Source organism: Bradyrhizobium sp. i1.15.2, assembly GCF_040548425.1.
Lineage (GTDB): Bacteria > Pseudomonadota > Alphaproteobacteria > Rhizobiales > Xanthobacteraceae > Bradyrhizobium > Bradyrhizobium canariense.
Window position 1 is genome coordinate 53926 of the sequence record NZ_JBEPRQ010000005.1, and the last position, 57073, is coordinate 110998.

At 64.4% G+C, this 57073-nt stretch carries 52 protein-coding genes (2 of these 52 running past the window's edge); 19 read left to right on the forward strand and 33 right to left on the reverse strand.

Annotated features, from left to right (window positions below; all coding sequences use genetic code 11):
- From ABIB80_RS11935 to ku, 7 genes are all read right to left on the reverse strand, one after another.
- Positions 1-433, reverse strand: partial view of a class I SAM-dependent methyltransferase gene (locus ABIB80_RS11935; protein WP_007593418.1) — the 5' portion only. 251 nt of this gene lie to the left of the window's left edge; only the first 433 of its 684 coding nucleotides appear in the window; the start codon lies at positions 431-433; the stop codon falls past the left edge of the window.
- Positions 434-441: 8 nt separating this feature from the next.
- Entirely contained in the window at positions 442-1437 is a 996-nt protein-coding gene (locus ABIB80_RS11940; protein ID WP_354127469.1) for a glycosyltransferase family 2 protein, read from the reverse strand.
- Between the two features lie 175 nt (positions 1438-1612).
- A complete protein-coding gene (locus ABIB80_RS11945) occupies positions 1613-3175 on the reverse strand; it encodes a hypothetical protein (RefSeq protein WP_219680766.1) in 1563 nt (520 codons plus the stop codon).
- Between the two features lie 182 nt (positions 3176-3357).
- Positions 3358-3522: a Flp family type IVb pilin gene (locus ABIB80_RS11950; RefSeq protein ID WP_007593411.1), complete on the reverse strand. Its 165-nt coding sequence runs from the start codon at positions 3520-3522 to the stop codon at positions 3358-3360.
- A gap of 191 nt (positions 3523-3713) precedes the next feature.
- Positions 3714-3896 (reverse strand): hypothetical protein, encoded by a 183-nt coding sequence (locus tag ABIB80_RS11955; RefSeq protein ID WP_007593409.1) that lies wholly within the window; start codon positions 3894-3896, stop codon positions 3714-3716.
- 174 nt (positions 3897-4070) lie between these two features.
- Positions 4071-4307, reverse strand: coding sequence for a hypothetical protein (locus tag ABIB80_RS11960; protein ID WP_007593407.1), 237 nt, complete (start codon positions 4305-4307; stop codon positions 4071-4073).
- 57 nt (positions 4308-4364) lie between these two features.
- On the reverse strand, positions 4365-5348 hold the full coding sequence (ku, locus tag ABIB80_RS11965; protein WP_007593405.1) for a non-homologous end joining protein Ku: 984 nt from the start codon (positions 5346-5348) through the stop codon (positions 4365-4367).
- 234 nt (positions 5349-5582) lie between these two features.
- Here ku and ABIB80_RS11970 point away from each other — a divergent pair, with 234 nt between their 5' ends.
- The 13 genes from ABIB80_RS11970 to ABIB80_RS12030 all read left to right on the forward strand — a co-directional run bounded on the left by ABIB80_RS11970 (position 5583) and on the right by ABIB80_RS12030 (position 21527).
- On the forward strand, positions 5583-5738 hold the full coding sequence (locus ABIB80_RS11970; RefSeq protein ID WP_007593402.1) for a hypothetical protein: 156 nt from the start codon (positions 5583-5585) through the stop codon (positions 5736-5738).
- A gap of 230 nt (positions 5739-5968) precedes the next feature.
- Positions 5969-6640 carry a response regulator transcription factor gene (locus tag ABIB80_RS11975; RefSeq protein WP_007593400.1) on the forward strand — a complete coding sequence of 224 codons (672 nt, stop codon included), beginning with the start codon at positions 5969-5971 and terminating at the stop codon, positions 6638-6640.
- A 121-nt stretch (positions 6641-6761) separates the two neighbouring features.
- Positions 6762-8138 carry an ATP-binding protein gene (locus ABIB80_RS11980; RefSeq protein ID WP_354127470.1) on the forward strand — a complete coding sequence of 459 codons (1377 nt, stop codon included), beginning with the start codon at positions 6762-6764 and terminating at the stop codon, positions 8136-8138.
- A gap of 159 nt (positions 8139-8297) precedes the next feature.
- Complete coding sequence (locus ABIB80_RS11985) at positions 8298-9698, forward strand: hypothetical protein (protein WP_354127471.1); 1401 nt, start codon at positions 8298-8300, stop codon at positions 9696-9698.
- Between the two features lie 98 nt (positions 9699-9796).
- Positions 9797-10066: a hypothetical protein gene (locus tag ABIB80_RS11990; protein ID WP_007593394.1), complete on the forward strand. Its 270-nt coding sequence runs from the start codon at positions 9797-9799 to the stop codon at positions 10064-10066.
- A gap of 131 nt (positions 10067-10197) precedes the next feature.
- A complete protein-coding gene (ccmI, locus tag ABIB80_RS11995; RefSeq protein ID WP_007593383.1) occupies positions 10198-11313 on the forward strand; it encodes a c-type cytochrome biogenesis protein CcmI in 1116 nt (371 codons plus the stop codon).
- Positions 11314-11350: 37 nt separating this feature from the next.
- Positions 11351-11860: a cytochrome c maturation protein CcmE gene (ccmE, locus tag ABIB80_RS12000; RefSeq protein ID WP_354127472.1), complete on the forward strand. Its 510-nt coding sequence runs from the start codon at positions 11351-11353 to the stop codon at positions 11858-11860.
- A complete protein-coding gene (locus tag ABIB80_RS12005) occupies positions 11857-13839 on the forward strand; it encodes a heme lyase CcmF/NrfE family subunit (RefSeq protein ID WP_354127473.1) in 1983 nt (660 codons plus the stop codon). The genes ccmE and ABIB80_RS12005 overlap by 4 nt, the downstream gene beginning before the upstream one ends.
- 4 nt (positions 13840-13843) lie before the next feature.
- A complete protein-coding gene (locus tag ABIB80_RS12010; RefSeq protein ID WP_354127474.1) occupies positions 13844-14326 on the forward strand; it encodes a cytochrome c-type biogenesis protein in 483 nt (160 codons plus the stop codon).
- A gap of 232 nt (positions 14327-14558) precedes the next feature.
- Positions 14559-16142 (forward strand): Do family serine endopeptidase, encoded by a 1584-nt coding sequence (locus ABIB80_RS12015; protein ID WP_354127475.1) that lies wholly within the window; start codon positions 14559-14561, stop codon positions 16140-16142.
- Between the two features lie 282 nt (positions 16143-16424).
- Positions 16425-17105, forward strand: a complete 681-nt coding sequence (locus ABIB80_RS12020; protein WP_035969420.1) for a response regulator transcription factor — start codon at positions 16425-16427, stop codon at positions 17103-17105.
- On the forward strand, positions 17089-18543 hold the full coding sequence (locus ABIB80_RS12025; RefSeq protein WP_219680851.1) for a sensor histidine kinase: 1455 nt from the start codon (positions 17089-17091) through the stop codon (positions 18541-18543). Before ABIB80_RS12020 ends, ABIB80_RS12025 begins: the two co-directional genes overlap by 17 nt.
- Entirely contained in the window at positions 18540-21527 is a 2988-nt protein-coding gene (locus ABIB80_RS12030) for a bifunctional [glutamine synthetase] adenylyltransferase/[glutamine synthetase]-adenylyl-L-tyrosine phosphorylase (protein ID WP_354127476.1), read from the forward strand. Before ABIB80_RS12025 ends, ABIB80_RS12030 begins: the two co-directional genes overlap by 4 nt.
- Here ABIB80_RS12030 and ABIB80_RS12035 read toward each other — a convergent pair.
- From ABIB80_RS12035 to ABIB80_RS12055, 5 genes are read right to left on the reverse strand one after another with little or no spacing between them, the layout of a single operon-like run.
- On the reverse strand, positions 21484-21717 hold the full coding sequence (locus tag ABIB80_RS12035; RefSeq protein WP_007593368.1) for a formate dehydrogenase subunit delta: 234 nt from the start codon (positions 21715-21717) through the stop codon (positions 21484-21486). The two genes, ABIB80_RS12030 and ABIB80_RS12035, sit on opposite strands and share 44 nt — an antisense overlap.
- Complete coding sequence (gene fdhD / locus ABIB80_RS12040) at positions 21707-22534, reverse strand: formate dehydrogenase accessory sulfurtransferase FdhD (RefSeq protein WP_354127477.1); 828 nt, start codon at positions 22532-22534, stop codon at positions 21707-21709. Before fdhD ends, ABIB80_RS12035 begins: the two co-directional genes overlap by 11 nt.
- A gap of 4 nt (positions 22535-22538) precedes the next feature.
- Positions 22539-25424, reverse strand: a complete 2886-nt coding sequence (gene fdhF / locus ABIB80_RS12045) for a formate dehydrogenase subunit alpha (protein ID WP_354127478.1) — start codon at positions 25422-25424, stop codon at positions 22539-22541.
- Positions 25425-25434: 10 nt separating this feature from the next.
- Entirely contained in the window at positions 25435-26991 is a 1557-nt protein-coding gene (locus tag ABIB80_RS12050; protein ID WP_354127479.1) for a formate dehydrogenase beta subunit, read from the reverse strand.
- Positions 26988-27464 carry a formate dehydrogenase subunit gamma gene (locus tag ABIB80_RS12055; protein WP_219680869.1) on the reverse strand — a complete coding sequence of 159 codons (477 nt, stop codon included), beginning with the start codon at positions 27462-27464 and terminating at the stop codon, positions 26988-26990. Before ABIB80_RS12055 ends, ABIB80_RS12050 begins: the two co-directional genes overlap by 4 nt.
- Positions 27465-27686: 222 nt before the next feature.
- Between ABIB80_RS12055 and ABIB80_RS12060 the strand changes: the two genes are divergently transcribed.
- Entirely contained in the window at positions 27687-28580 is an 894-nt protein-coding gene (locus tag ABIB80_RS12060) for a LysR family transcriptional regulator (RefSeq protein ID WP_007593359.1), read from the forward strand.
- Between the two features lie 3 nt (positions 28581-28583).
- Here ABIB80_RS12060 and ABIB80_RS12065 read toward each other — a convergent pair whose 3' ends face one another.
- The 14 genes from ABIB80_RS12065 to ABIB80_RS12130 form a co-directional block, all read right to left on the reverse strand.
- Positions 28584-30914 (reverse strand): PAS domain-containing sensor histidine kinase, encoded by a 2331-nt coding sequence (locus tag ABIB80_RS12065; RefSeq protein WP_354127480.1) that lies wholly within the window; start codon positions 30912-30914, stop codon positions 28584-28586.
- A gap of 227 nt (positions 30915-31141) precedes the next feature.
- Entirely contained in the window at positions 31142-32515 is a 1374-nt protein-coding gene (locus ABIB80_RS12070) for a cation-efflux pump (protein WP_354127481.1), read from the reverse strand.
- A gap of 211 nt (positions 32516-32726) precedes the next feature.
- On the reverse strand, positions 32727-33698 hold the full coding sequence (locus tag ABIB80_RS12075; RefSeq protein WP_219680875.1) for a quinone oxidoreductase family protein: 972 nt from the start codon (positions 33696-33698) through the stop codon (positions 32727-32729).
- A gap of 25 nt (positions 33699-33723) precedes the next feature.
- Positions 33724-34719 carry an NAD(P)H-dependent flavin oxidoreductase gene (locus ABIB80_RS12080; RefSeq protein WP_219680879.1) on the reverse strand — a complete coding sequence of 332 codons (996 nt, stop codon included), beginning with the start codon at positions 34717-34719 and terminating at the stop codon, positions 33724-33726.
- Between the two features lie 1045 nt (positions 34720-35764).
- Positions 35765-36415, reverse strand: coding sequence for a hypothetical protein (locus ABIB80_RS12085; RefSeq protein WP_219680882.1), 651 nt, complete (start codon positions 36413-36415; stop codon positions 35765-35767).
- Positions 36416-36485: 70 nt separating this feature from the next.
- Positions 36486-36686: a hypothetical protein gene (locus tag ABIB80_RS12090; RefSeq protein ID WP_007608336.1), complete on the reverse strand. Its 201-nt coding sequence runs from the start codon at positions 36684-36686 to the stop codon at positions 36486-36488.
- A 172-nt stretch (positions 36687-36858) separates the two neighbouring features.
- Positions 36859-37617: a hypothetical protein gene (locus tag ABIB80_RS12095; RefSeq protein WP_354127482.1), complete on the reverse strand. Its 759-nt coding sequence runs from the start codon at positions 37615-37617 to the stop codon at positions 36859-36861.
- A 19-nt stretch (positions 37618-37636) separates the two neighbouring features.
- Positions 37637-39043: a coiled-coil domain-containing protein gene (locus tag ABIB80_RS12100; RefSeq protein WP_354127483.1), complete on the reverse strand. Its 1407-nt coding sequence runs from the start codon at positions 39041-39043 to the stop codon at positions 37637-37639.
- Between the two features lie 302 nt (positions 39044-39345).
- A complete protein-coding gene (locus ABIB80_RS12105) occupies positions 39346-40131 on the reverse strand; it encodes a fumarylacetoacetate hydrolase family protein (RefSeq protein WP_354127484.1) in 786 nt (261 codons plus the stop codon).
- Positions 40131-41150 carry a 2-dehydropantoate 2-reductase gene (locus ABIB80_RS12110; RefSeq protein WP_354127485.1) on the reverse strand — a complete coding sequence of 340 codons (1020 nt, stop codon included), beginning with the start codon at positions 41148-41150 and terminating at the stop codon, positions 40131-40133. The genes ABIB80_RS12105 and ABIB80_RS12110 overlap by 1 nt, the downstream gene beginning before the upstream one ends.
- Before the next feature lie 105 nt (positions 41151-41255).
- Positions 41256-41681, reverse strand: coding sequence for a CBS domain-containing protein (locus ABIB80_RS12115; protein ID WP_007593342.1), 426 nt, complete (start codon positions 41679-41681; stop codon positions 41256-41258).
- 176 nt (positions 41682-41857) lie between these two features.
- A complete protein-coding gene (gene oxlT, locus ABIB80_RS12120) occupies positions 41858-43180 on the reverse strand; it encodes an oxalate/formate MFS antiporter (RefSeq protein ID WP_007593337.1) in 1323 nt (440 codons plus the stop codon).
- A gap of 256 nt (positions 43181-43436) precedes the next feature.
- Positions 43437-44723: an oxalate/formate MFS antiporter gene (oxlT, locus tag ABIB80_RS12125; protein WP_007593335.1), complete on the reverse strand. Its 1287-nt coding sequence runs from the start codon at positions 44721-44723 to the stop codon at positions 43437-43439.
- Positions 44724-44970: 247 nt separating this feature from the next.
- A complete protein-coding gene (locus ABIB80_RS12130) occupies positions 44971-45108 on the reverse strand; it encodes a hypothetical protein (protein ID WP_007593333.1) in 138 nt (45 codons plus the stop codon).
- Between the two features lie 280 nt (positions 45109-45388).
- On the opposite strand from ABIB80_RS12130, the gene ABIB80_RS12135 reads away from it, so the two are divergent.
- Entirely contained in the window at positions 45389-46720 is a 1332-nt protein-coding gene (locus tag ABIB80_RS12135) for an Hsp70 family protein (RefSeq protein ID WP_354127486.1), read from the forward strand.
- 227 nt (positions 46721-46947) lie between these two features.
- Here the strand turns inward: ABIB80_RS12135 and ABIB80_RS12140 are convergent, their stop codons facing one another.
- The 3 genes from ABIB80_RS12140 to pcaB form a co-directional block, all read right to left on the reverse strand.
- Positions 46948-47391 (reverse strand): SRPBCC family protein, encoded by a 444-nt coding sequence (locus tag ABIB80_RS12140; protein ID WP_007593330.1) that lies wholly within the window; start codon positions 47389-47391, stop codon positions 46948-46950.
- A 262-nt stretch (positions 47392-47653) separates the two neighbouring features.
- On the reverse strand, positions 47654-48643 hold the full coding sequence (locus ABIB80_RS12145) for a Bug family tripartite tricarboxylate transporter substrate binding protein (RefSeq protein ID WP_007593328.1): 990 nt from the start codon (positions 48641-48643) through the stop codon (positions 47654-47656).
- Between the two features lie 6 nt (positions 48644-48649).
- Positions 48650-50053 carry a 3-carboxy-cis,cis-muconate cycloisomerase gene (gene pcaB / locus ABIB80_RS12150; protein ID WP_354127487.1) on the reverse strand — a complete coding sequence of 468 codons (1404 nt, stop codon included), beginning with the start codon at positions 50051-50053 and terminating at the stop codon, positions 48650-48652.
- Between the two features lie 673 nt (positions 50054-50726).
- On the opposite strand from pcaB, the gene ABIB80_RS12155 reads away from it, so the two are divergent.
- The 3 genes from ABIB80_RS12155 to ABIB80_RS12165 all read left to right on the forward strand — a co-directional run bounded on the left by ABIB80_RS12155 (position 50727) and on the right by ABIB80_RS12165 (position 51556).
- Positions 50727-50936 carry a cold-shock protein gene (locus ABIB80_RS12155; RefSeq protein ID WP_007593324.1) on the forward strand — a complete coding sequence of 70 codons (210 nt, stop codon included), beginning with the start codon at positions 50727-50729 and terminating at the stop codon, positions 50934-50936.
- 98 nt (positions 50937-51034) lie between these two features.
- On the forward strand, positions 51035-51277 hold the full coding sequence (locus ABIB80_RS12160) for a hypothetical protein (protein ID WP_007593322.1): 243 nt from the start codon (positions 51035-51037) through the stop codon (positions 51275-51277).
- Positions 51278-51331: 54 nt separating this feature from the next.
- Positions 51332-51556: a hypothetical protein gene (locus ABIB80_RS12165; protein ID WP_007593316.1), complete on the forward strand. Its 225-nt coding sequence runs from the start codon at positions 51332-51334 to the stop codon at positions 51554-51556.
- Positions 51557-51621: 65 nt separating this feature from the next.
- Here the strand turns inward: ABIB80_RS12165 and ABIB80_RS12170 are convergent, their stop codons facing one another.
- The 4 genes from ABIB80_RS12170 to ABIB80_RS12185 form a co-directional block, all read right to left on the reverse strand.
- Positions 51622-51804 (reverse strand): hypothetical protein, encoded by a 183-nt coding sequence (locus ABIB80_RS12170; RefSeq protein WP_007593314.1) that lies wholly within the window; start codon positions 51802-51804, stop codon positions 51622-51624.
- Positions 51805-52179: 375 nt separating this feature from the next.
- A complete protein-coding gene (gene frc, locus ABIB80_RS12175) occupies positions 52180-53457 on the reverse strand; it encodes a formyl-CoA transferase (RefSeq protein WP_007593311.1) in 1278 nt (425 codons plus the stop codon).
- A 154-nt stretch (positions 53458-53611) separates the two neighbouring features.
- The gene (gene oxc, locus ABIB80_RS12180; protein WP_219680904.1) at positions 53612-55345 is read right to left on the reverse strand and encodes an oxalyl-CoA decarboxylase; all 1734 of its coding nucleotides are present in this window, start codon (positions 55343-55345) and stop codon (positions 53612-53614) included.
- Positions 55346-55423: 78 nt separating this feature from the next.
- Positions 55424-56116: a GntR family transcriptional regulator gene (locus ABIB80_RS12185; RefSeq protein ID WP_197031202.1), complete on the reverse strand. Its 693-nt coding sequence runs from the start codon at positions 56114-56116 to the stop codon at positions 55424-55426.
- A gap of 348 nt (positions 56117-56464) precedes the next feature.
- On the opposite strand from ABIB80_RS12185, the gene ABIB80_RS12190 reads away from it, so the two are divergent.
- Positions 56465-57073 carry the start of an acetate--CoA ligase family protein gene (locus tag ABIB80_RS12190; RefSeq protein ID WP_354127488.1) on the forward strand. Its footprint extends 1521 nt past the window's final position, so 609 of the gene's 2130 nt are visible here — the first part of the coding sequence; the start codon lies at positions 56465-56467; its stop codon lies beyond the right edge, outside the window.

Consider the following 57073-nt stretch of genomic DNA (forward strand, 5'->3'; position numbering starts at 1 on the left):
CGAGTCCCCCGGGTCGCGTCACGCGCCGCATCTCGGCGATGAATTGCGCCCATTCGGCCGGCACGACGTGGTGCATCACGCAGACGGCGGTGACCAGATCGAAGCTGGCATCGTCGAAAGGAAAGGTGCGGCCGTCAAACTCACGGTAGTCGACCTTGCCGTTGTCAGCGCGTGCCTGCGCCAGGCTGGCCGAAGAAACGTCGATCCCACTCAAGCGGCCGACCATGCCGTGCAGCAGGGGATGAAGGCTGCCCACGCCGCAGCCGACGTCCAGCATGTCGGGCCTCTCCTTGTCGAGCCGCTGCGCGATCAGATTGCCCAGGAGATCGGCCTTGGCGCGCATGAAGAAGTGATGCGGCAAGCCGGAGAAGTCGATCGAGGATTGGACCACGTCACGGTAGTTGTCGTGATAACCGTCGAAGAGCTCGGTCATGCGCCGGCTCACTCGTTGACGGCGTGGATCGCGGGTGCGGCCGCCGTCTCGTTGCGGTCGAAGCCAGCGCGGGTCTGCACCACATAGAGCGGGCGACGTTTCACCTCGGCATGGATGCGGCCGACGTAAAGCCCCACGATACCCGTCATCAGCATGTTCATTCCACACAACAGGGACACGACGACCATCGTCGAGGACCAGCCGGTGACGAGGTGACGGTCGTTGCTGAGCCACAACAGGATCACCCAGCCGCCGTAGAGCAGTGCCAGACCCGAGACCGTCAATCCGCACCAGATTGCCAGGCGCAAGGGCAGATCGGAAAAGCCGAGCGCGGCGTTCATCGCGAGCCGCACCATCTTGAACAGCGGATATTTGGTCTCGCCCGCTGCACGTTCGAGGCGGTGGAAGGCGACCTCGGCCTGCCGGAAGCCGAGCCAGGCGATCATGCCGCGTACGAAGCGGTCCTGCTCCGGCATCTGCCGAAGCGCGTCGAGCACCTTGCGATCGATCAGGCGGAAGTCGCCGACATCGGCGGGGATGCCGACCGAGGACATCCTGCCGAGAAGCCGATAGAACAGATGCGCGGTCGCGCGTTTGAATCGGCTTTCGCCGTCGCGCGACAGGCGGCGGGCGTGGACGATGTCGTTGCCTTCCTGCCATTTTGCGATCAATTGCTCGATCACTTCAGGCGGATCCTGCAAATCGGCATCCATGACGATGATTGCTTCACCTTGCGCGGCGTCCATGCCGGCGGTGATGGCGATCTGATGCCCGAAATTTCGCGACAGGCCGATATAGCGAAAGCGCGGGTCGCGCGTGGCGAGCGCCTGTAGCACGATCGAACTGGAATCGCTGCTGCCGTCGTCGACGAAGATCGCCTCAGCCGGCCCGTCGAGCCGGGACAAGACCAGGTCGAGCCTGCGCAGCAGCACCGGCAACACGGCTTCCTCGTTGAACACGGGGATGACGAGGCTGTAGCGGATCGACTGGAAATTGGCCGCCATGCGAGAGAGTCCAACTCGTTGCAGGAGCGGAAGTCTATGCCGGGGGTGGTTAAGGTCGCCTTGCCACAACCGTTAAAGGATATGGGGAGCCGGGGTGGCTTCCAAAAAGCGGTGCGAATGGTGATGCCCGATTAACCACGCCGAGCAGCCGCGGCTTTGGCCCAGGACTTGCGACTTAGGGCTTGCGGCGGATCTTGTAGAGAACAAATCGCTCCGAGGTATCCAGCGCTTCCAGCAGATCCGGCAGTGGGTTTACGGCCCGCGGTCCGAGGACGTAGAGATAGTCGTAGTCCTGGGGCCAGGTGCTGACGAACGGCGGAACGCCAGCTGGCGGCCGGCTTGCCGCAATCGCGGTCAGCACGCCCAGCGGCATCGGCCCCCCGTAGGGAATGGCAAGGCGGCGCACGTCCTCGCGTGGCCGCACGGGCTGCTTGCCCGCTTCCGTAAATAGATTGGGCACGAACGCGTTGGCATAGTGCACGGCGAGCGTAGGCGCATAATACATCGGATATGAGGTGAGGTCGGCGAAGGGCGGGTCTCCATTGTCGTCCGTGCTGGCGACCAGGATGCGCGAGCCGCGATCGATCTTGTGGAACGACTCGACGATGGCCGCATAGTCGGTGCGGTAAGGCAACCACACCGCGAGCACGACGGCGAGATTGACCAGGATGATGCCACTGATCGCGGCGAGCGCTGCCATTCTCCATGTCCGGCTGGGCAGCGTAATAGAGCAGAAGGCCGGCAGGATCAGAGCCGCAGCGGGAATCACGCGAAGGTCGACGAACGAAGTTCCGAACAGCTTCGAGGGAATGACGACGTAGAGCAGCGCGAAGCCGGTCGCGAGCCAGATCCCGGCTGCTTCGAGCTTGAGGACGCCGCGTCTTGCGGCGAAAAACAGCGAGATCATCAGCGCAAGCCCGGTCGCAGCCGCGATCGTCAAATTGTAACCGTTCATGATGCGCAACGGCCAGATCGGCTTGAATCCGAAGAACCAGTTCGTTCCTTCGCTTCCGATCGATCCCGCAGTCATGCGCATGATCCCAAACAGGGCAAGCGCCGGTACGGCCAGCGCGGCGAGCCGCGCGGCGGCGACACCGTACGATATTCGCCCATGGCGGATGCGCGAGAGCTCGTAAAGGCCGAGCGTCGCGCCGTAGATGCCGAGGGAGAAGAAATGCGCCGCAAATAGCGCAGCGACGAAGACCATGTTGACGACGAAACGCAATGGCCATGGGCGTTCCGCGAGCATCAGATAGACGGCGATGCCGCAGAGAGCGAGGCCCAGTCCGAACTCGAAATTCACGAAGCCCCAGCTGAACGGTAGGCAGTAAAGGAACGCGAGCGCCGCAAAGCCGGCGAGATGGACCCGTCCCTTCCGCGCCCATTCGAGCAAGAGCGCGCCCCCAACGATCAGCAATTGACTCAGGAGCAGAAACAGCCGCGTGGCGTTCTCGACGCTGATCAGCCGCGCCATCTGCGGGACCAGCAGATCCATGCCAAGGTTGGGATAGAATGCCCAAGCCACTTCGTAATGCGGATTGGCGTTGGGGGTGCCGTTCTGGTTCAGAATATACATCCGGGCGAGGTGATTGGGATAGTCGACCATCGCGGGGATAGGGGTCAGCAGCACCGGAAGAAATGACACAGCCGCCAGGACAGCAAGAACGGTGATCGCCACCGATCGGTCCGAGCCAAGACCAGCCCGGATTGTCGAGGTCGGCTTGTCAGAAGAAATCATGTCATCGGGCCGCTGCAGTTTGAGCTTACGCTCTACGATGGCGCAACCGCCCGACACAACGCCATATTGCGAATTCGCGAAAATCAAGCTGGGTCGTCGCCGCATCGGAAGGAGGAGCCCGTCATCCGACGCGCTGCACGCGGACTTGTGCTGATGAGATTGCGGCGCGCCGGCAATGCCGGCTACTTGACCGCCGCGCCGACCGAGTTGAATTTGCCGCTCAGGAGTGCGCTGCCGGTGTTGTTCACGGCCGCGATGATCGCAAACGCGATGCCGGTGGCGATCAGACAATACTCGATGGCAGTGGCACCATTTTCATCGGCAAGAAATGACTTGAGCAAAGTCATCGTCAACTCCTGTTCATCCGTCCAACCTAGGCTGGTGCCGTTTTCGGAATGGTAAATTGATTCAGCAATTTTTCGCGGGCGCGTCAAAACCCAGGTGGATGGTCCTCACCTGCCGTTTGGTATGGTGTCACCGATTGACTTAAGGTTTCGTCACCCAATTCGGACGCATTTGGCGATATCGTCATCCCGTCTCAGGACGAGATCTGGCGTTCCGGCGCGGCCTTGCCGGGGCGTTTCAGCACCGTTGCCAGGCGTCCGACCAGATAGCTCACCGCGCATGGCTGCGCCCGCGCGGAGCTGCCGGCGAGGCTTTCTTCCTCGGCCGCGTCGTTGACGATGCCGATGTAGTTCTTTCTGGCGTCCTGCTGCTGCACGAGCCTGCAAATCCCGGGTTCAATCGAGGCGCAACAATGCTGCGCGGAGCGGGAAGCGTCGGTTAATTTTGCCTTCCGTAGGATTACGTGTCGTCCCCGCGACCGCGGGCAGACGCTGAAAGCGCGGGCTTGGCTTAACGGATTGTTGAGCCTGTTCTTGAGCGGGGCGCCGGCTCAGTCGCGCCGACCGTCCGCATTCATCGCCCGCAATACCGCGATGCGGGCGAACATCATCCAGCCGCCGCCGGTCTCGGCCGCGTTGATCAGGGTTTCGATCGCGGTCTGCCAGTGGCTCGCATGCTGCGTGTCCTCGGGCAGTCGCATGATGTGATCGGCAGCTTCTTGCAGCGTCCGCAGCTTGCGCCCGCCACGTAACGAAATGGGATCGTCGAATGCGGTCGACCAGGGCATGTCAGGTCGGCCGATCGACGAGGGGAGGCATCACGGCGTCGTCGCTGTGCGATGCTGCTAGCCGGCCTTCTTCGCCCGAGCCGGCGCGCGCACCGGCTTGTCGCCTTTTTTGGGAGCGGCTTTCGCAGCAGCGTCCTTGCCGCCCTTGCCGGCGATTGGCAGCAGCATCTCGCGCTGGCCTTCGACGCGCTTTTTCGGCTTCTTGCCCTTGAGGGCGTCCTTGGTCACATCCTTGGCCACTTTCGCCGCGGGGCCTGCGTCCTTCTCGTTCGCGATGCTCTTCTTCAGCGCGTCCATGAGGTTGATGACGTTGCCACCGGTCTTGGGCGCGGTCTTTGCTGCGATGGGCGCGCCGCTGCGCTTCTTGTTGATGAGGTCGATCAGCGCGGTCTCGTAGTGGTCCTCGAACAGCTCGGGCTCGAACGCGCCGGACTTCTTCTCGACGATGTGCTTTGCAAGGTCGAGCATGTCTTTGGTCAGCTTAACGTCCTGGATGTCGTCGAAATAGTCGTTCTCGCCGCGCACCTCGTAGGGGTAGCGCAGCAGCGTCCCCATCAGGCCGCTCCCGAGCGGCTCCAGCGCGATGATGTGCTCGCGGTTGGTCAGCACCACGCGGCCGATCGCGACCTTGTCCATGCTCCGGATCGTCTCGCGGATCACCGCAAAGGCGTCGTGACCGACCTTGCCATCGGGCACGAGATAATAGGGACGGATCAGATAGCGGCTGTCGATGTCGGTCTTCGGTACGAACTCGTCGATCTCGATCGTGTGGGTGGAGTCCAGCGCGATGTCGTCGAGCTCGTCCTTGGTGACCTCGATATAGGTGTCGGTGTCGACCTTGTAGCCCTTGACGATGTCCTCCGAAGTCACCTCGTCACCGGTCTCGGCGTCGACCTTGAGGTACTTGATCCGGTGGCCGGTCTTGCGGTTGATCTGGTTGAACGAGACCTTCTCGGTATCCGAAGTGGCCGGATAGAGAGCGACCGGGCAGGTCACGAGCGACAAACGCAGAAAACCCTTCCAATTGGCGCGGGGGGCCATGGGCTACTCCAAACGCAACGGGGACAGAAGACGAAGATACCATCGGGGAACACCGAATCATAGCAAGGCGGATCGCTGAATCTTGCATCTGCGTTAACCGGCCGCCCGGCGCGCGGTTGCAGCCTGATCCGGCTGCAAAGGCCGGAACATCATATCCGATCATGCGTTGCCACGGGACATTCCGCCGCGAGGAGTCGCAGCCATCCGACGCGACGGCCAGAAATTGAGGTCACCATGGCAACCACGCGAGACCAACGTCAGATCGTGGAAACTCCGACCGAGGCGCGCCAGGGCGAGCCCGGGCCGTCGGTGGCGGCGCTGCTCGCCATATCCACCGGGCTCGCGATCCTGATCCTCGCGGTCATCTGGTTCGTTTTCTTCCGGACCTGATCGGCAGATCGACCGGACGGTTCGCACCTTCCGACTCGCCGCGTAACGCGGCACATTGCGCCCGCCAGGCCGCCGGTTCGTCCGGTGGCCTGGCGGGCGCAGTGCGTTGATCGCGAACAGGTCGGATATGACCAAAAAGTAACGCGGCCGGTTCCCCGTGTTCATATTCAGTTCACGCCGGAATTGCTCATCTGTGCGGGTGTTCATGCGGCCTAATTCTGGAGAGAAGCGTGCGCCTGCTCGTCGTTGAGGACGACCCCGATCTCAATCGCCAGCTTACCAAGGCGCTGACCGACGCCGGCTATGTCGTCGATCGCGCCTTCGACGGGGAGGAGGGGCATTATCTCGGTGACAACGAGCCCTACGACGCCGTGGTGCTCGACATCGGCCTGCCGAAGAAGGACGGCATCTCGGTGCTGGAAGCCTGGCGGCGCAACGGCCGTACCATGCCGGTCCTGATCCTCACCGCGCGTGACCGCTGGAGCGACAAGGTCCAGGGCTTCGATGCCGGTGCCGACGACTATGTCGCAAAGCCGTTCCACCTGGAGGAGGTGCTGGCGCGCATCCGCGCGCTGCTGCGCCGCTCCACCGGCCACGCCCAGAGCGAGCTGAGCTGCGGCCCCGTCACGCTCGACACCAGGACCGGACGGGTCAGCGTGTCGGGTAATCCCATCAAGATGACGTCGCACGAATATCGGCTTCTGGCCTACCTGATGCACCATTCGGGGCGCGTCGTGTCCCGCACCGAACTGGTCGAGCACCTCTACGACCAGGACTTCGACCGCGACTCCAACACCATCGAGGTCTTCGTCGGCCGCATCCGCAAGAAGCTCGACGTCGACATCATCCAGACTGTCCGTGGCCTCGGCTATCTCCTGACCCCGCCGACCCCCGGCGCTTGAAGCGTGGTGTCTCGGACTATCTTGTCTAGACGTATCTTGGCTTGACGGGCGGCCCGGCAGAGGCCTTGTTCGGGTCATGAGTTCCGACGCCATGCCACCCCGCGCCTCCGGGATCATTCCGATGCCCGCCAGCTCGCTCGCGAACCGCCTGTTTCTGTCGGCGACCGCGTGGCTCGTGGTGATCCTGGCCATCACCGGCGTGGTGCTGTCGTCGGTCTACAAGAACGCCACCGAGCGCGCCTTCGACCGCCGGCTCAATCTCTATCTCCGCACGCTGATCGCCGAGGTCGCCACCCCCGACGAGCCCCCGGACCGCCAGTTCCAATCGCTCGGCGAGCCTCTGTTCGAGCTGCCGTTGTCCGGCTGGTACTGGCAGATCACGCGGACCGACACCGAAAAGCCGGAGGTGCGCTCCTCGCGCTCGCTCTGGGACAAGAAGCTGCCGAAGCTGGAAGAGGAGGGCACCGAGCTTACCGCCGCCGGCATCCGGATCGCTTATGTCGACGGTCCCGAGGGACAGAATCTGCGTATGGTGGAGCGGCCGGTCGATCTCGGCGCGGACGGCAAATTTCTCGTCAGTGTCGCCGGCGACGACACCGAGATTTTCGACGAGACGCGCAGTTTCGATTACTACCTCGGCGGCACCTTCACCGCGCTCGGCATCGTGTTGCTGCTGACCACCGTGTTCCAGGTCCGCTTCGGTCTCGCGCCGCTCAAGCGCATCTCCGAATCCATCGCCGACATCCGGTCCGGGCGGGCGGAGCGGCTCGAGGGCGAGTTCCCGGTCGAGATCGCGCCGCTGGCGCGCGAGACCAACGCGCTGATCGACGCCAATCGCGAGATCGTCGAGCGCGCACGCACCCATGTCGGCAATCTCGCCCACGCCATCAAGACGCCGCTCTCGGTCATCGTGAACGAGGCCGGCGCGCATGCCACCGATCCGTTCGCGGCCAAGGTGATGGAGCAGGCCGACGTGATGCGCGACCAGGTCGCCCATCATCTCGAGCGCGCGCGCATCGCGGCGCGGGTCTCGGTCGTCGCGACGGTGACGGAGGTTGCACCGGCCATCGAGGCACTGCGGCGGACCATGGAGAAGATCCACCGCGGCCGCGGCATCGTGGTCGAGGCCGAGGCCGATCCGTCGGCGAAATTTCGTGGCGAGCGGCAGGATCTGGAGGAGATGGTCGGCAATCTCGTCGACAACGCCTGCAAATGGGCGGCCTCGCGGGTCTTCATCGAAGTTCTGGTGGAAGCGCCGCATCAGGCGAGCAGCGGTCCGCGGCTGCATATCATCGTCGACGACGACGGCCGCGGCCTGTCGGAGGCCGAGCGCACCCAGGTCTCACGGCGCGGCCAGCGGCTCGACGAATCCAAGCCCGGGTCGGGGCTGGGGCTGTCGATCGTGACCGAGCTCGCTGCGCTCTATGGCGGCAGCCTCTCCCTCGGCCGCGCACCGACGGGGGGCCTGCGGGCGGAGCTGGTCCTCCCCGGAATATAATCCCTTGTTCCGACGCGACTATTCGGCCTGCGGCACACCGATCCGGACGAAACCAGGGGTATTCGGAGCGACTTCCTAAACGGCTTCTTAAGTGGCCCCACCTATGATCGAGCAGGACGGACCCCACGTCCGCCATTTTACCGTTCATTACCCGGGCGCATGAGCCAGACATCGATCGAGCGGCTGAGGGACTATCTCGCGCAGCTCCCGCCGCAGGCGCAGGCGCTGTTGATGCGGGAGTTCGAGCGCGCGCTCGAGCGCGGTCAGGACACGGCCGTGGCAACCCTCGTGCTCGACCAGCTGCGCAAGATTGTCCGCAAGACGGAAGCCGACGAGGCCCCACCGCCGCGTACGGACGATCTGTCGCGGCTGCTGTTCCAGGTGCTGGAACCATTCCTCGTCGAAGCAGGCGCCCCGATCCGGGCCGGGCAGATCCGCCGCTCTTCGCTGGCTCCGATCTGGCAATGGCTCGGCCGCGACGGTGCTCCGGCCAAGCTGAATGAATTCGAGGCGGCGCTGGCGCGCATGCCGGCCGACAGCTCAGGGCAGGTCGAAGCGCTGGCCTCGAAGCTCCAGGCGGTCGCTGCGGATGCCATCTTCGAGCTGACGGGACCGGGCGGGGGTGACAAATCGCGTGCGCTCGCACGCGTTGGTCCGCCCAACGTGATCGAGGACCTCTATTCGACCGGGGCGGTGCTTGCGGTCCGCGACGCCATCGCCACCTTGAACGAGAAGCTGCCGCGCTCTTTGCGCGCCTTCGGCGATGCCCAGATCGCCTCGGTGACTGCGGCGCTCAACATTCCCGTCCTCCAGACGCCGCAGATGCTGCCCTTCGCGCTCTCCATCGTCGTGCAGCGGATGACCGCGCCGTGGCAGATCATCCGCCTCGCCATCAAGATTGCCGCGTCCGACGACGAGATCCGTGTCGCGGCAACGCCCTATGGCGTCGCGGTCACGATGGCGCTGCATGACCTGTCCTGCGTGGCCGCCATCCTGCGCATGGACATCAAGCGCGGTCATTTCGACAATGTCGCCGGCAATCTCAAGACGCTGCACGACGGCGTCCGAGGCCTGCGTACCGAGCTCGACCTGCGCAACGACTCCGCCTGGGGCAAGCAGTTGACCTCGATCCGGGCCGACATCTCCAACGCGCTGCAATCCGAGATCGACAGTGTTCCCGGCCGCGTCCGCCGCATCCTGCGCCAGCGCGCCGAGAAGGACATTCCGCCGGGCGCGCGGATCGACAGCACCGAGGTCGAGGAAACCGTGGCGCTGATCGATTTCGTCGCGACCTGTCGCAATTATGCGAGCGAGCTTGCAATCAACGAGGTGACACTGCGCACCTATTCCGACCTGCAGCAATATGTCGAGCGTTCGACCGAGCAGCTGGTGCAGTCGCTGCGCGGCGCCGATCACAAGGTCCGCACCTATCGGCAGCAGCAGGTGCAGGCCGCGATCCGCTTCTGCCAGGTGCTGTTCGGGGATGATTATGCCTCGCTGATGAGCCGCGCCGCGGAGAACGCGGCCACGGGCGAGCGCAAATCGTCGCGCGCGAGCTGATCCAGGCGCATATTTCAGCACACAATTTCAGGTTGACGGTGTCGGTGGCTGGCCCTACGGTCGCCGTGCAACTTTCTGATATTTCTATCTGTGGGCGCATGAAATCCGTTATCAGTTCCATCGAAATCGAAAATCGCGTCGTCGTTGCCAAATATCAAAGGCTGATGGTAGGCGCGAAGGTGGTGCTGGTCGAGAAGGCAAGCGGTCGGCAGCTTCCTGAGACCGTCACCAGGGTTGCATCGCCCGTTCCCGTCGGGGCGTTGCGCATCAGATTGCCCGACGCTATCGAGCCGGGAACATACTTCCTGAAGGCCTTTAACGGGCATGGCGAGGACGCCGCTCAAAGCGCGGACTTCGAGATCGGCTAAGCCGTTGGATTTTCACCGTTTCGGGACTGTGCGCGGTCGCGCCGAATTGACAATTGTCAATTGCCGCATCGTCCGGCCGTGGTGTAAAGCGACCTGTGGGCGCGGCTTGCGCGCTGCCGGAAGCTTGCCAGATGACGCTATGGTTCGTGTTCGCGCTGATGACGGTCGCGGCGATCTTCGCCGTGCTTTTGCCGCTCGGCCGTAGCGGACGCGCGCAAAATCAGGGCAGCGAAGTCGCGGTCTACAAGGACCAACTCGCCGAGATCGAGCGTGATCTTGCCGCAGGGCTGATCGCAGCGCCCGAAGCCGACGCCGCGCGCGTCGAGGTCAGCCGCAGGCTGCTCGCCGCGGCCGGAAGCGAGCCCGCAACGGCACCGAAATCCAGCCTCAAATGGCGCCGCGCGGCGGCCGTGTTGGCGCTTGCCGGCCTGCCGCTGGTTGCGATTGGTGTCTATGTGCCGCTCGGCTCGCCCAGGCTTCAGGACTTTCCGCTGGCGCAGCGGGAGCGCGGATCCGGGTCCGGCATGGCGCAGTCGCTCGAGAATCTGGTCGTACAGGTCGAGCAACATCTGGAAAAGAATCCAACCGACGGGCGCGGCTGGAACGTAATCGCGCCCGTGCTGGAGCGGCTCGGCCGCTTCGACGACGCCGTGCGCGCCTATCGCAACTCGCTCACCTACAATGGCGAGAGTGCGGAGCGCCGGTCCGACCTCGGCGAAGCGATCTCGGCCGCCGCCGGTGGCGTCGTGACCGCCGAAGCCAAGACCGAGTTCGAGCGCGCGCGCGCGCTCAGCGCGGATGATCCGAAAGCGAACTACTTCCTCGGTCTCGCCGCCGAGCAGGACGGCCGCAAGGACGACGCCGCCAATATCTGGCGAGCGCTGCTGGCGAAAGCGCCGGCGGATGCGCCGTGGCGCCCTCTGGTGCAGAGCTCGCTCGCGCGAGTCGGCGGCGGTGGCGCTACGATGCCGGCGCTGTCGGATGAGACCCTCGCGGCTTCCAAGGACATGAAAGAGGGCGATCGCAACGCCATGGTTCGCGGCATGGTCGAACGGCTCGCCACGCGCCTCAAGCAGAATGGCGACGACGTCGAGGGTTGGCTGCGCCTGGTGCGCGCCTATCTCGTCATGGGTGATCGTGACAAGGCGGTGGGGGCATCGACCGATGCCCGCCAGGCGGTTGCCAACGATGCAGCGCGGTTGCGCCAGCTCGATGAAGGCCTCAAGACACTCGGGCTCGACGGATGACGATGTCAGGACGAGACGGGCAGGGAATGGATACGCCATGACGCGCAAGCAGCGACGTATGACCATCATCGGCGGCTCGCTTGCCGTGCTCGCGCTCGCGGCCGCGCTGGTGCTCAACGCACTGCGCGACTCCATCGTGTTCTTCTCGACGCCGACCATGGTCGCCGAGAAGCACGTCGCGCCCGGCAAGCGGTTTCGCCTCGGCGGCCTGGTGCAGCCCGGCTCGCTCCAGCGCGGCGACAATCTCGCGGTGACCTTCGAGGTCGCCGACGGTGGCGCAAAGCTTCCGGTCGCCTTCAAGGGCATTTTGCCTGATCTGTTCCGCGAAGGGCAGGGCGTCGTCGCCGAAGGCGCGCTCGACGCCGATGGCGTGTTCAAGGCCGACACCGTGCTCGCCAAGCACGACGAAACCTACATGCCAAAGGACGTCGCCGATGCCCTGAAGAAGCAGGGGCATTGGAAGGATGATTACGGCGCCAAAGCTTCCGATGGCGTCAAGCCCGCGGCCACAACCGCGCAGGGCAATTCGCAGGGAGCAGTGCGGTGATCGCGGAGTCAGGACATTATGCGCTGGTGCTGGCGCTCGGACTGGCACTGATCCAGTCCATCGTGCCCCTGATCGGCGCGCGACTGCGTGATGACGCGCTGATGAATGTGGCGCGGTCCACCGCGCTGGCGCAGCTCCTGTTCGTCGGTGCGTCGTTCGTCGCACTGGTGATGCTGCACGTAGAGTCGGATTTCTCGGTCGTCAACGTCTACGAGAATTCCCACTCCATGAAGCCGCTGCTCTACAAGATCACCGGCGTGTGGGGAAACCATGAAGGCTCGATGCTCTTGTGGGTGTCGATCCTTGCGCTGTTCGGCGGATTGGTGGCCGCCTTCGGCAACAATCTGCCGCTGTCGCTGCGCGCGCATGTGCTGGCCGTACAGGCGTGGATCGCCAGCGCATTCTATCTCTTCATCCTGGTGACCTCCAACCCATTCCTGCGCATCGCCAACCCGCCGATCGAGGGACGCGATCTCAATCCGGTGCTTCAGGACATCGGTCTCGCCGTGCATCCGCCAATGCTCTATCTCGGCTATGTCGGCTTCTCGATCTCGTTCTCCTTCGCGATCGCGGCGCTGCTGGAGGGTCGGATCGACGCAGCCTGGGCGCGCTGGGTGCGGCCGTGGACGCTGGTCGCCTGGATCTTCCTGACGCTCGGCATCGCCATGGGTTCGTACTGGGCCTATTACGAACTGGGTTGGGGCGGCTGGTGGTTCTGGGACCCGGTCGAGAACGCCTCGCTAATGCCGTGGCTTGCCGGCACCGCGCTGCTGCATTCGGCGCTGGTGATGGAGAAGCGCAACGCGCTGAAGGTCTGGACCATCCTCTTGTCAATCCTGACCTTCTCGCTATCGCTGCTCGGGACCTTCCTGGTGCGCTCGGGGGTCATCACCTCGGTGCATGCCTTCGCGACCGATCCAACCCGCGGGGTGTTCATTCTCCTGATTCTCTGCCTGTTCATCGGGGGCAGCCTGTCGCTGTTCGCCGGGCGCGCGACGTCGTTGAAGCAGGGCGGCCTGTTTGCGCCGATCTCGCGCGAGGGCGCGCTGGTGCTGAACAATTTGCTGCTCACGGTCGCCTGCGCGGTGGTGCTGTTCGGCACACTCTATCCGTTGGCGATGGAGATGCTCGCCGATTTCAAGATGTCGGTCGGCGCGCCGTTCTACAATCTCACCTTCGCGCCACTGTTCGCGCTGTTGCTGCTCGCCGTGCCGTTCGGGCCGATGCTGGCATGGAAACGCGGCGATCTGCTCGGCGTCACCCAGCGTCTGCTCGCGGCAGGCGTAGCCGGGCTCGTCGCCGTCGCCATGGTCTGGGGCTGGGCGCGCGGCGGCAGCGCGCTCGCGCCATTGGCAATCGGACTTGGCGTCTTCGTCATTGCCGGCGCAGCGACGGATCTGGCCGAACGAACTGGTTTGTTTCGCCTGCCGTTCGCGACGACGCTGCATCGTGCCCGCGGTCTGCCGCGCTCGGCCTGGGGCTCGGTATTTGCGCATGCCGGCCTCGGCGTCGCGTTGATCGGGATCGTTTGTGAGACCACCTGGAATAGCGAATATATCGCGACCATGAAACAAAACGACGTCGCCCATGTCGCCGGCTATGACGTCAAGCTGGATGGCCTGTTTCAGCGTCAAGGGCCGAACTTCCACGAGATGATCGCCGAGTTCAACGTCAGCAGTGACGGCGAGAAGCTCAGCGTGATGACGCCGTCCAAGCGCAGCTTCACCACCCGCGGCTCCTCGACCACCGAGGCCGCGCTGCTGACGCGCGGCGCCAGCCAGCTCTACATCTCGCTCGGCGACGCCACTGCCGAGGGCGCCATTGCCGTGCGCATCTATCACAAGCCGCTGGTGCTGCTGATCTGGTGGGGGCCAGTGCTGATGGCATTCGGCGGCGTGCTGTCGCTGTCGGACCGGCGCCTGCGGGTGGGTGCGCCAAAACCGGCGCGGGCCAAGCAGCGCCTGCAGCCGGCGGAGTGATCCGATGCGCCGAATGATGGTCGCGTTCGTCGCGCTGCTGCTGCTGGCCTTACCTGCGGCGCATGCCGTGCAGCCCGACGAGATCATGTCGGACCCTGCGAAGGAGTCGCGTGCACGCGACTTGTCGCGCGAGCTGCGCTGCATGGTCTGCCAGAACCAGTCGATCGACGATTCCGATGCGCCGCTCGCGCGCGATTTGCGGCTCCTGGTGCGCGAGCGCATCGCGGCTGGCGACAGCAATTCGCAAGTGCTCGATTTCCTGGTTGCGCGCTACGGCGAGTTCGTGCTGCTCAAGCCGCGCTTCGAGCGCCAAAACATACTGCTGTGGCTGCTCGCGCCGCTGCTGCTGATTGGCGGCGGCCTGGCGTTATGGCTGCAAATCCGCCGGCGCTCGCGAAATGGTGCAGACGTCCCGGCTCCGCCGCTCTCGCCGGAGGAAGAGGCGCGTCTCGCCGCATTGATGGCGGATGAAGCCAAGTCTCACTAGCTGCGTTGCTGCGCGCATGAAGTCGGCACTGCGCGGGCGTTTATGGAACTTCGTTAAGTTCCTACAGGCTCGCTACTTTCGGCCGCGATAAACTGCCGCATCCACATTCTCCGTTCATTACAAAAGTTTAACCCCGCCGCCAGCGCACGGTAAGGCGGCAGCCCCCATCTTCAGGTTCGTAAGGTGCCGCCGTCAGGTACCAAATGGATTTCAAGGCCTTGGAGATCTCTGCATGACCGACCGTTCCGACCTCTCGAACCTTCCGTCCTACCGGCAGCCCCGCCCGTCGATTTTCTCGGCCCGCAAGTTCGCGCTGATGGCCTCGGTCGTCGCCGGCCTCGGTGCCGCCGTCTATGGCTTTGGCCCGTCGACCTCGCCAGCTGATCTGTTCTCGACCCCGGCGCATGCGCAGGTCAACAACGAGGTCCGCAAGGTCGAGCGTCCGATCGGCTTCGCCGACATCGTCGAGCGCGTGAAGCCGTCAGTGATCTCGGTGAAGGTCAACATCAAGGAAAAGACCGCGAGCAATGATGACGGCGATGACGCGCAGTCGCCGTTCCAGCCGGGCTCGCCGATGGAGCGATTCTTCCGCCGCTTTGGCGGTCCGGACGGCATGCCGGGCCTGAAGGGTGGTGGCGGTCGTGGCCGCGTCGTGCAGGGCCAGGGCTCCGGTTTCTTCATCTCGGCTGATGGCTTTGCCGTGACCAACAACCACGTGGTCGACGGCGCCGACAAGGTCGAAGTCACCACCGACGACGGCAAGACCTACACCGCCAAGGTGATCGGCACCGACCAACGCACCGACCTCGCCCTGATCAAGGTCGAGGGTAGCTCGAACTTCCCGTTCGCGAAGCTTGCCGACGGCAAGCCGCGGATCGGCGATTGGGTGCTCGCGGTCGGCAACCCGTTTGGGCTGGGCGGCACCGTGACTGCGGGCATCGTCTCAGCCAGCGGCCGCGACATCGGCAACGGCCCCTACGACGATTTCATTCAGATCGACGCGCCCGTGAACAAGGGCAATTCCGGCGGTCCGGCTTTCGACACCAACGGTGAGGTGATGGGCGTCAACACCGCGATCTACTCGCCCTCCGGCGGCAGCGTCGGCATCGCGTTCTCGATTCCCGCGAGCACCGTGAAGAGCGTGGTGGCGCAGCTCAAGGACAAGGGCTCGGTCAGCCGCGGCTGGATCGGCGTGCAGATTCAGCCGGTGACATCCGACATCGCCGACAGCCTCGGCATGAAGAAGGCCGAAGGCGCGCTGGTTGCCGAGCCGCAGGCGAATGGTCCGGCGGCCAAGGCCGGCATCGAGTCCGGTGACGTGATCACGTCGGTCAACGGCGAATCGGTCAAGGACGCGCGCGAACTCGCCCGCACCATTGGCGGCCTGGCGCCCGGCGCGACCGTGAAGCTCAACGTGCTGCACAAGGGCCAGGACAAGGTCGTGAACCTCACCCTCGGCCAGCTGCCGAACACGATCGAGGCCAAGGCCGACATCGACAAGGACAGCGGCAAGGGCGCGAGCCGTGGCACTGATGTGCCCAAGCTCGGGATGACCGTCGCGCCCGCCGATTCCGTGGCCGGCGCCGGCAAGGAAGGCGTCGTGATCACCGAAGTCGATCCGAAGAGCGCGGCTGCTGAACGCGGCTTCAAGGAAGGCGACGTGATTCTCGAAGTCGGCGGCAAGAGCGTGAGCACCGCCGGCGAAGTCCGCGACGCCATCAACACGGCGCGGACCGACAACAAGAACAGCGTCCTGATGCGGGTGAAGAGCGGCGGCCAGTCGCGCTTCGTCGCCGTGCCCATCGCCAAGGGGTAACCAAGGGCCAGGCCTCAGGAGGCCTCCGAGATGAAGGGTGTCGCCGGCATCAGTCGCCCCCGCCGACGGCGCCCTTCGGGGGAGCAGCGCAACGTTTGCTTCCCCTGTCTACCTTCCGGTGGAATACGCCCCCCTCCGTCGGAAGGCCTAGGGCGGTGAAGTCCCCCAGCTTCACCGCCCGCCTTTTTCTCGATGCCAGAGTCGTTCACTCGGCTTGCATGCGATTGCCGCTCGCGCCATGTTTAGAGAAGGTTCACTCCCTTGACCGTTGCCGAACGCACGATGCGCCTCCTCATCATCGAAGACGACCGCGAATCCGCCGACTACCTCGTGAAGGCGTTTCGCGAGGTCGGGCACATTGCCGACCACGCCGCCGACGGCGAGGAAGGCCTCGCCATGGCCGAGAACGGCGATTACGACGTGCTAGTGGTCGACCGCATGCTGCCCAAGCGTGACGGCCTGTCGGTGATCGGCGCGCTCCGCGACAAGGACGATTCGACGCCGGTGCTGATTCTCTCCGCGCTCGGCCAGGTCGACGACCGCATCAAGGGCTTGCGCGCCGGCGGCGACGACTACCTGCCGAAACCCTATTCCTTCGCCGAGCTGTTGGCCCGGGTCGAGGTGCTGTCGCGCCGCCGTGGCGGTCCGGCCGAGGACACGCTGTACCGCGTCGGCGATCTCGAGCTCGACCGGCTCTCCCATCGCGTCGCGCGCGGCAAGGACGAACTGACGCTCCAGCCGCGCGAATTCCGCCTGCTCGAATATCTCATGAAGCATGCGGGCCAGGTGGTGACCCGCACCATGCTACTGGAGAACGTCTGGGACTATCATTTCGATCCGCAGACCAACGTAATCGACGTGCACATTTCGCGGCTACGTTCCAAGATCGACAAGGGTTTTGAGCGGCCGCTGCTGCACACGATCCGCGGCGCGGGATACATGATCCGTGACGGCATTCGGTAAACTCGTCCGCACCACGGCATTCCGGCTGACGCTGGTCTATTTGCTGCTGTTCGCGATGTTCGCGGCCTCGCTGCTCGCCTATTTCGCCTGGAATACGCGGCGGCTGATCACCGAGGAAATCACGCAGACGGTCAATGCCGAGACCTCGGAGATCAATGAGATCTACGGCCGGCGCGGCTTGCGCGGTCTCGTGCTTGCGATTGAGTACCGCGCGCTGCGCCCGGGCGCCAATCTCTACCTCGTGACCACGCCGACCGGGCAGGCGATCGCCGGCAATGTCGGCTCGCTGGCGCCCGGCGTGATGGCGACGCGCGGCTGGTCGGAGACGGCATATCGGCGCATTGAGGATGCGGACGAGCGCGACCATCGCGCCCTGGTGCGCGTCACCGAGCTCGAGAATGGCTTCCGGCTTCTGATCGGCCGCGACCTCGCCGAGCGGCGGCGCCTGTTCGGCATCGTCGCCAAGGCCGCGCAATGGTCGGTGCTGATCGTGGTGGTGCTTGGCCTGGGCGGCGGGATCTTCGTCGCGCGCAGGGTGCTCAGGCGCATCGACGCCATGTCCGGGACGGCCCATCGCATCATGACCGGCGATCTCAGCGAGCGCCTGCCGGTGGGACGCAGCGGTGACGAGCTCGACCGCCTCGCCGAAAACCTCAATGCCATGCTGGAGCGCATCGAGGCGCTGATGGCGGGGCTGAAGGAGGTCTCCGACAACATCGCCCACGATCTCAAGACGCCGCTGACACGCTTGCGCAACCGCGCTGAGGAGGCGCTGGCGAAATCAGGCAGCGAGGCCGATTACCGCGCCGCGTTGGAGCGGACCATCGAGGAATCCGACGGCCTGATCCGTACCTTCAACGCGCTGCTGATGATCGCGCGCGCCGAGTCCGGTCAGGCGCGCGGCAACATGGACGATTTCGACGCTGCCGATGTCGCACACGGCATCCACGAGCTCTACGAGCCGCTGGCTGAAGACGACGGCATGACGCTGAAGGTCGAGGCCGATCCGACGCCGGTGCACGCCAACCGCGAACTGATCAGCCAGGCGCTCGCCAATCTGGTCGAGAATGCGATCAAATACGGCAAGCCGGTCGCGCCAACAGGTGGAACCGTGGTCAGCCTGGATTCAAGGCAGATCGCGATCGAGGCGAAACGCGAGGGCGACCAAGTGCTGCTCAGCGTCACCGATCGCGGCCCCGGTATCCCCGAGGCCGACCGCAAGCATGCCGTCGAGCGATTCGTGCGGCTTGAAGCCAGCCGCACGCTGCCGGGCTCCGGCCTCGGCCTCAGTCTCGCCTCCGCGGTCGCGACGCTGCATGGCGGCGAATTGCGGCTGGGCGATGCCCATCCGGGCCTCGTCGCCACGCTGGTGCTGCCGGCGCTCGCGGGCGACAGGGTTGCTCCTCCAATACCGGATGTGCCACAGAAGGTGGCATGAACCACTCCGCGCCGGGAAACGCGGACAAGCATGGTGAGAGACTTGCCGCACGCTTCGCGGAGGCTCCCCATATTGCCGCTTCCGTCACCGACCAAGGACGTTTTGAAAGCTGGCTGGCCGAGCTCGAGCCCGCGCAATCCGCCCGTCTTGAAGCGCTGCTGACTCATCCCTTCGCGCGGAACGCCCTGGCCGGCATCGCGGAATTCTCGCCTTATCTGTTCGAACTGGTGCGCGCTGATTCGCAGCGCCTGATCCGGCTGCTGGAATGCGATCCGGATGCGCATCTCGCCACGCTAATCGCGGAGGCGAACGGCGCCGTGCTCGCGGCATCCGATGAAGCCGAGGTGATGCGGCTGCTTCGCCGCATGAAGGCGGAGGCCGCGCTCCTGATCGCACTGTGCGACATCGGCGGGGTCTGGCCGGTGATGCGGGTGACCGCAGCGCTCACCGATGTCGCGGTGTCCTCGGTGCGGGCGGCGCTTCAGTACCTGCTGCGGCAGGAAGCCGCACGCGGCAAGCTCTCGCCGCCCAATCCCGAGGCGCCGGAGGAGGGCTGCGGGCTGATCGTGCTCGCGATGGGCAAGATGGGTGCTGGCGAGCTGAACTATTCCAGCGACATCGATCTCATCGTGTTTTTCGATCCCGACAATACGACGCTCGCCGCCGATATCGAACCCCAGCCATTCTTCGTGAGGGTGACGCAGGGGATGGCACGCATTCTCCAGCAGCGCACCTATGACGGCTACGTCTTCCGCGTCGATCTGCGCCTGCGTCCCGATCCATCCTCGACGCAGGTGGCGATTTCGGGCGACGCCGCGCTGAACTATTACGAGCGTGAAGGGCGCACCTGGGAGCGCGCCGCGATGATCAAGGCGCGAGCCTGCGCCGGCGATCCCAGGGCGGGCGAGGCGCTGCTCGCGGAGATCGCGCCCTTCGTCTGGCGCAAGCATCTCGACTTCGCCGCGCTTGCCGACGTTCACGACATGAAGCGGCAGATGCAGACCTATCGCGGCCAGAGCGAGGTTGCGGTCGAAGGGCATAACGTGAAGGTCGGGCGCGGCGGAATCCGCGAGATCGAGTTCTTCGCCCAGACCCAGCAATTGATCGCCGGGGGGCGACATCCCGAACTGCGCGTACGGCCGACGCTCGCCGCGCTCGGCGTGCTCGCTTCCAGCAACTGGATCACGGTTGCGGCGCGCGACGAGCTGACCACGGCGTACCAATTCCTGCGTCGGGTCGAGCATCGCCTCCAGATGATCGCAGACGAGCAGACCCATACGCTGCCCGAGGACAAGGAGGTGGTCGAGCGTTTCGCCTGGTTCTTCGGCTATCCGGATCGCGAGACCTTTGCCCGCGACCTTTTGCGCCAGCTCGAGATCGTGCAGGGCCACTACGAAAAACTGTTCGAGGGCGACGATCCGACCGGCACGGCCAAGCTGCCGGCGCTCGACTACAGTGCGGGTCCCGACGATCCGCGGCTGCTTCAGTACCTGGCGACACTCGGCTTCAAGAAGCCTGCCGCCGTCGCGCAGACCGTGCGCGACTGGATCACCGGCGACTACCGCGTGTTCCGCAATGAGGCGACGCGAAACGCATTCGTCGAATTCGTGCCGGCCCTGATCGACGGTCTCGCTCATGCCGAGGAGCCGGATCGGGCCGTCGTGGCGTTCGACCATTTCCTTGGAGCGCTTCAGCGCGGCGGCCGGCTGATCACGCTGCTCGGGCAGAACCGCGATCTCGTCGCGCTCGTGGCCCTGGTGCTGGGCGCGGCGCCTCGGCTCGGCGAGATGCTTGCGCGGCAGCCGCAACTGATGGACGGCCTGATTGATCCGCGCTTCTTCGGCGCCATGCCCGACAGGCAGGAATTGTCGGGGCGACTTGCGACGACGGTGCAGGATGCGGGCTCTTACGAAGAGTTCCTCGACCGCCTGCGTCTGTTCGGGCAGGAGAGCCTGTTCCTGATCGGCACGCGCATTCTCTCAGGCACGGTCTCGGCACAGCAGGCGAGCACGGCCTTTGCCGACGTCGCCGAGGGCATCGTCCATACCGTGCATGGCCTCGTCGCCGACCGTTTCGCCGCCCAGCATGGCCGGATCAAGGGGCAGGAGACCGCCATCATCGCGATGGGCCGGCTCGGCAGTCGCGAGATGACCGCGTCGTCCGATCTCGACCTGATCCTGCTTTACGATTTCGACAGCGACAATCCGGACTCCGACGGTGCGAAGTCACTGCAAGGTGCACATTACTTCGCCCGCTTCACCCAGCGCCTGATCAGCGCGTTCACGACGCGCACCAATTACGGGGTGCTTTACGAGATCGACATGCGGTTGCGCCCCTCGGGGCGCGCCGGCCCCGTGGCTTCGAGCCTCGTTTCGTTCGCGGACTACCAGGCCAACGAGGCCTGGACCTGGGAGCACATGGCGCTGACCCGTGCGCGCGTCGTGTCGGCTTCGCCCGAATTCCGGGAACGGATTGAACGCGTCATCCGCGCTGTCCTGACTCGTCGCCGCGATCCCGGAATCACCGCCAACGATGTTGCCGACATGCGGCGTGCGATCGCCCAGGAGAAGGGCGAGGCTGATTGCTGGGATCTCAAATATGCCGCCGGCGGCATGGTCGACATCGACTTCATCGCGCAATATCTCCAGCTCGTGCATGCGCACGAGAAGCCGGAGATTCTCGACGTTGGCACCACGCAGGTGCTGGAAAATGCATGCAGGCTGGGCGTGCTGTCGCAATCGGAGACCGAGATATTGCGGGCCGCAGCGCGGCTCTATCACGACCTGACGCAGATCCTGCGGCTCTGCGTCAGCGATCGGTTCAAGCCGGAGACTGCCGGCACCGACCTCTTGCGCGTGATGGCACGCGCCGGCGATGCGCCGCATTTCTCCTCGCTGGAGGCGCGCGTGAAGGAAACGCAGAGCGAGGTGCGCCGTGTGTTCAGGGCGCTGCTGGAAGGGACGTCGCCTGCTGCAGCGAGGTGAGCGCCTCCCGCACGTTCGGCTCCAGGCCCACGCCGCCGGCATCGAGATGGGCGAAGATCGCGCGCTTCATCCGCGGGTCCCAGAACTTCTTGATGTGGTCGGCGATCCCCGGCACGGCCTTGTCGTGGCCCTGGCTTCGGAAGAACGTGCCGATCTGGTTGGCCATGTAGATCAGGCGGTCAGGCGACATCGGCAACCTCCGTGGCATGACGGGCGACAACCCGGCCGCCATGCGAAAACACTTCGAACCCGTCCTGGCGGGCAATGGCAATCAGCGTGATGCCGGCGGCCTCCGCGGTGCGCACCGCAAGGGCAGTCGGCGCAGAGACGGCGACCATCACCGGCGCGCCGATGGCGGCGGTCTTCTGCACCATCTCGACCGAGACGCGGCTCGTCAGCAGCACGATGCCGCCGCTTGCAGGCGTGCGGCTGCGCGCCAGCGAACCGGCGAGCTTGTCGAGCGCGTTGTGGCGGCCGACATCCTCGCGCAGCGCGACGATACCACCGGCAGGCGACCAGAACGCGGCGGCGTGAACGGCGCGGGTTTGCAGATTGATCGATTGCAGCGGTGCGATGGTCTGCATCGCCGCCATCACCTGTTCGGGCGCAAACGTCTGTCCCTGCGACACGACGGCCGCAGGCCGCACAGCTTCGGCAATCGAGTCGATGCCGCAGATGCCGCAGCCGGTCGGGCCGGCGATGTGGCGGCGGCGCTCGCTGATACGCGCGACGTCTTCAGACGCCAGCCACATGCGGAGCTCGATGCCGTCGTCGAGGCGGACGATTTCGAGCGACTTGATGTCATCAAAGGATTTGATGATGCCTTCATCCAGGCTGAACCCGACAGCAAAATCTTCGAGGTTCTGCGGCGTTCCCATCATGACGGCGTAGGTGCCGCCATTGTAAGTCAGCGCCAGCGGCGTCTCCTCCGGGATCAGCCGCGCTCCTTCGGTCGCGACACCGTCGCGCCAGATCTCGCGGTCGATGGCCTGGACCGGCACGTGCATGCCGCTACTCCGCAGCCTCGGCCGGCGCGATGCGGCGGGAATGCCGCGCCTGCGCGTCGTAGGCCTTCTGCCAGTCGGACGGGCCGTTCGAGGGCGAAATCTGCACCGCCGTGACCTTGTATTCGGGGCAGTTGGTCGCCCAGTCCGAATAGTCGGTCGTGATGACGTTGGCCTGCGTGTCCGGATGGTGGAACGTGGTGTAGACGACGCCCGGCGCGACGCGATCGGTGATCTCCGCACGCAGCGTAGTCTCGCCGGCGCGGCTCTTCAGCCGCACCCAGTCCCCGTCGCGCACGCCGCGCTGTTCGGCATCGTGCGGATGGATCTCCAGCCGATCCTCGGCATGCCAGACCACGTTCTCGGTGCGCCGGGTCTGCGCGCCGACATTGTACTGGCTGAGGATGCGGCCCGTGGTGAGCAGCAGCGGATAGCGCGGCCCGGTGCGTTCGTCGGTCGCGACATATTCGGTGACGACGAACTTGCCCTTGCCGCGGACGAAGCCGTCGATATGCATCACCGGCGTGCCCTCGGGCGCCTTGTCGTTGCAGGGCCATTGCACTGAGCCGAGCTCGTCGAGCTTGGCATAGGAGACGCCGGCGAAGGTCGGGGTGAGCGCCGCGATCTCGTCCATGATCTCGGAAGGATGGCTGTAGCTCATCTCGAAGCCCATGGCCTTGGCGAGGCGGATGGTGACCTCCCAGTCGGCGAGGCCGTTCTTCGGCGTCATCACCTTGCGCACGCGCTGGATGCGGCGCTCGGCGTTAGTGAAAGTGCCGTCCTTCTCGAGGAAGCTGGAGCCAGGCAGGAACACATGGGCGTAGTTCGCGGTCTCGTTCAGGAAGAGGTCGTGGACGATGACGCATTCCATCGCCGATAGTGCCGCCACCACATGCTTGGTGTTGGGATCGGATTGCAGGATGTCTTCGCCCTGCACGTAGATCCCCATGAACGTGCCTTCGACCGCGGCGTCGAACATGTTGGGAATGCGCAGGCCCGGCTCGGGGTTGAGCTTGACGTTCCACAGCGCCTCGAACTGGTCCCGCACGGCGTCGCCCGAGATGTGGCGGTAGCCGGGAAGCTCGTGCGGGAACGAGCCCATGTCACAGGAGCCCTGCACGTTGTTCTGGCCGCGCAGCGGGTTCACGCCGACACCGGGACGACCGATATTGCCCGTGGCCATCGCGAGGTTGGCGATCGCGATCACGGTGGTCGAGCCCTGGCTGTGCTCGGTGACGCCGAGACCATAGTAGATCGCGCCGTTGCCGCCGGTGGCGTAGAGGCGCGCTGCTTCGCGCAGATCCTTCGGATCGACGCCGGTGAGGATGGCGGTGGCTTCCGGGCTGTTGTTCGCCTGGGCGACGAACGCCGCCCATTCCTCGAACTCGTTCCAGTCGCAGCGCTCGCGCACGAAGGCTTCGTTGGCGAGGCCTTCGGTGACGATCACATGCGCCAGTGCCGTCATCACCGCGACATTGGTGCCGGGCATCAGCGGCAGGTGCAGCGCCTTCACATGCGGCGATTCCACCATCTCGGTGCGGCGCGGATCGATCACGATCAGCTTGGCGCCCTGGCGCAGCCGCTTCTTCAGGCGGGAGGCGAACACCGGGTGGGCCGAAGCGGGATTGGCACCGATGACGACGACGACGTCGGTGTCCTCGACCGAATCGAAATCCTGCGTGCCGGCGGAGGTACCGAACGTGGTCGAGAGGCCATAGCCGGTCGGGGAGTGGCAGACCCGGGCGCAGGTGTCGACATTGTTGTTGCCGAAGCCGGCGCGGATCAGCTTCTGCACCAGATAGGTTTCTTCATTGGTGCAGCGGGACGACGTGATGCCGCCGATAGCGTCGCGGCCGTATTTCTTCTGGATGCCGCGCATCCTGTCGGCTGCAAACGAGAATGCCTCGTCCCACGACACTTCGCGCCAGGGATCCTCGATCCGCTCGCGGATCATCGGGTTGAGGATGCGTTCCCGGTGGTTGGTGTAACCCCAGGCGAAGCGGCCCTTGACGCAGGAATGACCGCGATTGGCCTTGCCGTCCTTGTACGGCACCATGCGGACGACTTCCTCGCCGCGCATCTCGGCCTTGAAGGCGCAGCCGACGCCGCAATAGGCGCAGGTGGTGACGACCGAGTGTTCGGGCTGGCCGATCTCGATCACGGATTTCTCGGTCAGCGTCGCGGTCGGGCAGGCCTGCACGCAGGCACCGCAGGAGACGCATTCGGAGCCGAGGAAGCTCTCGCTCATGCCCGGCGAGACGCGGCTGTCGAAGCCGCGGCCGGAGATCGTCAGCGCGAAGGTGCCTTGCACCTCCTCGCAGGCGCGGACGCAGCGCGAGCAGACGATGCACTTGGAGGGATCGTAGGTGAAGTACGGGTTGGACTCGTCCTTCGGCATCCAGGCGGCGTTGATCTCGCCACTGGACTTGCCAGGCGTCTTGGCGAAGACGTGGTTCTCGCCCTCGTAGCCGTAGCGCACGTCACGCAGCCCGACCGCACCGGCCATGTCCTGCAACTCGCAATCGCCGTTGGCGCCGCAAGTGAGGCAGTCGAGCGGATGGTCAGAGATGTAGAGCTCCATCACGCCTTTGCGCAGCTTCTTCAGCCGTTCGCTCTGGGTATGCACGACGAGGCCGGGCATCACTGGCGTGGTGCACGAGGCCGGCGTTCCGGTGCGGCCCTCGATTTCGACGACGCAAAGGCGACACGAGCCGAACGCATCGACCATGTCGGTCGCGCAGAGTTTCGGGATCTGATGGCCGGCGTCCATCGCCGCTCGCATGATCGAGGTGCCCTCGGGCACCGTAACCTGGTTGCCGTCGATGGTCAGTGTCACCATCGTTTCCGATTTGGCGCGCGGCGTACCGAAGTCGATTTCTTCGATCAGAGACATTGTCGTTCTCCTATTCCGCGGCCTGAAGAGTAGTCGGGGTCGGGATGAAATCCTCCCGGAAGTGCTTCAAAGCGCTGAGCACGGGATAGGGCGTGAAGCCGCCGAGGGCGCAGAGTGAGCCGAATTTCATGGTGTTGCAGAGGTCTTCGACGAGTGCGAGGTTTTCGCTCACGCGCTCGCCGTTGATGATCTTCTCGATCGTCTCGACGCCGCGGGTCGAGCCGATCCGGCACGGCGTGCACTTGCCGCAGGATTCGATGGCGCAGAATTCCATGGCGAAACGCGCCTGCTTGCGCATGTCGACGCTATCGTCGAACACGACGATTCCGCCATGGCCGATCAGGCCATCGCGCGCGGCGAAGGCCTCGTAGTCGAACGGGGTGTCGAACAGCGCGCGCGGGAAGTAGGCGCCCAAGGGACCGCCGACCTGCACCGCGCGGATTGGGCGGCCCGTGAACGTGCCGCCGCCGATGTCGTCGACGAGCTCGCCGAGAGTGACGCCGAACGCCGTCTCGAACAGCCCGCCGTGGCGGATGTTGCCGGCGAGCTGGATCGGCATCGTACCGCGCGAGCGACCCATGCCGAAATCGGCATAGGCCTTGGCGCCTTCGGCCAGGATGAAGGGAATGGCGGCGAACGACAGCACGTTGTTGATGACGGTCGGCTTGCCGAACAAGCCGTGATGGGCGGGCAGTGGCGGCTTTGCGCGGACGAGGCCACGACGGCCTTCTAGGCTTTCCAGCAGCGAGGTCTCTTCACCGCAAACGTAAGCGCCGGCGCCGACGCGGACCTCGAGATCGAAGCTGTGCGTGGAACCACCGATGTTCGCGCCGAGATAGCCGCTGCGCTTGGCAGCCTGGATGGCCGCATTCATCGCCTCGACGGCGTGCGGATATTCGCTGCGGATGTAGATGTATCCCTTGGTCGCGCCGACGGTGATGCCGGCGATCGTCATGCCCTCGATGACGAGGAAGGGATCGCCTTCCATGATCATGCGGTCGGCGAAGGTGCCGCTGTCGCCTTCGTCGGCGTTGCAGACGATGAATTTGCGATCCGCTTTCGCCTGCGCGACCGTCTTCCATTTGATGCCGGTCGGGAAGCCTGCGCCGCCACGGCCGCGCAGGCCCGATGCAGTGACCTCGGTGAGGATCGCATCCGAGCCGAGCGAGAGCGCGCGCTCCAGGCCCTTGTAGCCGCCATGGGCACGGTAGTCGTCGAGCGAGCGCGGGTCGATCACGCCGCAGCGCGCGAATGTCAGGCGGCTCTGGCGCTTGAGCCAGGGGATCTGGTCGGTGGCCCCGAGCCGCAGCAGATGCGGCGTGTTGCTCGCGAGCGCGTCGAGCAGGGAGGGCACATCGGTCTCGGTCACGGGGCCGAACGCGATCCGGCCCTGCGGCGTCGCGACCTCGACCAGTGGCTCGAGCCAGTACAGGCCGCGCGAGCCGGTCCTGACGATCTCGACGGCAATGCCACGCTTGGCTGCAGCCTGCTCCAGCGCCAGCGCGACCTCGTCGGCGCCGACCGCAAGCGCACCGGCATCGCGAGAGACATATAGACGGATGCTCATCGCTGCGCCTCTGCAACGAGAGCATCGATACGCTTCTCGTCGAGCCGGCCAATCAGCCGACCGTCAAGCATCGCGGACGGCGCGGTTGCACACAGTCCGAGGCAGTAGATCGGCTCCAGCGTGACGCGATCATCGGCCGTGGTGTGGCCGAGCGACACGCCGAGCTTTGCCTCCGCACGCGCAGCCAGCGCGTCGCCGCCCGCCGCCTGACAGGCCTCCGCGCGGCAGAGTTTCAGCACATGGCGGCCGGCCGGCTTGTGGCGAAAATCATGGTAGAACGTGAACACGCCATGCACTTCGGCGCGCGACAGATTGAGCGCGTGCGCCACCATAGGAATGGCTGCCGCCGGCACGTAGCCGAACGCATCCTGGAGCGCGTGCAGCATCACGAGCGTCGCGCCTTCCTGCTTGCTGTGTTCGGCGATGATCTCGGCGCCGCGCGTTTCGTCCCAAGGCTCGTAAACCGCTGTCATTCTTCGTTCTCGACCGGAGCGTCTGCTGATCGCAAACTATTTGGAATCGTTCGAAGATCAATAAAGCTGTCTCATGCTGCGATTGCGGATTCCGATCGATTTGCGATGGCAATCACTCGATTTGAAATTGCGATTGGAGCCGTCCACCGGGCGGTTTTTGCGTGTTGGAAGGGGGAGGGCATGCTAGCTTGCATGCCGCCACACGATCGGAGGGGATGACGGTTGCTCGACAAGCTTGAACTGCTGCTGGCGCTGGCGAAGGAACGGCATTTCGGCCGGGCCGCCGAAATGTGCGGCGTGACGCAACCGACGATGTCGACCGGGCTGAAGCAGCTCGAGGAGATCCTCGGCGTGATGCTGGTCCAGCGCGGCTCCCGCTTCCAGGGTTTTACGCCGGAAGGCGAGCGGGCGCTGGATTGGGCGCGGCGCATCGTCGGCGATGCCCGCGCGATGCGTGACGAGATCAACGGGCTGAAGCATCAGCTCTCGGGCGAGATCCGTATTGCCGCAATCCCGACCGTGCTCGGTATGGTCGCTGCGCTGACGACGCCGTTCCGCGCCAGGCATCCCGAGGTGCGCTTCAGTATCCGCTCCACGACCTCGTCCGAGGTGCTGGGGTTGCTCGAGAATCTCGAGGTGGATGCGGGGCTGACCTATATCGAGAACGAGCCGATCGGCAAGGTGCGCACCATTCCGCTCTATAACGAGAGCTATCGCCTGCTCACCGCGCCGGATGGAATGTTCGGCGATCGCGAGACAGTGACGTGGAAGGAGGTCGGGCAGGTGCCGCTGTGCCTGCTGACACCCGACATGCAGAACCGCCGCATCATCGACCGCGCGTTGCGCTCCGTCGGCGCGGAGGCGACGCCGACCTTGACCTCGAATTCGCTGCTCGTGCTGTTTACCCATGTGAAGACGGGGCGCTGGGCCAGTGTGATGCCGGCCAAGCTGGCCGAGACGCTCGGCCTGTCCGACACCGTGCGCTCGATCCCGATCACCGATCCCGATGTCAATTACAGCATCGGCATGGTGATCCCGCAGCGTGATCCGATGACGCCGCTGATCGCTGCGCTGGTCAATGTCGCGCGGGAAGTCGCGCCGTCGCTGCAATCGTAGCCATCAGGCCGCAGCCGATATTCCTGACGCCGACTTCATCGCGTCGCGGGGCAGGGTGACGCGCACGACGGTGCCGACCTCCAGCTTTGAGCGCAGCCGCATCGAGCCGCCATGAAGCTGCGCCAGCGAGCGGGCGATCGCCAGCCCCAGTCCCGAGCCGTGATAGGTCTTGGTGAGCTGGCTCTCGACCTGCTCGAAGGGGCGGCCGAGCCGCGCCAGCGAATGCGGCGCGATGCCGATACCGGTGTCGGCGATCATCAGCACGATCCTGTCGTCGAGCTGCCGGCTGCGCACCACGATACGTCCGCCGTCGGGCGTGAACTTCACGGCGTTGGAGAGCAAATTGACGATGATCTGCTTGGTGGCGCGGCGGTCGGCGACGACGGAGATGGATTTCGCGATGTCGGCGTCGAGCGTCAGGTGCTTGTCCTGTGCCCGGCCGGTGACGACCCGCAGGGATTCCGCCAGCGTCTGCGCCAGGTCGAGCTCTTCCATGTCGAGCTTCATGCGGCCGGCCTCGATCTTGGACATGTCGAGGATGTCGTTGATGACTTCGAGCAGGTAATGCCCGCTGGTTAGGATGTCGTGGCAGTATTCCTGGTACTTCTCCGAGCCGAGCTCGCCGAACATGCCCGAGCCCATGATCTCGGAGAAGCCGATGATCGCGTTCAGCGGCGTGCGCAGCTCGTGGCTCATATTGGCGAGGAATTTCGACTTGGTCTGGTTGGCTTCCTCGGCGCGGGTCTTCTCGCGCTGATATTTCTCGGCGAGATCGGCGAGTTCGCCCGCCTGGCGCTCCAGGGCTGCCTGCGAGCGCTTGAGGTCGATGACGGTGGCGCGCAGGCGTAGATCGTTGTCGACCAGCTTCTGCTCGTGCTCCTTGATGCGGGTGATGTCGGTGCCGACCGAGACGTAGCCGCCGTCCTTGGTGCGGCGCTCGCTGATGTGCAGCCAGCTGCCGTCGTCGAGCTGCGCCTCGAAGGTACGCGCGCCCGGGCCCTGGCTCGCAGTCTCGTTGTGCCGGGTGCGGACTTCGGGCATGCGGCCGACCTCGAGCACCGTCTCGTAGGAGGTGCCGGGGATGACGGCGGAGTCGGGCAGCTTGTGCAGGCGCTGGAAGTGCGAATTGCAGAGCACCAGGCGGTCGCTCGCATCCCACAGCACGAAGGCTTCGGGAATGGTCTCGATCGCGTCGCGCAGGCGCAAATCGGCTTCCACAGTCCGCTCGGCGAGGCTCTTCTGCTCGGTGATGTCGACGGCAATCCCGATCAGGTGAACGCTGGAGTCGGTCGCGCCGCTGGTCTTTTCGCAGCGGACGCGCAGCCAGATCCAGTGGCCGTCGACATGCTGCATGCGGAAGGTCTGGTCGATGTGGTCGATCTTCTCGGAGATGAGCTGGTCGGCGATCTCGAACAGATCGATGTCGTCGGACTTCACCAGCGCGTTGACCTCGCCGAAGGTGAGGAGCTCGTTGCGGCCGTCGAGGCCGAGCATCGAAAACATTGACTGCGACCAGAAGATGCGGCCGCGCGACAGGTCCCAGTCCCACAGCCCGCAGCGGCCGCGGTTGAGCGCGGTGTCGATGCGGCCGCGCACGGCGTCGTTGATCAGGTCGCCCTCGCGGGCACGGGTGGACTGCCAGTGGAAGGCGAAGCCGAGGATCAGGACCACGAAGCCGGTGGTGGCCGACAGCGTCACCGACAGCGCGGCGTCCGAGCCCCAGATCGGCTCGTTGCGCTCCTGGATCACGGTGACGAAGCCGGGCAGCGACTTGATCTGCCGCGAGGTCGCCATTGCAGCGTTGCCGTTCGGCAGCGTCATGTCGGAGATGCTGCCGTCGCGCGGGGGCGCCGCCAACAGTTGCGCCGTCGTGATTGCGTCGAGCAGGCGGTCGTTGCCCGAGGGATCGCTCTCGACTGGGATGCGGGCGAGGATGCGGCGGTCGAGTCCGGCCGAGGTGACGATGACGTGGCGGCCCGAGGCGGTGCCCCAGGATGGAATGAGATCGGGCAGCAGCGCCGGCAGGCTCTCGATGTTCTTCAGCCGCTCCTGTCGCGCGGAGGTCAGGCGGTCGACGCGCTCGGCGAGCAGGTCGGCGAGCGCCGCGATATCATGGCGGATCACCAGCCGCTTCTGGCGTGTCTGGTCGACCACCTGCACGAATGCGCCGAGGCAGATCGTGATCAGGAACGCGATGATGAGCGTCGGCACGGCACGGCGCAGCGCAGGCTCCGCGATCAGGAGCCGATGATAGGCAGGTTTCGCGATCGATTGCGCCAATCCTTTGATCGAATCGGATTGGACGCACGCGTTCGCGGCGTCTGCACGCGACATGCCTAAAGCCCCCTGGAAACCTGCTTGCAACTTGAGTTCGGAAGCAGCCCCACATCGCTTCCGAATCATGGTCGATTTGAATCCAGATTTCGCGGGCTGTCGAGAGTCAACGAATCGTTAACGCGAATTTATTCTTATCCAACGCGCAGTTTGTGCGTCGCGCGTCCGCAAACTTACGTGCGCGGCGAGTCCGAAACGAGAACGTGTGACTCCTCGCACATTCTCTGTCACGCGCGCGGCGGTTCTGCGTGACTGATGACGCGCTTCACGCTCGGGAACGCGCGCCGCAACGCGCGCTCGATCGCATCGACATGCTCGTGCACCCGGATCACGCTCATCGACGGCTCGGCGCGGCAGTGAAAGTTGACGATCTCGCCGGCGTCGGTGTTGCGGACGCGGACATTGTGGATGTCGTGGATCTCGCCGCCGGCGGCATATTCCGTTAGGGCGGCGGCAATGGCCCGCACCCGTTCCGGTGCGGCGTCGACCCCGAACGGCAGTTCCGGTTCCAGCGGCTCGATGTGGACGTCCACCTCGACGTCTGCGCCGAATTCTTCCTGGATGTTGCGTTCCAGCGTGTTGGCGACGTCATGGGCGGCGTCGAGCTGCATCCCGGCGTCGACCTCGAGGTCGATGCTGACGATCAGCTTGGCGCCGAGATCGTGCACGGTGACGTGGTGGATGGCGAGGCCCGAATTGTGGGCGATGACCATGATGCGGTCGCGCACGGTCTCGTTGTCGCGCGCCACGGGGACTGCGGTGAAGGTGAGGTCGGTATCGCCGAAGGCCTTCTCGACCGCTGCTTGCGCGCTGCGCTTGATGTCCTCGACCCGGTCGATGGGGTAAGTCCGCGGCACCTTTGCGATCGTGTCGATAAACGTCGTTGCCCCGACCATGCGCACGCGGAGCCGCTCGACGCCAATCACACCCGGCACGCTGCGGATCGCAGCCGTCGCCGTCTCATGCGCGCCTTCCGGAGCGCGGTCCACCAGCGTCTGCACGGTCGTGCCGGCCATGCGCAGGCCGAGCAGGGCGATCATGACGGCCACCGCGGCGGCGGCCGCCGCGTCGCCCCACCAGAAGCCGAGGCCGGCGAGGATCAGGCCCACGATCACGGCGAACGAGCCCATCACGTCGGAGGCGAAATGCAGCGCATCGGCGGCGAGCGCCTGGCTCCTGGTCTCCCGCGCGGCACGGTGCAGGGCGCGGGCGCGCCAGAGATTGACGACGATGTCGATCACCAGCACCACGAACGGCACGGCCGAAATGGTCGGCGGCGCGGTTCCCTCGCGCAGCCGGCTGTAGGACTCCACCAGGATGCCGCCGGCGAGCACATAGAGAAGGGCGGTGACGCCCAGCGCCGAGACGCTTTCGAGCTTGCCGTGGCCGTAATGATGCTCCTCATCCGCCGGCTTGTCGGATACCCGCACCACCGCCCAGGTGATGATGGTCGCGACCAGGTCGATCGACGAATGCAGCGCCTCCGAGATCAGCGCCAGCGAGCCGATCGCGATCCCGACCGCGAACTTGGCCGCCGCCATGCCGCCACTGGCGAAGATCGAGATCGCTGCGACCGAGGTCTTGTTATGTTGGGAGCTCATGGCGGGGGATTTAGCAGCCTGTGACTGAACATCAAGCGACGATCCACAGGCGTAGACGCTAGTGAGTTGCAGGAGCGATGACCCCCCTGGTTTTGTAGGGTGGGCAAAGGCGCGGAGCGCCGTGCCCACCATCTTTCGGGGACGCTGACACATTGTGGGCACGCTTCGCTTTGCCCACCCTACGAGACCGAGGTCTTTGGCCCCTCGAATGTTAAGGCAGCGTCACGACGATCTTGCCGAGATGCTTGTTGGCCTCCATGTGCTCGAACGCCTTGTCGATGTCGTCGAAAGCGAACACCTTGTCGATCGGCAGCTGCAGTTTTCGTGACTCGACCGCGCCCCAGATGTCCTTCTTGACCTCGTCGAAGATCTCACGGATCTCCGCGATGGTGCGGGTGCGGAAGGTGACGCCGACATAGTCGATGCGGCGCGCCGCGTGCAGGTCGAAGTTGAAATCGGCATGGGTGCCGCCGAGCCGGCCGACATTGACGATGCGGCCTTTTACCTTCGTCGCGGCGAGGTTCTGGCTCGCGACCTTGCCCGAGACCTGGTCCACGATGAGGTCGACACCTTCGCCGTTCGTCGCCTTCAGCACCTCGTCGACCCATGTGGGGTCGGAGGAATCGACCGCGAGGTCGGCGCCATACTCCTTCAGTCGGCCGCGGCGAGCCGCATCGGTCGAGGAGCCGATCACCAGCCTGGCGCCCTTGAGTTTCGCAATCTGCATCGCCATCAGGCCGACGCCGGAGCTTGCGCCCTGGATCAGCACCGCTTGCCCGGGCTGCACGCCGCCGATGGTGACGACGGCGTTGTGCATGGTCGCGAGCGCGACGGGCAGGGTGGCGGCTTCCTCGAAGTTTATGTTCGAGGGCGCGCGGAACAGCCGGCCGTGGTCAGCCAGCGTGTATTCGGCAAACGCCGCGCCGCCCGAGCCCATGATGCGGTCGCCGACCTTGACGCCTTTGGCATCCGGTCCAAGCGCGGCGACCTCGCCGGCCCATTCCATGCCGAGCACGGTGCCAGCACCGCCGGCCGCGCCATGGGCGTGGCCCTTGCGCATGCCGGTGTCGGCGCGATTGAGGCCACAGGCGCGGACGCGGACCAGCACCTGCGTGCCTTCAGGCTTTGGTTGAGCGACGTCGGAAATCGTAGCGCCACCAGGGCCGTAGACATAAGCCTTCATGTGTTGCTCTCGCTTCTTGCAGTGATTATTCCGCAGCCTGCGCTGTCGGATGAACGATCATGCCTTCGAGCCGGCTGCGGATGATCGCCTCCGCTTCGCGCACGATGCGGGAGATCAGTTCGGCGCAGGTCGGGATGTCCTGGATCAGGCCCTGGACCTGGCCCGCCGACCAGATGCCTTCGTCCGAGTTGCCGGTCGCGTAGACCATCTTGCCGCGGGCGCCCGCGACAAGCTCGCGGATGTCCTCGAACTTGGCGCCTTCCTTCTCCATCGCAACGACCTTGGTCGAGATCTCGTTCCTGGCGACGCGGGAGGTGTTGCGCATGGTGCGGAAGATCAGCTCGGTCTCGCGCTCGTCATTGGCGACGATCTTCTCCTTGATGAGCTGATGAATGGGGCTCTCTTTCGTCGCCATGAAGCGGGTGCCCATGTTGATGCCTTCCGCGCCCAGCGCCAGTGCGGCGACGAGGCCGCGGGCGTCGGCAAAGCCGCCGGAGGCGATCATCGGGATCTTGATCTTGTTGGCGGCGGCCGGGATCAGGATCAGGCCGGGGGTGTCGTCCTCGCCGGGATGGCCGGCGCATTCGAACCCGTCGATCGAGATGGCGTCGACGCCCATGCGCTCGGCCGAAAGCCCGTGACGGACGCTGGTGCATTTGTGCACGACCTTGACGCCGTGCTTCCTGAACTCGTCGACATGCTCCTGCGGCTTGTTGCCGGCGGTCTCGACCACCTTGATGCCGCTCTCGATGATGGCGCAGCGATATTCGGCATAAGGCGGCGGCTTGATTGCGGGCAGGATGGTGAGGTTGACGCCAAACGGCTTGTCGGTGAGATCGCGGCAGCGGGCGATCTCCTTCCGGAGATCCTCCGGCGTGGGCTGGGTCAGCGCCGTGATGAAGCCGAGCGCTCCGGCATTGGCGACGGCGGCGACCAGCTCGGCGCGCCCGACCCATTGCATGCCGCCCTGGACGATCGGGTGCTCGACACCGACGAGCTTGGTGAACCGTGTCTGCAGCATGATCTGTTTCCTCCGCCTGTGTGGCGCTCTGTTATCGTTTGATGGCGGCAGGATGCCGCCCAGGTCGGGAAAAGTCTATTGGAAGGGCGTGCGGTGGAGGCGGGGCGATCATGCGGGGAGTGCGGGGATTCCGCAGGGCGGATAATTGAGGTGGTAGCACCGGGCGCACGAGGGTTTTTGTGCGCCGCTGCTTCAACACCGACGGAGGATGAGGAGCTTTCGGAGACCATCAACTTGCATTTTCTCGCAAGGCACGCCTTCGCCCTCTCGCGGCGTATTCCGCCCGAGCTTTGCTTGGTCGCATCACCCTTGCGGTAACAAGGGCGCAGGGAAGGCCGGGCGCCGGCTGGCACCCGCAAGTCCGTGCGCCAAAGGAATGCACACGGGGTGGACCACAGGTCAGCCAATCGCCCGGCCTTCCCTGCGCGGTGGTTTACGGCTTACTTCGTGCTCTCCCCGGGGAGCGATGCACTATTGCCCCCGTCGCCCCGCAGATGGCTGACGCGTCCGCCCGGTCGGGCAGCACGCATCACTACAGGACTTGACGCACAGACCCCGGGCGTCAGGACCACACGACTTCGCCGTCCGCGCACGTCCTCGCTGGGCCTTCGAGAGCTGGCGTGTGCTCGCACCCGAAGCCATGCGAAGACGCTGTCGGCGCCGTGTCGCAGGCGCGAAAGCCTGTGCTCACGGTTTCCCGCCCTGCAAGGCTCCCCGCGCTCGACGCCGTCGCGTCCATCGCTGCCTAACCCGCGGTTCGTGACGATCGCGATCCGCCCCTTGTCCCGGGTCAGGGTGTGTCGTAGATACGACAAATCCGAATTTCGGTAAAGTGGAATATTTTGACGGGCGGGGATTGACAGGCGGCGCGGGAAATTTGCGCGGGTGTTTTGCCCGACGGGCACTCCGCCAATCCATCGTGCCCCAATTGCTTCGGCATCGTCATTACGAGCGCAGCGAAGAAATCCAGACTCTACCCGTGGAGGGACTCTGGATTGCTTCGCTGCGCTCGCAATGACGGCGTCGCGTGGTGCGCCCTGGGGGGCTACTCCGTCGACAGCCGCACCATCTGGCGGTCGCCGTTCATTTCCTTGAGGCTGTTGACGAAGTTTTCGGGGCGCTGCCAGCGGTAGGGGACCTTCAATCCCATATACTCGGCGATGTCGCCGATGAAGCCGGTGCAATTGGTGGTCTCCGCGTTCCAGACCGGCGAGCTCGCCTGCAATTTCTTGATATAGGCAAACACGCGCTTGGCGTCGGCTTCGTTCAGATAGACGCGGTAGTTCGCGGTCAAATAGTCCGGGTCGAGATCGCCGTAGCTCGCGCCGGTCTCCGCCGGCACCCAGGTGAGGTGACCGAGCACATAGGCCCAGGTGTCGCCGGCGGGCGTGAGCCCTGCCACCTCGACGGCGCGCTCGCTGGTCTTGCCGTACCAGACGAACGCGTGGCCCCAGCTCGCGGCCGTGCGGGCGCGGAAATCGACGTAGTACGGACCTTTCTCCGCGCGCGCGACTGCGCGCCGCGCCGTTTGCGGCGCCGGCCGTGATGCGGTCTCGGTGGTGGCAAGCGCGTTTGCCTCAGCAACGCGCTTGTTCGCTTCGTGGGCGGAGGCCGAGGGTGTCGTGCACGCGAGCATGGCCGCGAGCGCGAATCCCGCAAGGATGCAGGGTCCCGATCGATCAGGTTTGTTCGTCACGCCATGCCCCTCGACTGTCGGCCACTCACGCAGAGTCTAGCTTTGCTTCTGCGCGTATTTCGCTAACGCGTCAGTAGCGCGCCGCGACGGGGCCGGGCGCCTTGCCGATCGGGGCCTTTCCAACCGGGCTCTTGCCAATCGGCATCTTGCCGATCGGCGCCTGCTCGGAATAGACGGGAACGGGCTGGCGGCGCGGCAGATCCGCAGCATTCGCAACCGTCACCAGAGCAAGCGTAGCACCCACGACAAATACAATCTTCTTCACAGTCATACCCCTAGAAGGTTTGGTCCAAACACGGCACCGCCGTGCCCCCAGACACGCCTCACAGAAGGGCGGCCGAATGCGACCACAGTGCGGCATCCGCGCGACATGTTGGCGGCATCTGCCGGGCGCGCCGAAATGTGATGTGTCTGAATGTTTCGCCCTCGCGCCGCTCGTTCGCTCAGTGATCGGCGCTGAGGCGGAAATGCATCTCGATCTTCGCCGGTGAGGGGTCGCCCGCCACGCGCCAGGGTGAAAAGCCAGGGGTGGGATCAGGATCGGAGGGGAGATCGATCGGCCAGCTCTGCGTCGGCGAACCCGGAAGCGTCAGGCTAACGGCGCGATGACGCGTTTTGTACGACAACGACGTGGAGGCAATGATCGCTTTGCGCTCGCCTTCATGCGCGCGCCAGTTCGGAGGCAAATCGGCATTGGCATACCCGGTCGCTTCCTCGACCTCGATGTGCACATCCTCCGCCTTGTCCGGCAGCGTCATGCCAGCGGGAAGGCGAAACTCGATGTGGAGCGTCATGTAGCCGTGACTGAGATAGGGCGAGCGGATGAGTTCGTACCAGCCCCAATAGCCAAGGATTGCCGCGATGAGTAGAACAGTGAGAGCAAAGGGTGCGGAGAGCCGCGTGGTGCGGTGAGGCGTGGTGTCGGAGGTTTCCGCGGGCGGCTGTGGCGTTGCATTCCGGACCAGGCCGAAGCGCACGAACAGCCAGATGCCAGCGATCAGGCCAACCACACCGCCGATCGGACCGATGTCGAAGAAGGCGCCCATGGCGATGCCGCCATCGCGGTCTGGCCCGGCCAGCGCGATCACCAGTGCGGCAAGGGCGAACCAGCCGGCGAGCGCGCCGAGCAGGGCGGAGAGGAGGCCGAGGATCAAGCGCATGTTCGGATTGGTCGCGCGGATGGGGATCGCGGTTCGAACCATCCCGCGGGATTGATGGCCTTCACCCGATCCGGTTGAGGCTGTTCCGGATCGTCGAGAAGATGCCGCCGATGTCTTTTCGCAAGCCGTCGAGCGCGTTGAAATTGTCGAAGATGCGGGCGATGCGGTCTTCGACCTCGCGCTTGCTCTTGGTCAGCGCGTCGACGCGCGAGGCGAGGGTGACGTCGCCGCTCGCCTCAATCTCGCCGACGGTTTTGGCGAGGAGATCGCGCGTGGTACCGACGTCCGCGATCATGGCTTCGATTCCGAATACGGGCGCCTTCAGCGGGACGAGGTCAGCCTGCGACTTCGACAGCTCCGCCTTGAAGGCGTTCAGCGTCGCCAGCGTTTCCTGTAACGCGCCGAGGCGCTGGCGCGACTGGAGCACAAAATCGTTCAGCGCATTCTGGCGGTCGACAAGCGTCTTGCCGTCGGCGTCGGTCTCGACACCGGCGAGCGAGCGCTCGAGCTGGGCCTGGCGCTGGCCGAGCTCTTCGAAATCGAGCCCGATGCTTTTTAGGATGTGGAAGCTGTCGTCGATGCGGGCCAGGCGCTGCTCGATCTCGATCTTGTTCTTCGACAGGGTCTCGACGCGGGCGCCGAGAGGGGCTTCGCCGCCGGTTTCGAGCTCGTCGACGCTCTTGGCGAGGCGCTCATGACCGAGGCTCAGCTCGCCGATCAAGGCATTGAGGCCGGCGTCCGACGCGCGCAACGGCACCAGCTCGGCGTGGGACTTCGCCAGATCTTCCTTGTACTGGTTCAGGGTTGCAAAGGTGTCCTGGACCCTGCCGACCCGCGACAGCAGCGTCGATACATCGCGCGCGATATCCTTCAGCCGGTCGGCGAGGTTGTTCTTGCGGTCGTCGGTCTCGAGGTCGTGCAGCGAGCGTTCGAGCTGATTCTGGCGGTCGCGGATTTCGGTGAAAACCGGCTCGACCGCGCGGCGCTGCTCGGCGACCTTGCCGACCATGTCGCGCAGTTCCTGCTGGCGGCGGCGGATTTCGGCGAGCTGGTCGTGCATGTCGGTGGATTCGTTGCGGCCCCGCTGCAGCAGGGCCCGCTGCTCGGTCTCGCCCAGCTTGTCGTGCAGGGCGGAGACGGCCTCCCGGGGATCGCTCTCGATCAGGTGCTGGACGGTGGCATCGAGGTGGTTCTGCAGGGCGTGGGCGACGACGACATCCTCGCGGGTCTTCTTGAGGCGGTCGCGCAATGTGTCGAGGCGCCGGTCCTGGCGCGAGAGCCGCCAAGCGGAGGCGCCGATCAATGCCAGCGCCAAGGCCAGGATCGCGCCGGTCGCAATGCGCTGCGGGACAGGCAGGCCTCCGAACCAGGCAGACAGGTGGCCGATATCGTAACCGAGCGCCTGCTGGGCGAAGATCGCAATGGCAGTGAGCAGAACAAACCAGGCAACCAGGAAAAACAGCCACATCGTGACTTCCTCACGCCGGCACACATTATCGCCATAATTGCTATTGGAGAGCGGAACCGAGATCAAGGGCGGCGGAGGCTTGCCGGACAGGTCCAGTCGCACGATCCACGGCTGAATGCGTCAGCCGATCGGTGGAGCGCGGGTGTGGAAGTTGCCGGGTTTTCCTCCGCGGGGGCGCTGGCTCCCTCCGCCGTCATTCCGGGACCCGCGCAGCGCGAGCCCGGAATCCGTTGAACTGCAGTCTCTACCGCCCAATGGATTCCGGGCTCGGCGCTGCCCGCGCCCCGGAATGACAGAGTGCCCTACAGCCGAAACTCGTTGGTCAGCTCGCCGATGCCCTCGATCGCGACGGTTACCGTGTTCACCGGCTCTTTCATCACGCCGACGCCGACCGAGGTGCCGACGGCAATGAGGTCCCCGGGGAGCAGGGTCATGTCATGGGAGATCCTGCTGACCAGCTCCTGCGCGGTGAAGATCATGTCCGATATCGGATAGTTCTGCCGCTCCGCGCCGTTGAGGATGGTGCGCACCACCAGCTTTGCCGGATCGAGACCGGTGGCGATGACGGGGCCGAACGGGCCGTAATCGTCGATGCCCTTGGCCCGTGCCCATTGCGGGAAAGTGGGATCGCTGGTCAGGATGTCGTTGGCGGTGATGTCGTTGACGCAGGTGTAGCCGAAGATGAAGCCGTCCGCTTCCGCCGGCGACACCCGCGCGCAGGTCCTGCCGATGACGATGCCGAGCTCGCCTTCATACGTGGTCTTGCCGTCGTAATAAGAGGGACGGCGCATCACCGCGCCGGGTGTCGTGATGCTGGTGGTGGCCTTCAGGAGGTAGAGCGGCTCCGGCGGCTCGGGCTGGTTGAGCTTGGCCGCGAGCGCGTGAAAATTGTTCCAGAGCGCGACGATCTTGCTGGGCGCGCAGGGCGCGAGCAGTTCGACCTCCGACAGCGCCAGCGTTTTGCCGGTGGCTGCATGGCGGCCGAACATGTCGCCCTCATGCACGCTGATGCCTGACGAATTCAGCGTGCCGAAGCCGGTCGTACCGCTCTTGCGGAAGCGGAGCCAATGTTTGATCTCGCCAGCCATCACGCCACCGCCAGTGCGCGCGGATCCGATGGCGTCGAGATGCCGTCGTAGAGACCGGCGATGCGGGCGCGCTGGGTCACCATCGCCAGCACGGAATCGAGCGCGGGGGTGGCGACGCCGGTGAGGCGGCCCATCTCCTGCACGACGGTGACGAGCGGGTCGATCTCCATCGGGCGGCCGCGCTCGAGATCCTGGAGCATCGAGGTCTTGTGCGCGCCGACCTTGCGGGCGCCTTCGATGCGGCGCTCGACGTCGACGCGGAATTTGACGCCGAACGTCTCGGCGATGCCTTGCGTCTCCATCATGATCGCGCGCGACAGCGCGCGAGTGGCCGGATCGGTGCAGATCACGTCGAGTGTTGCATGGGTGAGTGCGCTGATCGGGTTGAAGCAGACATTGCCCCACAACTTGAGCCAGATCTCGTCGCGAATGCGGTCGAGCACCGGCGCTTTCAGCCCGGCTGCGACGAAGAGATCGGCGAGGCGTTGCACGTCCGGGGTGGTCTCGCCGGAGGGCTCGCCGAGCGGAAAGTTGTTGCCGTAGACGTGACGGATCACGCCGGGCGCCTCGATCTCGGTGGCGGGATAGACGATGCAGCCGATGGCGCGCTCGGCGCCGATTTCGCGCCACTGCCGTCCGCCGGGGTCGATGCTCTCCAGCGTCGAATTCTCGTATTGGCCGCCATGCTTGTAGAAGTACCAATAGGGGATGCCGTTGACGGCAGTGACGATGCGGGTGTGGGGGCCGAGCAGCGGCTGCATCGTCTCGATCACGCCGGTGATCGAGTGCGCCTTCAGCGTGATGATGATGTAGTCCTGCACGCCGAGCTCGGCCGGATCGTCGGTGCAGCGCGGATGCACGGTGTGCTTCTCCTCGCCCGCGACCAGGGTCAGGCCGCGTTCGCGCATCGCGGCAAGGTGCGCGCCGCGTGCGACCAGGCTGACGTCGGCGCCCGCGCGCGCGAGCTGAACCCCGAGATAGCCGCCGATTGCGCCGGCGCCGTAGATGCAGATCTTCATGGAATCCTCGCGAAACAGCGGAAGCCGGGATTTCGGGACGAAAGATCCGGTCCGGCTCGGAAGGGTCCGAGCCGGGTCCGGTAGTCGCAGGGGAAGTGAGACGCTTTAAGCTGCTTGCGGCGTGCCGTTGATCGCTTCGTCCATGAAGGACGCGATGTCGCGCATGCTGATGACCGAGACGAGGCTGTAATCGTCGATGACAGGCAGGTGCCGGATGTGATTCCGGTTCATGAGATGCCGGACGTGCTCGATCGTGTCGCTCGACGTGCAGGACACGAGCTGCTGCACCGAGACGAGCTGCGAGACCTTGACGTTGACGGCATTGGCGCCGTGCTCGGCGACGGCGCGCACGACGTCGCGTTCGGTGAACATGCCGACCGCGGTATTGCCCTCGGAGCGGACCACGTCCTTCACCACCAGTGCGCTGATATTGTTGGCGCGCATCAGCTTGGCGGCGATACCAACCGTTTCGTTCATTCGCACCGTGACAACGCGCGGTGTCTTCTTGCGCAGAATGTCTCCGACCAGCATTGCAACCTCCTTGGGTGAATGATGAAGCAAGTGTGGTATACATAATGCCAATCGTCAAGCATTCGATTTGGCTGGTCCGAAAAATCTCGCGGCAGTGATGCTGACGTTTGCCGTGAGCCAAAAAGAAAGGGGCGCATCGCTGCGCCCCTGTCTCACCCGTGCAAGATGCGTGTTCGTTATGCCGTCTCGGTCTTGGCGTTCCCCGTCGCGGCGTTGGCGCTCTCGGCTTCCTTGCCGAGGATGAAGGAGCGGCGCATCGGCTTGATCACGAACAGCGCCATCAGCGCCGCCGTCGCGTTCAGCGCCACCGCGACCACGAACACGGCCTTCCAGCCATACGTGGCCGAGATCACGCTCGCGAGCGGAACGAGCAGGGACGCCGTCCCCTTCGCCGTGTAGAGCATCCCGTTATTGGTGGTCGCGAACTTCGAGCCGAAGGTGTCGCCGCACGTGGCAGGGAACAACGAGTAGATCTCGCCGAACACGCCGAAATAGACCGCGGTGGCGAGCACGAAGACGACAGGCACGTGGCCATAGGCCGACAGCGTCAGCAGCATCAGCGCGGCGGTGCCGAAGGCGATGAACATGGTGTGCTCGCGGCCGATCGTGTCGGAGACGAAGCCGAAGAAGGGCCGTCCGAAACCGTCGAAGATGCGGTCGAGCGAGATCGCGAACGTCAATGCCGCCATCTGGAAGCCGGCGAGCGTGACCGGCGTGTCGGCGATCTTGAAGTCGTGCGCGATCGGGGCGATCTGCGCCGCGGTCATCAGGCCGCCGGAGGCGACCATGACGAAAACGAGATACATCACCCAGAAAATAGGGGCGCGCAGCACCTGGGGCGGTGTGAAGTCGATCTTGGTCTGCGGCAGATTGAGCTGCTTCTTCTTCGGCGGGATCGAAATCCGCGGCGGCTGGATGAAGAAGGCGAGCACGAAGACGATGACGCCCTGGCCGATGCCGAAGGTGAGGAACGCGTGCTGATAGCCGCTCGTTGCGATCATGGCGGCGATCGGCACGACGGTGAGTGCAGCGCCTGCGCCGAAACCGGCGGCAGTCGCACCGGCGGCAAGGCCCCGGCGATCGGGAAACCATTTCAGCGCGTTGCCGACGCAGGTGCCGTACACCGCGCCCGCGCCCATGCCGCCGATGATCGCGGCCGCGTAGAGCAAGGTGAGGCTATCGGCATAGGAGTTGAGAATCCACGACAGCGCGATCATGACGCCGCCGAACATGATGACGATGCGCGGGCCGTATTTGTCGACGAACCAGGCCTCGATCGGCACCAGCCAGGTTTCGGTGACGACGAAGATGGTGAAAGCGAGCTGGATCGCGGCGCGTCCCCAATGGTGCGCGTGATCGATCGGATCGACGAACAGCGTCCAGCCATATTGCAGGTTGGCGATCATCGCCATGCAGACGATGCCCATGACGAGCTGGAGCCAACGGAAACCTGTGCGAAGAGGCGCGGCTGTGACAGCGCCATCGGTGCTGGAAATCATCAAAAACCTCCCGAGCGCCTGTCTGGTTCGGCACCGGTCACAAGATGACCTGATGTCGCAATATTGTGGCTTATCGTCGCAAGCGCGATCGCGAGCTTGGTATACCATATCCCAGATTGCAAGCCTTATCTTGGCGGGCCGGCGACAAAATGCGAGTTCCGTTTGCAGCACGGCGGGATCGCGCAAGCTTCGCGCAAAACGAAGACGCCCGGCCGCGAGGCCGGGCGTCTTGCGCGAGAAGCGCTTTTGGAGTGCGTCAGACGGTCGATTGCGCGACCACGACCTTGCGCCAGGGCTTGAGCACCGCGATCGCCAGCGCCGAGGCCAGGATGTTGGCGCCGGCCGCGATGATGAACACGTTGTCCCAACTGCCCGACGACTGCTGCATGTAATTGCCGATCGGGACCAGCAGCGCGGCCGTCCCCTTCGCGGTGTAGAGCAGGCCGGCATTGGTGGTCGCGAACTTGGCGCCGAACGTGTCGGTACAGGTCGAGGGGAACAACGAGTAGATCTCACCCCAGGCGAAGAACACGAAGCCCGAGAGCAGCACGAACCAGAGCGGATCGTGGCCCCAGAGGTAGAGCATCCAGATGCCGATACCTTCCATCCCGAAGGCGATGAACATCGTGTTCTCGCGGCCGATCATGTCGGAGATCCAGCCGAAGAACGGACGCGTCAGGCCGTTGAGCACGCGGTCGATCGTGGCCGCGAAGGTCACCGCGGTCATCGTCACCGCCATCAACGTGACCGGCACGTTGTCGATCTTCCAGTCGGCCGCGATCGGCTTCAAATTGGCCGTCACCATCAGGCCGCCGGCGCCGACGATCACGAACATGAAGTACATCAGCCAGAAGATCGGCTGACGCAGCACCTCGGTCGGCTGATAGTTGCGGCGGCTCTGTTGCAGATTGGCGTTCGCCACCACGCTCGGCACCTGGCCTGCCTTCGGAGCCAGCAGGAAGAAGGCGAGGATGCAGATGATGATGCCTTGTCCGAGGCCGAAATAGAGGAATGTGGTCTGGAAGCCGCTGTCCTTGATCATGGCCTGGATCGGCGCGACGGTGAGCGCGGAGCCTGCACCGAAGCCCGCGGCGGTGATGCCCGCGGCAAGACCGCGCTTGTCCGGAAACCACTTCAAGGCGTTGCCGACGCAGGTGCCGTAGACGCCGCCGGCGCCGATGCCTGCGATGATCATGCCGAGATAGTAGCCGTTGAGCGTGGTCGCCTCCGCGTTGATCGCCCAGCCGGCGGCACAGAGCACGCCGCCGACCAGCACCACGATGCGCGGACCGTATTTGTCGACGAACCATCCTTCGATCGGCACGAGCCAGGTCTCGAACAGCACGAACAGCGTAAAGGCCCATTGGATCGACGCGCGATCCCAGCCGAATTTCTTCTGGATGTCGGGGACGAAGAACGTCCAGCCATATTGATAGTTGGCGATCATCACCATCGCCGCGACGCCAACCGCCAATTGCGTCCAGCGATATGTGTCGCTAACGCGCGCGGCTGTCGGGGCGGTTGCTTGCACCATGTCCGTCATAAAGCCTCCCGTGGCGCCTCTCATTTTTCTGCGAGCGCTGGAACGGCATTCTTGTATGCATTATGCCAAGCTTCAAGCGCTGGTCCGGTCACCGTGCGCAAATGCCGCAGCACCTTGCCCGGTGGCGGCTGTGACTCAGGACAGCACAAGTAGAAATGGCCCCGTCATCCGGGGCCATTCATCAAAAGTCGTATTCGAACCGATCTAAAACCGTGCCGCTGCGCGGCGGCGCGGGAAGGGGGCCGGCTTACAGGCCGAAGCGCGGCAGGTCGCCATTGTGATTCGAGATCTCGGCGCTCGCCATCAGGAGGCGGTCGATCGTGGCCATCAAGCGGGCGAACAGCGAGGAGGAGGGCGCGAGAGCGACGGAAGCGGTCTTGGACATCGAAAATCCCTTTCTTGAGACGGTCAGTGCTGCTGTCTCATTTCGAAGGGCAACGTATGTATACCAGATGCCAATGTCTATGCATGCCATTGCATAGCAGCATTTAGTGTACCGCATTGCAGCATAATAATCCGTTAAATGGGCCGATTTGAGCGGGGATATGCCCAAACCCCGCCGAAACTGAACCATTTGACCGTCGATGTCCAAAAACGGAGCCTTGGCAGCGGCACACGAAGCCGCTAGTGGTCTGCCCCCTTCCAATCATCTGTCAGAGTGGTTCATGTCGAGCGCCTCGCCCGCCGTCTCGATCGGCATCGATTTTGGGACCAGCAACACGGTCGTGGCCCTTGCGGCGGACGACCGCCGGGTCGAGGCCATCCGCTTCGACCATGGTGGACAGCGCCACAGCGTCTTCGTATCGGCGCTGTGCTTCTGGGAGGATCGGCCGGGAGCCGGCGCCCAGGCCGAAGGTGGCCCGTGGGCGATCGAGCAGTTCCTGGAAGGACGGCATGTCTACCGCTTCCTCCAGTCGTTCAAGACCTTCGCGGCGAGCTCCAGCTTCAACACCACCCAGGTGTTCCGGCAGCGCTACAAGTTCGAGGATATCTTGGCTGCGTTCCTGCGGACGCTGGCGCGCCATGGCGGCGATAAATTCGGCTTCGAGACGTCCGCCATCACGGTCGGTCGCCCCGTCCGCTTCGCCGGCGGCAATCCTGACGAGGCGCTCGCGATGCAGCGCTACCGGGCCGCGTTCGAGCGCCTTGGCGCCGGCCACGCGCGCTATGTCTACGAACCCGTGGGCGCAGCGTTCTCCTTCGCTCGCCGCCTGGAGCGGGATGCGACCGTGCTGGTTGCGGATTTCGGCGGCGGTACCAGCGATTTCTCCGTGATGCGGTTCTCGCGTGCCGGCGGCGCCTTGCGCGCCGAGCCGCTCGGCCATGCCGGCATCGGGATTGCGGGCGACACCTTCGATTACCGCATCGTCGATCACGTCGTCTCGCCGCGGCTAGGCAAGGGCTCGAGCTTCCGCTCGTTCGACAAGGTGCTGCCGATCCCCACCGGCCACTACACCAACCTCGCGCGCTGGCATCAGCTCGCGATGATGAAGAGCAACGGCGACCTGCGCGAACTCCGGGAGCTTGCGCGCACCGCGGTGAAGCCGGCTCTGCTCGAGGATTTCATCACCATCGTCGATCTCGACCTCGGCTTTTCGTTGTACCGCGCGGTATCCGACGCCAAGGTCGCGCTGTCGGCGCAGGATCAGGTGGAGTTCCGCTTCAAAGGCGGCGGGGTCGACATTGGCTCGACCATCACGCGGAAGAATTTCGAAGCCTGGATTGCCGACGATATCGCGAGGCTCGGGGCCACCGTCGACAAGGTGCTTGGCGAAGCCGGCATCACCGCGCGCGAGATCGAAAAGGTGTTTCTGACCGGCGGCACGTCCTTCGTGCCGGCCGTTCGAAAACTGTTCGCCGAGCGGTTCGGCAACGAACGGCTGATGTCGGGCGATCAGTTCGAGTCGATCGCCTACGGCCTTGCTTTGATCGGACATAGCCCGGATCCGGACCGCTGGACCGCAAGCGGCGGGGTTGCGCCGAAGGCAGGGGCGTAGGCTCGCTGAGATGACACTCGATCGCTGGTTCCCGTCGTGAGCTGGCCATCGCACTTGGCGACCGTTTCGGCGGCCCATCCTTCGAGACGCCCGCCTTTGGCGGGCCCTCAGGATGAGGTCGGAGTATGTGGCCGCAGTCTCGACGAGCGCTGTTGCCGCTAGCCTCATCTTGAGGAGACCGCGGAGCGGTCGTCTCGAAGGACGAGGCGCTCGCTCTACCTCAGACGCTATTGCTTGATCTCAGGCTCGACGAGCTTCGCCAGATTGCGCAGCGATTCCTGCCAGCCGAGATAACAAGCCTCCGGCGGAATGACGTCGGGGATGCCGGCCTGCGTGATATCCAGCTCAGTGCCGACGGATACCTTCTTCAGGATCACGGTGACCTGGATTTCGCCGGGCAGATTGGGGTCGTCGAACCTGTCGGTGTAGCGGAGACGTTCGCCGGGAACGAGCTCGAGATATTCGCCGCCGAAGGCGTGGCTGTTGCCCGTCGTGAAGTTACGGAACGACATCTTGAACGTACCCCCGACCTTCGGCTCGAAATGATGGACCGTGCAGGTGAAGCCGTTCGGCGGAAGCCATTTCGCCAGCGCATCCGCCTCCAGGAAGGCGCGATAGACTTTCTCCGGGCTGGTCGTCAAAACGCGGTGCAGGCGGACAGTGCTGGGCATGATCATCTTCCTCATGAATCGCCGGGCTCGACGTCAGCGTCTATTGCCCATTCATGTCTAGATGACGGATCAGATACCGCCGATCCGACAGGGCGTCTCGATTTTTTTGATGGATGATTGGCAGACTGCCGCCACGTCGTGCGGCGTCATGGTGAATGCGAGATTGGAGCCGGGGATCGTCGGATTGTTCCGCCCGCCTGCGGCTGATGCGCCGACGGCGAAAGCTGGCCGGCGATCACGCGCTCGACTGCATCGGTCGCACTTATTGATCGAGTCGAATCTGCGCGGTTTTGACGATGTCCTGCCAGCGCGCGATCTCTTCGGTCATCCGTCGCTTGAGCGGTTCGGGGCCTCGCTGGTCCGGCGGTGGCAGGATCAAGCCTACCAGTTCGAGCCGTCTCCGCACGCCGTCATCGTCGAGCGCTGCGCAAAGCGCATCCGAGAACCGGTCGCGAATGGCGTCAGGCGCGCCTTTCGGCAGGTAGAACGCGAACCAGCTCGATGCGACAAACTGTGGAAGCCCTGCTTCCCTGGCCGTCGGTGTCTCCGGCAATTGCGGAACCCGCGCTGCGGCCGAAACGGTCAGGAAACGCAGATTGTTGTCACCCAGGAAGGGAAGAACGTCGCCCAACAATCCACAACTGAAGTCGCTGCGGCCGGCGATCAGGTCGGTCATCGCCAGTGCTGATCCCCGATATGGCACCTCGACCGGCTTGAATCCGATCACGGAGGTGAACAGCAGACAGCTGATGTGGCTGATCGAACCGACACCCGCATGGGCCAAGGTGAGGTCCGGGCCGCGCGCCTTGGCGATCGCGATGAACGACGCCATGCTGTCCGCGCCAAGGTCGCGGCGAGCGACGACGAGGATCGGCGTTTCCGCGACCAGGCCAATCGGCGTGAAATCAACCAGCGGGTCGTAACGCAGATTCGGATACAGCGCGACCGATGCCGCATGCGTCCCGACGTGACCGCTGACGAGCGTATAACCGTCGGGCGCGCTTTTTGCGACGCGCGCTGAGCCGGTCGTGCCGCCCGCCCCGGCGATGTTCTCGACAATGATCGGCTGCCCGAGTTTTCGCGACATGTGTTCGGACACGATCCGGCTCATCACGTCATTCGGGCCGCCAGCCGCGAACGGGACGATCAACGTGATCGGCCGTGATGGGAAGGGCGACTCGGCATGTGCCGCATTCAACATTGACAGCATCGCAGCTGCGAGGAGGGCCGTATGCTTGCGTTTCAGAATCATATGGCCTCACTCCGCATCAGGGGCGTCGTCTTGCGCAGCACTGGCCGGTCGATCGGCACAGGCCGCGAGGACACGATCGACCTCACGGGCGGACAGGCCGATGTATCGAGCCGGGTCCGCAGCCGCCTCGATCTCATGCAGGGCGATGTGGGCCGTCACGGCCGGATCGCGCGAAAGGCTCTGGGCCAATGTCAGGCCCGAAGCGATCGCGTGCGTGCATGCCGCGCTCACCATCTCGTGCGCATGATGGCGCCCGACGTGTAGAGCCAGCGCCATCATGACGGCCTCGGCGGCGATGAGACCCTGTGTCCGCCCGAGATTGGCCTGCATCGCATCGGGTCTGACGACCAGTCCGCCGCAGAGGCGAACAGCGTTGTCCAAGGCCCGGGAGACCAGTACGAATGCTTCCGGCAGCAGCGACCATTCGGCCTGCCACGGTCCCGTCGCCCGTTCATGGTCGTGGACCGAAGCGTCGAGCATGGCGCTCGCGAGCCGGCGCAACGACAGTCCGGTGCTGAGAATCTGCTCACAGATGATTGGGTTGCGCTTGTGCGGCATGGTGCTGGAGGCGCCGTGGCCCTGGCCGCCTGGCTCCAGCACTTCGCCGACCTCAGTCTGCGCCATCAACACGACATCGGTCGCGATCTTGCTCAAGGTCGCGGAGATCAGCCCAAGCAGGCAAACCGTCTCGGCCAAACTATCGCGCGCGGCGTGCCATGCCACCAGAGGTTCGCCGAGTTCGAGTTCGCTGGCCAACGCAGCGCGGACGCTGTCGCCATTGTCGCCGAGTGATGCGAAAGTGCCGACCGCACCGCCGAACTGGACCTGGAGGACTCTTGGTTTGAGTTCGGCGAGACGTTGCCTGTGCCGCAGCAGGCCCGACAGCCAGACGGAAACCTTGAATCCGAAGGTGATCGGGATCGCGTGTTGAAGTTTGGTCCTGCCGACCATGGGCGTATCGCGGTGGGTCCGCGCCAGATCCGCAAGCGTCGATATCAGGCGCGCCAGATCGCGGTGGATGAGCTCGAGCGCGTCGCGGATCTGCATCACGAGCGCGGTGTCCATGATGTCCTGACTCGTGGCGCCCCAATGGACGAATTCGCCATGGGGGGTGCCGGTGAGTCGGATCAACTGCTCGACCAGATTCACGACCGGCAAACCAGCGCGCAGAGTTCCCGCCGCCAATTCGTCGAGGTCGAGTAGTTCAGTACGTGCAGCGGAGGCGATCGCAGCAGCAGCCTCGGCAGGAATCACACCGAGCTGCGCTTGAACCTTCGCCAGCGCGACCTCGACCAGAAGCATGGACTCAAGCGAATTGCGCTCACCGAACATGGTGCGCATCGGGGCGGTGCTGAAAATGTCGGCGAGGTGGCGGCTGCTGAAGACCGTTCCGGGCTCGAAACTCAGCATGGCCGTATCGCGATCATGGATGAGCGAACGCGCGCGCGTTCAAACCAGTCGGCAAGCCTCAATCCGAGCTCATGAATGGCGACTCTTACCTTGCGGGCGTATGGCGACGTCTGAGTAAAAAATAGCCGCATCGGTCGGTATCGGTCCCTCCGTCGTCGCGCTCCATTGCGCGCCGTACGGCTTGGCATCGATCAAGCCTAGATTACCCCCTCGTTTTGTAAAAATGCATTATTGCGATACATGCGTTCTGAATTGGAGAACGCGGCGAGCGCCCCCAAAATACTCTGAATTCGGATATTGCAAACCGTAATCGGGTTGGGTTGCAGATCGTCGCCGAGAAAATCAGAGCCGCTACGAAAGCTTCATCGGGCGCGATCTGGTCTCCGTGCGGCGGAGCCGACGCATGTGGCGCTCGGCAGCCCTCCCAGAGCAGCTGGCGCCGAACGATGAGTGCTCGGCAGCGTGGCGTCATGTCCCTAGCCGGGCTCCCGAGGCGTTAAATTCGGTCAAGCCTTGCAAATGGTGAGGATGAGGTATACGTTGAGGCTGTTCGTTCAGCCGCTGTGCCTTGTTGAATGCGCCCGCGGGCTCCTTTTCCATAGACATCGACGAATAGAATTTGTTCTGCGTGACGATCACGCGGAACCTGCGCGTATGCGCTTTGGAGAAGAAAATGACGACAGGTACTGTGAAGTGGTTTAACGGCCAGAAGGGCTTTGGATTCATTCAGCCGAACGACGGCGGCAACGATGTGTTCGTTCACATCAGCGCGGTCGAGCGGGCTGGTCTTGCAGGTCTCGCTGAAGGCCAAAAGGTCAACTTCGAGCTCAAGACCGACAAGATGCGGGGCAAGGTCAGCGCTGAGAATCTCTCGCTGGCCTAAAGCCTTGGTGCCGTTTCACGGATGTACTGAAACGGCCATGCCACCCGCTCGATCCCAGGATTGAGCGGGTTTTTGTCCGTTGCAGAGCAGGGTGAATAATGAGCGCCAAGAGACCGGCCGAACCGTCACCCGAAAGCATCGCGCGTACTAACCGTCAGCGTTTGGCCGCTGAGGAAGGCGCTCGGGCGATGGTGGATGTTGGAAAGCAAGCCGTCGATGTTCGCAAGAACATGGCGCGGCTTCGAGAGCTGCGCGAAGCCAAGGAAGCGGCAGACGCCGCCCTTCAGGCATCGTTGCCCGCGGCCACCCCGACGAAGCGCAAGAAGAAGGTGACGCCATAGCTGCCTTCCATTGCGCCAACGACAATTCGGAGAGGGCCGATCACATGCCAAAGAGTGCGGATCGTGCCTAGAATCAAGTCGGATGGCGGTGGCACCATCACCTTCTTTCTCGCGCTTGGCGCAGGACGACAGATGTGCCGTCTTGCGACGACGTTCCTGACGCAGAAGCAGGCTTTCAGTTATCTTCGCAAGAACCGGACCGAGTTAGAGCGCATGGCGCGGGCGCAGCTCGCTTCCGGGGCAGTTGAAGACGGAATCGTCGTGCTCTCGATGCTGTAGATCAGGCAGATTTCGGCGCCCCCGCTTCAGCGGAATTCGCCGTCGGAGCCTGGTACCGTCCGCGCTTATTCGGAACGGCTTCCCGGCTTCGCTTCGCGGGCCAATCGCTCCGCTTTCAGCCGTTCGCGATTCTCGTTGAAGGAGTTCTGGTCCTTCGCATAGTCATTGATCGGCTTCTGCGTTGTCGCAGGCTTGAACGCCTTGTTGGCTTCACGCTTGGCGCGATCAGAGGATTGATCTTTCGACATTTAAGCCCTCAATTTGATCAAAGAGCGTGGTCCTGGCGAGTGCCGGACGCGACGCCACCCGTGCCCGAACTGAAAGGCCGACTTGCCATCCTCGGAAGCGAAGGCGACCAGTTCTTCAGCGTGGGGCAGGGTCTTTGCGAGGCGTGCTGCACTCGCTGTGGAGATGGCATGCTGGCATTTCCGGGCATGCTCTCATTCCCGGGAGCACGCCGGTCGAGGGAGCAACGGCCGGCCGCCGCGTCTGTTCCTCGCGAACCAATCTTTAATCCAGCCTTCGCGGCGCGGCAAGCGTGCCGATCGTGCGATGCAGCCCCTTCGGCGTCAACAAAAAGGCCGCCGAAGCCGGCGGCCTTTCGCGTCGTGAGATGAGCCCGCTTACTCGGCGGCCTGCTTTTGCGGCGGATCGAGCGCGCCGGACTTGTGGATATCGGCGACCTGATGGTCCGAGAAGCCAAGCACGGTGCGCAGGATCTCGTCGGTGTGCTCGCCGAGCAGCGGGGAGCGCTCCACATCGCTGGGGGAGTCCGACAGCTTGATCGGGTTGCCGACCGAGATGTACTTGCCGCGGGTGGGGTGGTCGACCTCAACCACGGTGCCGGTCGCGCGCAGCGACTGGTCCTCGGCGATCTCCTTCATCGACAGGATCGGGCCGCAGGGGATGTCGTCCTTGTTGAGGATTTCCATCGCCTCGAACTTCGTCTTCGTCATCGTCCACTGTTCGATGCGGCCGAAGATCTCGTTCAGGCGCGGCAGGCGGACGGCCGGCTTGGCGTAGTTCGGATCGGTCTTCCAGGAGGGCTCACCGATCACGTCGCAGATCTTCTCCCAGACCGGGGCCTGGGTGATGAAGTAGATGTAGGCGTTGGGATCGGTCTCCCAGCCCTTGCACTTCAGGATGCGGCCGGGCTGGCCGCCGCCGGAATCGTTGCCGGCACGCGGCACGGCATCGCCGAACGGAATGCCTTCGCCGAACTGGCTGTATTCCTTGAGCGGGCCGTGGGCGAGGCGCTGCTGGTCGCGCAGCTTGACGCGCGCGAGGTTGAGCACGCCGTCTTGCATCGCAGCCGTCACCTTCTGGCCCTTGCCGGAATGGGTGCGGTGATAGAGTGCGGTGACGATGCCGAGCGCCAGATGCAGACCGGTGCCGCTGTCGCCGATCTGCGCGCCGGTGACCAGCGGCAGGCCGTCGCGGAAGCCGGTGGTGGAGGCGGCGCCGCCGGTGCACTGTGCGACGTTCTCATAAACCTTGCAGTCTTCGTACGGTCCGGGGCCAAAGCCCTTGATCGAGGCGACGATCATCTTCGGGTTGATCGCCTGGATCTTCTCCCAGGGGAAGCCCATGCGGTCGAGCACGCCGGGGCCGAAGTTCTCGACCAGCACGTCGCACTTCTTGATGAGCTCGGTGAGGACTTCCTTGCCCTTGGGGTTCTTGGTGTCGAGCGTGATCGAGCGCTTGTTGTGGTTGAGCATGGTGAAATACAGGCTGTCCACGTTCGGGATGTCCTGCAGCTGGCCGCGGGTGATGTCACCCACGCCCGGGCGCTCTACCTTGATCACGTCGGCGCCGAACCAAGCGAGCAACTGCGTGCAGGTCGGCCCGGACTGGACGTGGGTGAAGTCGAGAATGCGAACGCCCTCGAGCGCTTTTGTCATCGTGTTGCTCCTGTTACTCTTCTGTTTCCGTCATGCCCGCGAAGGCGGGCATCCATTATTCGCTGAAGGTTCAGTTGGGCCTCAGTGCTCGCCTCAAGGATGATCTGGCGATTACTGGATTCCCCGCCTGCGCGGGGAATGACCCGGCGGCTGGTTACTTCTTCTTCTGCAGAACGCTCTGCGGATTGAGGTTGCCGATGCGGCCGCTCTCGGAACCGGCGGCCGGATCGATCACGGCGTTGATGAGCGTCGGCTTGCCCGAGGCCATGGCTTCGTTGACGGCGCGCTTGAGCTCGTCCGGCGAGGTGGCGTTGACGCCGACACCGCCGAAGGCTTCCATCATCTTGTCGTAGCGGGCGCCCTTGACGAACACCGTCGTCGCCGGATCGGCATTGGCGCCGTTGACGTCGGTGCCGCGATAGATGCCGTCATTGTTGAAGATGACGACGCAGATCGGCAAATTGTAGCGGCAGATGGTCTCCACTTCCATGCCGGAGAAGCCGAAGGCCGAGTCGCCTTCCACCGCGAGCACGGGATGGCCGGTCTCGAGCGTAGCCGCGATCGCCTGGCCCATGCCGATGCCCATCACGCCCCAGGTGCCGACGTCGAGGCGCTTGCGTGGGCGATACATGTCGATGACGCCGCGGGCGAGGTCGAGCGTGTTGGCGCCCTCGTTGACGAGGATCGCCTCGGGATGATCCTTGATGACGTTCTTCAGCACGCCGAGCGCGCCGTGATAGTCCATCGGCGATTTGTTGTTCATGAGCTTCGGCGCCATCTTGGCGACGTTCTCTTCGCGCTTGGTCGAAATCGCCTTGGTCCATTCGACCGGCGGCGCGGTCCAGCCCGACGCCATCGCCTGGTTGAAGGCGGAAACGACCGAGCCGATGTCGCCGACGACGGGCGCGACGATCTCGACGTTGGAGTCCATCTCGCGCGGTTCGATGTCGACCTGGATGAACTTCTTGGGCGCTTCGCCCCAGTTCTTGCCCTTACCGTGCGAGAGCAGCCAGTTCAGTCGGGCGCCGATCAGCAGCACGACGTCGGATTCCTTCAGCACCGTCGAACGGGCGGCGCCTGCGCACTGCGGATGCGTGTCAGAGAGGAGGCCCTTGGCCATGCTCATCGGCAGGAAGGGAATGCCGCTCTTCTCGACGAAGGTCTTGATCTCCTCGTCGGCCTGCGCGTAGGCCGCGCCCTTGCCGAGGATGATGAGCGGACGTTTTGCGCCCTTCAAAACATCAAGCGCGCGCTTGATCGAAGCGGGCGAGGGGATCTGCGCGGGAGCCGCGTCGATCACCTTGACCAGCGACTTCCGGCCGGCATCGGCGTTCATCACCTGGCCGAACAGCTTTGCCGGCAGGTCGAGATAGACGCCGCCCGGACGGCCGGAGACGGCGGCACGGATGGCACGGGCAAGACCGATGCCGATGTCCTGGGCGTGCAGCACGCGATAGGCTGCCTTGCACAGCGGCTTGGCGATCGCCAGCTGGTCCATTTCTTCGTAGTCGCCCTGCTGGAGGTCGACGATCTCGCGCTCGGAGGAGCCTGAGATCAGGATCATCGGGTAGCAGTTGGTGGTGGCGTGCGCGAGCGCGGTGAGACCGTTGAGGAAGCCGGGAGCGGAGACGGTGAGGCAGATGCCGGGCTTCTTGGTGAGGTAGCCGGCGATGCCCGCCGCATAGCCGGCGTTCTGCTCGTGGCGGAACGAGATCATGCGAATACCGGCCGCCTGGGCCATGCGGCCCAAATCCGTGATCGGGATGCCCGGCACATTGTAGATGGTGTTGATGCCGTTCAGCTTGAGCGCGTCGATGACGAGATGAAAGCCATCCGTCAATTCCTGCTCGGTGCCCGGTGCTTCGGACTTGGTCGCGGTATTCAGCATGGGCCTTGTCTCCCTGGTCTCAAGATGCCGTTTCAGGCTTTAGGGGCGATGCCTCGCCCTTCTGGTGAACGTTGCTGGCTAGAAGAGTTCCTGACCATGCGCTTCGACGTAAGCGGCAAGGCCAAGGGTGTGATCGCGGGCGCGCTTCTCGGCGAGCTCGGTATCGCGCGCCTCCAAGGCTTCGATCATGCCGAGATGCTCGGGGAGCGACGTCGCGGTACGGTCCTTGCGTCCGATGGTCAATTGCCGATAGCCACGCACGTGCAGCAGCAAGTCGTTGGTGAGATCGACCAGCACCGGTGATTCCGACAGCGAGATCAGCGCCTGGTGGAAGGCGATGTTGGCGCGCGAATATTCCTCGACGTGATCCTCGGGCAGGCGGTCTTTACCAAAATCCTTGAAGTAGTCGCGCAGCGCCGTGATGTCTTTCTTTCGCGCTGTGGCGGTGATGAGGCGGGCCGCCATGCTCTCCAGCGCCGCCCAGGCGCGGATCATGTCGACGATCTCGCTCTTGGTCCTCCGCACCACCATGATGCCGCGGCGCGGGACCGTCTTCACGAAGCCGTCCTGCTCGAGCATCGCGATGGCTTCGCGGATCGGCGTGCGGCTCACACCCAGGCGCTCGGACAACGCCCGCTCGTCGAGCATCACCGGCTCGGGTGTCGAGTAGATGTCCATCTTGAGGATGGCTTCCTTCAAGGCGTCATACGCCTTGTTCTTGAAGCTCGACTCCGGGGCAATACGAACGATTGCGATATCTGCCTCGGCCATGTTCGGCAACGCCTTGGTTGGTTTCCGCAGTGACACGACGAATCTCCTCCAGTGGGAGTCGTCTTTTACAGGATTATTAACGGGAAAGTTTTTGGCATACCAAATACCAGAATGTCAAGCTGCCTATTTTTTGCAGCGTTCTAAGGTGCGCTGCAGCTTGACAAGTTGGCTTCTGGCATACCAAATGCCATCGCCAGCCATTTTTGATCCAAGCCGGCGGAGTAATCTCGGCTTTATGCCACTCCGTTCCGCGACATGGAACAGAGCGCGGCGAATGGAAAGCATCACGGGCAGCCGCAACACGCGCGCGCTTCGAGAACGCAAGAACCAAGGTCAAGGGAGAGCCACATGTCCAATTCCAAAGATGCCGTCCGCAAGGTGCTTGACCAGGTCAAGGCGGACAAGCGCACCAGCCTGACCGCGCCGGAAGGCAAGCTGGTCTGCGACGCCTACGGCATTCCAGTGCCGAAGGAGGGTGTGGCGAAATCGGCCGGCGAGGCCGGCAAAATGGCCGCCTCGATGGGCTTTCCGGTGGTGATGAAGATCGTCTCGCCGGACATTCTCCACAAGACCGAAGCCGGCGGCGTCATCGTCGGCCTCAAGACGGCCGAAGACGCCGAGAAGGCCTACGAGACGATCCTGTCCAACGCCAGGAAGTACAAGTCCGACGCCAAGATCGAGGGCGTCCAGGTGCAGCAGATGCTGGCCGGCGGCACCGAAGTGATCGTCGGGTCGATCACCGATGCCTCGTTCGGCAAGCTGGTTGCCTTCGGCCTCGGCGGCGTGCTGGTCGAAGTCCTGAAGGACATCACCTTCCGCCTCGCGCCCGCGACCAAACAAGACGCGCTGTCGATGCTCGACGGCATCCAGGCGCATGAGATTTTGAAGGGCGTTCGCGGCGGCGAGCCGGTGAACCGCACCGCGCTTGCGGATGTCATCGTCAAGGTCTCGCAGCTC

What these genes read in the sequence shown, in the direction of transcription:
- ABIB80_RS11940 (WP_354127469.1), bottom strand. Translation starts at nt 1,437, where the DNA reads ATGGCGGCCAATTTCCAGTCGATCCGCTACAGCCTCGTCATCCCCGTG.
- ABIB80_RS11945 (WP_219680766.1), bottom strand. Translation starts at nt 3,175, where the DNA reads ATGATTTCTTCTGACAAGCCGACCTCGACAATCCGGGCTGGTCTTGGC.
- ABIB80_RS11950 (WP_007593411.1), bottom strand. Translation starts at nt 3,522, where the DNA reads ATGACTTTGCTCAAGTCATTTCTTGCCGATGAAAATGGTGCCACTGCC.
- ABIB80_RS11960 (WP_007593407.1), bottom strand. Translation starts at nt 4,307, where the DNA reads ATGCCCTGGTCGACCGCATTCGACGATCCCATTTCGTTACGTGGCGGG.
- ku (WP_007593405.1), bottom strand. Translation starts at nt 5,348, where the DNA reads ATGGCCCCCCGCGCCAATTGGAAGGGTTTTCTGCGTTTGTCGCTCGTG.
- ABIB80_RS11970 (WP_007593402.1), top strand. Translation starts at nt 5,583, where the DNA reads ATGGCAACCACGCGAGACCAACGTCAGATCGTGGAAACTCCGACCGAG.
- ABIB80_RS11980 (WP_354127470.1), top strand. Translation starts at nt 6,762, where the DNA reads ATGCCCGCCAGCTCGCTCGCGAACCGCCTGTTTCTGTCGGCGACCGCG.
- ABIB80_RS11985 (WP_354127471.1), top strand. Translation starts at nt 8,298, where the DNA reads ATGAGCCAGACATCGATCGAGCGGCTGAGGGACTATCTCGCGCAGCTC.
- ABIB80_RS11990 (WP_007593394.1), top strand. Translation starts at nt 9,797, where the DNA reads ATGAAATCCGTTATCAGTTCCATCGAAATCGAAAATCGCGTCGTCGTT.
- ccmI (WP_007593383.1), top strand. Translation starts at nt 10,198, where the DNA reads ATGACGCTATGGTTCGTGTTCGCGCTGATGACGGTCGCGGCGATCTTC.
- ccmE (WP_354127472.1), top strand. Translation starts at nt 11,351, where the DNA reads ATGACGCGCAAGCAGCGACGTATGACCATCATCGGCGGCTCGCTTGCC.
- ABIB80_RS12010 (WP_354127474.1), top strand. Translation starts at nt 13,844, where the DNA reads ATGCGCCGAATGATGGTCGCGTTCGTCGCGCTGCTGCTGCTGGCCTTA.
- ABIB80_RS12015 (WP_354127475.1), top strand. Translation starts at nt 14,559, where the DNA reads ATGACCGACCGTTCCGACCTCTCGAACCTTCCGTCCTACCGGCAGCCC.
- ABIB80_RS12020 (WP_035969420.1), top strand. Translation starts at nt 16,425, where the DNA reads ATGCGCCTCCTCATCATCGAAGACGACCGCGAATCCGCCGACTACCTC.
- ABIB80_RS12030 (WP_354127476.1), top strand. Translation starts at nt 18,540, where the DNA reads ATGAACCACTCCGCGCCGGGAAACGCGGACAAGCATGGTGAGAGACTT.
- ABIB80_RS12035 (WP_007593368.1), bottom strand. Translation starts at nt 21,717, where the DNA reads ATGTCGCCTGACCGCCTGATCTACATGGCCAACCAGATCGGCACGTTC.
- fdhD (WP_354127477.1), bottom strand. Translation starts at nt 22,534, where the DNA reads ATGCACGTGCCGGTCCAGGCCATCGACCGCGAGATCTGGCGCGACGGT.
- fdhF (WP_354127478.1), bottom strand. Translation starts at nt 25,424, where the DNA reads ATGTCTCTGATCGAAGAAATCGACTTCGGTACGCCGCGCGCCAAATCG.
- ABIB80_RS12050 (WP_354127479.1), bottom strand. Translation starts at nt 26,991, where the DNA reads ATGAGCATCCGTCTATATGTCTCTCGCGATGCCGGTGCGCTTGCGGTC.
- ABIB80_RS12055 (WP_219680869.1), bottom strand. Translation starts at nt 27,464, where the DNA reads ATGACAGCGGTTTACGAGCCTTGGGACGAAACGCGCGGCGCCGAGATC.
- ABIB80_RS12065 (WP_354127480.1), bottom strand. Translation starts at nt 30,914, where the DNA reads ATGTCGCGTGCAGACGCCGCGAACGCGTGCGTCCAATCCGATTCGATC.
- ABIB80_RS12070 (WP_354127481.1), bottom strand. Translation starts at nt 32,515, where the DNA reads ATGAGCTCCCAACATAACAAGACCTCGGTCGCAGCGATCTCGATCTTC.
- ABIB80_RS12075 (WP_219680875.1), bottom strand. Translation starts at nt 33,698, where the DNA reads ATGAAGGCTTATGTCTACGGCCCTGGTGGCGCTACGATTTCCGACGTC.
- ABIB80_RS12080 (WP_219680879.1), bottom strand. Translation starts at nt 34,719, where the DNA reads ATGCTGCAGACACGGTTCACCAAGCTCGTCGGTGTCGAGCACCCGATC.
- ABIB80_RS12090 (WP_007608336.1), bottom strand. Translation starts at nt 36,686, where the DNA reads ATGACTGTGAAGAAGATTGTATTTGTCGTGGGTGCTACGCTTGCTCTG.
- ABIB80_RS12095 (WP_354127482.1), bottom strand. Translation starts at nt 37,617, where the DNA reads ATGGTTCGAACCGCGATCCCCATCCGCGCGACCAATCCGAACATGCGC.
- ABIB80_RS12100 (WP_354127483.1), bottom strand. Translation starts at nt 39,043, where the DNA reads ATGTGGCTGTTTTTCCTGGTTGCCTGGTTTGTTCTGCTCACTGCCATT.
- ABIB80_RS12105 (WP_354127484.1), bottom strand. Translation starts at nt 40,131, where the DNA reads ATGGCTGGCGAGATCAAACATTGGCTCCGCTTCCGCAAGAGCGGTACG.
- ABIB80_RS12110 (WP_354127485.1), bottom strand. Translation starts at nt 41,150, where the DNA reads ATGAAGATCTGCATCTACGGCGCCGGCGCAATCGGCGGCTATCTCGGG.
- ABIB80_RS12115 (WP_007593342.1), bottom strand. Translation starts at nt 41,681, where the DNA reads ATGCTGGTCGGAGACATTCTGCGCAAGAAGACACCGCGCGTTGTCACG.
- oxlT (WP_007593337.1), bottom strand. Translation starts at nt 43,180, where the DNA reads ATGATTTCCAGCACCGATGGCGCTGTCACAGCCGCGCCTCTTCGCACA.
- oxlT (WP_007593335.1), bottom strand. Translation starts at nt 44,723, where the DNA reads ATGACGGACATGGTGCAAGCAACCGCCCCGACAGCCGCGCGCGTTAGC.
- ABIB80_RS12130 (WP_007593333.1), bottom strand. Translation starts at nt 45,108, where the DNA reads ATGTCCAAGACCGCTTCCGTCGCTCTCGCGCCCTCCTCCTCGCTGTTC.
- ABIB80_RS12135 (WP_354127486.1), top strand. Translation starts at nt 45,389, where the DNA reads ATGTCGAGCGCCTCGCCCGCCGTCTCGATCGGCATCGATTTTGGGACC.
- ABIB80_RS12140 (WP_007593330.1), bottom strand. Translation starts at nt 47,391, where the DNA reads ATGCCCAGCACTGTCCGCCTGCACCGCGTTTTGACGACCAGCCCGGAG.
- ABIB80_RS12145 (WP_007593328.1), bottom strand. Translation starts at nt 48,643, where the DNA reads ATGATTCTGAAACGCAAGCATACGGCCCTCCTCGCAGCTGCGATGCTG.
- pcaB (WP_354127487.1), bottom strand. Translation starts at nt 50,053, where the DNA reads ATGCTGAGTTTCGAGCCCGGAACGGTCTTCAGCAGCCGCCACCTCGCC.
- ABIB80_RS12155 (WP_007593324.1), top strand. Translation starts at nt 50,727, where the DNA reads ATGACGACAGGTACTGTGAAGTGGTTTAACGGCCAGAAGGGCTTTGGA.
- ABIB80_RS12160 (WP_007593322.1), top strand. Translation starts at nt 51,035, where the DNA reads ATGAGCGCCAAGAGACCGGCCGAACCGTCACCCGAAAGCATCGCGCGT.
- ABIB80_RS12170 (WP_007593314.1), bottom strand. Translation starts at nt 51,804, where the DNA reads ATGTCGAAAGATCAATCCTCTGATCGCGCCAAGCGTGAAGCCAACAAG.
- frc (WP_007593311.1), bottom strand. Translation starts at nt 53,457, where the DNA reads ATGACAAAAGCGCTCGAGGGCGTTCGCATTCTCGACTTCACCCACGTC.
- oxc (WP_219680904.1), bottom strand. Translation starts at nt 55,345, where the DNA reads ATGCTGAATACCGCGACCAAGTCCGAAGCACCGGGCACCGAGCAGGAA.
- ABIB80_RS12185 (WP_197031202.1), bottom strand. Translation starts at nt 56,116, where the DNA reads ATGGCCGAGGCAGATATCGCAATCGTTCGTATTGCCCCGGAGTCGAGC.